The organism is Egibacter rhizosphaerae, from assembly GCF_004322855.1.
In the GTDB taxonomy this organism is placed as follows: Bacteria; Actinomycetota; Nitriliruptoria; order Euzebyales; family Egibacteraceae; genus Egibacter; species Egibacter rhizosphaerae.
This window is the reverse complement of sequence record NZ_CP036402.1, coordinates 4,482,111-4,539,781: the sequence shown is the minus strand read 5'-3', so window position 1 is coordinate 4,539,781 and position 57,671 is coordinate 4,482,111. Positions and strand designations below refer to the sequence as shown.

46 protein-coding genes, 1 tRNA gene and 2 pseudogenes (2 of these 49 cut by a window edge) are annotated in these 57,671 nt (G+C 71.3%); 21 read left to right on the top strand and 28 right to left on the bottom strand.

The genetic code is table 11. The features are described 5' to 3' along the window. From ER308_RS20810 to ER308_RS20800, 3 genes are all read left to right on the top strand, one after another. Nucleotides 1-1,425 carry the 3' portion of a M56 family metallopeptidase gene (locus ER308_RS20810; RefSeq protein WP_131156749.1) on the top strand. 135 nt of this gene lie to the left of the window's left edge, so only the last 1,425 of its 1,560 coding nucleotides appear in the window; its start codon lies beyond the left edge, outside the window; the stop codon is at nucleotides 1,423-1,425. Nucleotides 1,426-1,591: 166 nt separating this feature from the next. Continuing rightward, nucleotides 1,592-1,825: a preprotein translocase subunit SecG gene (gene secG, locus ER308_RS20805; protein ID WP_131156748.1), complete on the top strand. Its 234-nt coding sequence runs from the start codon at nucleotides 1,592-1,594 to the stop codon at nucleotides 1,823-1,825. A gap of 6 nt (nucleotides 1,826-1,831) precedes the next feature. Further along, nucleotides 1,832-3,526: an ABC transporter substrate-binding protein gene (locus tag ER308_RS20800; protein WP_131156747.1), complete on the top strand. Its 1,695-nt coding sequence runs from the start codon at nucleotides 1,832-1,834 to the stop codon at nucleotides 3,524-3,526. Between the two features lie 27 nt (nucleotides 3,527-3,553). Here ER308_RS20800 and ER308_RS20795 read toward each other — a convergent pair whose 3' ends face one another. The 13 genes from ER308_RS20795 to ER308_RS20730 all read right to left on the bottom strand — a co-directional run bounded on the left by ER308_RS20795 (nucleotide 3,554) and on the right by ER308_RS20730 (nucleotide 22,942). Then, nucleotides 3,554-4,549, bottom strand: coding sequence for an ABC transporter ATP-binding protein (locus ER308_RS20795; protein ID WP_131156746.1), 996 nt, complete (start codon nucleotides 4,547-4,549; stop codon nucleotides 3,554-3,556). Then, nucleotides 4,546-5,586: an ABC transporter ATP-binding protein gene (locus tag ER308_RS20790; protein WP_131156745.1), complete on the bottom strand. Its 1,041-nt coding sequence runs from the start codon at nucleotides 5,584-5,586 to the stop codon at nucleotides 4,546-4,548. The genes ER308_RS20795 and ER308_RS20790 overlap by 4 nt, the downstream gene beginning before the upstream one ends. A 32-nt stretch (nucleotides 5,587-5,618) precedes the next feature. Further along, nucleotides 5,619-6,758 carry an ABC transporter permease subunit gene (locus tag ER308_RS20785; RefSeq protein ID WP_131156744.1) on the bottom strand — a complete coding sequence of 380 codons (1,140 nt, stop codon included), beginning with the start codon at nucleotides 6,756-6,758 and terminating at the stop codon, nucleotides 5,619-5,621. A 10-nt stretch (nucleotides 6,759-6,768) separates the two neighbouring features. Beyond that, entirely contained in the window at nucleotides 6,769-7,917 is a 1,149-nt protein-coding gene (locus ER308_RS20780) for an ABC transporter permease (protein WP_131156743.1), read from the bottom strand. A gap of 141 nt (nucleotides 7,918-8,058) precedes the next feature. Further along, the gene (locus ER308_RS20775) at nucleotides 8,059-10,080 is read right to left on the bottom strand and encodes an ABC transporter substrate-binding protein (protein ID WP_131156742.1); all 2,022 of its coding nucleotides are present in this window, start codon (nucleotides 10,078-10,080) and stop codon (nucleotides 8,059-8,061) included. 244 nt (nucleotides 10,081-10,324) lie between these two features. Continuing rightward, complete coding sequence (locus ER308_RS20770; protein ID WP_131156741.1) at nucleotides 10,325-11,356, bottom strand: ABC transporter ATP-binding protein; 1,032 nt, start codon at nucleotides 11,354-11,356, stop codon at nucleotides 10,325-10,327. Beyond that, nucleotides 11,346-12,401 carry an ABC transporter ATP-binding protein gene (locus ER308_RS20765; RefSeq protein WP_131156740.1) on the bottom strand — a complete coding sequence of 352 codons (1,056 nt, stop codon included), beginning with the start codon at nucleotides 12,399-12,401 and terminating at the stop codon, nucleotides 11,346-11,348. Before ER308_RS20765 ends, ER308_RS20770 begins: the two co-directional genes overlap by 11 nt. Continuing rightward, nucleotides 12,398-13,315 (bottom strand): ABC transporter permease, encoded by a 918-nt coding sequence (locus ER308_RS20760; RefSeq protein WP_131156739.1) that lies wholly within the window; start codon nucleotides 13,313-13,315, stop codon nucleotides 12,398-12,400. The genes ER308_RS20765 and ER308_RS20760 overlap by 4 nt, the downstream gene beginning before the upstream one ends. Further along, nucleotides 13,308-14,240: an ABC transporter permease gene (locus ER308_RS20755; RefSeq protein ID WP_131156738.1), complete on the bottom strand. Its 933-nt coding sequence runs from the start codon at nucleotides 14,238-14,240 to the stop codon at nucleotides 13,308-13,310. The genes ER308_RS20760 and ER308_RS20755 overlap by 8 nt, the downstream gene beginning before the upstream one ends. A gap of 167 nt (nucleotides 14,241-14,407) precedes the next feature. Next, a complete protein-coding gene (locus ER308_RS20750; RefSeq protein ID WP_165492292.1) occupies nucleotides 14,408-16,120 on the bottom strand; it encodes a peptide ABC transporter substrate-binding protein in 1,713 nt (570 codons plus the stop codon). Between the two features lie 268 nt (nucleotides 16,121-16,388). Next, the gene (locus tag ER308_RS20740) at nucleotides 16,389-18,302 is read right to left on the bottom strand and encodes an ABC transporter ATP-binding protein (RefSeq protein ID WP_131156735.1); all 1,914 of its coding nucleotides are present in this window, start codon (nucleotides 18,300-18,302) and stop codon (nucleotides 16,389-16,391) included. Then, nucleotides 18,299-20,224, bottom strand: coding sequence for an ABC transporter ATP-binding protein (locus ER308_RS20735; protein ID WP_205745783.1), 1,926 nt, complete (start codon nucleotides 20,222-20,224; stop codon nucleotides 18,299-18,301). Before ER308_RS20735 ends, ER308_RS20740 begins: the two co-directional genes overlap by 4 nt. Before the next feature lie 351 nt (nucleotides 20,225-20,575). Next, a complete protein-coding gene (locus ER308_RS20730) occupies nucleotides 20,576-22,942 on the bottom strand; it encodes an RNA degradosome polyphosphate kinase (protein ID WP_205745782.1) in 2,367 nt (788 codons plus the stop codon). Nucleotides 22,943-23,156: 214 nt separating this feature from the next. Here ER308_RS20730 and ER308_RS20725 point away from each other — a divergent pair, with 214 nt between their 5' ends. From ER308_RS20725 to ER308_RS20715, 3 genes are all read left to right on the top strand, one after another. Next, entirely contained in the window at nucleotides 23,157-24,155 is a 999-nt protein-coding gene (locus ER308_RS20725; RefSeq protein ID WP_165492291.1) for an LLM class F420-dependent oxidoreductase, read from the top strand. A gap of 81 nt (nucleotides 24,156-24,236) precedes the next feature. Then, nucleotides 24,237-25,838, top strand: coding sequence for a molybdopterin-dependent oxidoreductase (locus ER308_RS20720; RefSeq protein WP_131156733.1), 1,602 nt, complete (start codon nucleotides 24,237-24,239; stop codon nucleotides 25,836-25,838). A gap of 502 nt (nucleotides 25,839-26,340) precedes the next feature. Then, on the top strand, nucleotides 26,341-27,594 hold the full coding sequence (locus ER308_RS20715) for an acyl-CoA dehydrogenase family protein (protein ID WP_131156732.1): 1,254 nt from the start codon (nucleotides 26,341-26,343) through the stop codon (nucleotides 27,592-27,594). Between the two features lie 16 nt (nucleotides 27,595-27,610). On the opposite strand, the gene ER308_RS20710 is transcribed toward ER308_RS20715, so the two are convergent. Together ER308_RS20710 and ER308_RS20705 are read right to left on the bottom strand one after the other, a co-directional pair. Further along, nucleotides 27,611-28,732 carry an ABC transporter ATP-binding protein gene (locus tag ER308_RS20710; RefSeq protein WP_131156731.1) on the bottom strand — a complete coding sequence of 374 codons (1,122 nt, stop codon included), beginning with the start codon at nucleotides 28,730-28,732 and terminating at the stop codon, nucleotides 27,611-27,613. A gap of 5 nt (nucleotides 28,733-28,737) precedes the next feature. Further along, nucleotides 28,738-29,682 (bottom strand): carbohydrate kinase family protein, encoded by a 945-nt coding sequence (locus ER308_RS20705; protein WP_205745781.1) that lies wholly within the window; start codon nucleotides 29,680-29,682, stop codon nucleotides 28,738-28,740. A gap of 242 nt (nucleotides 29,683-29,924) precedes the next feature. On the opposite strand from ER308_RS20705, the gene ER308_RS20700 reads away from it, so the two are divergent. Beyond that, nucleotides 29,925-31,292, top strand: a complete 1,368-nt coding sequence (locus ER308_RS20700) for a hypothetical protein (RefSeq protein ID WP_131156729.1) — start codon at nucleotides 29,925-29,927, stop codon at nucleotides 31,290-31,292. A gap of 44 nt (nucleotides 31,293-31,336) precedes the next feature. Here ER308_RS20700 and ER308_RS20695 read toward each other — a convergent pair whose 3' ends face one another. The 8 genes and pseudogenes from ER308_RS20695 to ER308_RS20655 form a co-directional block, all read right to left on the bottom strand. Further along, nucleotides 31,337-31,999, bottom strand: a complete 663-nt coding sequence (locus ER308_RS20695; RefSeq protein WP_131156728.1) for a hypothetical protein — start codon at nucleotides 31,997-31,999, stop codon at nucleotides 31,337-31,339. A 58-nt stretch (nucleotides 32,000-32,057) separates the two neighbouring features. Then, complete coding sequence (locus ER308_RS20690) at nucleotides 32,058-32,531, bottom strand: CBS domain-containing protein (protein WP_131156727.1); 474 nt, start codon at nucleotides 32,529-32,531, stop codon at nucleotides 32,058-32,060. Nucleotides 32,532-32,711: 180 nt separating this feature from the next. After that, nucleotides 32,712-33,626 carry a diguanylate cyclase gene (locus ER308_RS23335; RefSeq protein ID WP_420826183.1) on the bottom strand — a complete coding sequence of 305 codons (915 nt, stop codon included), beginning with the start codon at nucleotides 33,624-33,626 and terminating at the stop codon, nucleotides 32,712-32,714. After that, a pseudogene (locus ER308_RS23330) lies at nucleotides 33,562-33,759 on the bottom strand (PAS domain-containing protein); the annotation flags it as partial. The pseudogene ER308_RS23330 and the gene ER308_RS23335, both read right to left, overlap by 65 nt. After that, nucleotides 33,731-34,171 (bottom strand): annotated as a pseudogene (locus ER308_RS23325) (PAS domain-containing protein); the annotation flags it as partial. The pseudogenes ER308_RS23325 and ER308_RS23330, both read right to left, overlap by 29 nt. After that, nucleotides 34,129-34,212: transfer RNA gene (locus ER308_RS20665), tRNA-Leu, on the bottom strand. The pseudogene ER308_RS23325 and the gene ER308_RS20665, both read right to left, overlap by 43 nt. A 52-nt stretch (nucleotides 34,213-34,264) precedes the next feature. Next, nucleotides 34,265-34,591, bottom strand: coding sequence for a hypothetical protein (locus ER308_RS20660; RefSeq protein ID WP_131156726.1), 327 nt, complete (start codon nucleotides 34,589-34,591; stop codon nucleotides 34,265-34,267). 3 nt (nucleotides 34,592-34,594) lie between these two features. Further along, nucleotides 34,595-35,179, bottom strand: a complete 585-nt coding sequence (locus tag ER308_RS20655; protein ID WP_131156725.1) for a DUF1802 family protein — start codon at nucleotides 35,177-35,179, stop codon at nucleotides 34,595-34,597. Between the two features lie 46 nt (nucleotides 35,180-35,225). Between ER308_RS20655 and ER308_RS20650 the strand changes: the two genes are divergently transcribed. The 9 genes from ER308_RS20650 to arc all read left to right on the top strand — a co-directional run bounded on the left by ER308_RS20650 (nucleotide 35,226) and on the right by arc (nucleotide 46,199). Next, nucleotides 35,226-35,711, top strand: a complete 486-nt coding sequence (locus ER308_RS20650) for a DUF456 family protein (protein ID WP_131156724.1) — start codon at nucleotides 35,226-35,228, stop codon at nucleotides 35,709-35,711. 65 nt (nucleotides 35,712-35,776) lie between these two features. Continuing rightward, a complete protein-coding gene (locus tag ER308_RS20645) occupies nucleotides 35,777-36,940 on the top strand; it encodes a PP-loop family protein (RefSeq protein WP_165492289.1) in 1,164 nt (387 codons plus the stop codon). 122 nt (nucleotides 36,941-37,062) lie between these two features. Then, the gene (locus tag ER308_RS20640) at nucleotides 37,063-40,191 is read left to right on the top strand and encodes a sensor histidine kinase (protein ID WP_240732142.1); all 3,129 of its coding nucleotides are present in this window, start codon (nucleotides 37,063-37,065) and stop codon (nucleotides 40,189-40,191) included. Between the two features lie 5 nt (nucleotides 40,192-40,196). Then, nucleotides 40,197-40,685, top strand: coding sequence for a roadblock/LC7 domain-containing protein (locus ER308_RS20635; protein WP_131157146.1), 489 nt, complete (start codon nucleotides 40,197-40,199; stop codon nucleotides 40,683-40,685). Continuing rightward, on the top strand, nucleotides 40,685-41,065 hold the full coding sequence (locus ER308_RS20630; protein ID WP_131156721.1) for a DUF742 domain-containing protein: 381 nt from the start codon (nucleotides 40,685-40,687) through the stop codon (nucleotides 41,063-41,065). The genes ER308_RS20635 and ER308_RS20630 overlap by 1 nt, the downstream gene beginning before the upstream one ends. Further along, the gene (locus tag ER308_RS20625; RefSeq protein ID WP_131156720.1) at nucleotides 41,049-41,636 is read left to right on the top strand and encodes a GTP-binding protein; all 588 of its coding nucleotides are present in this window, start codon (nucleotides 41,049-41,051) and stop codon (nucleotides 41,634-41,636) included. Before ER308_RS20630 ends, ER308_RS20625 begins: the two co-directional genes overlap by 17 nt. Nucleotides 41,637-41,849: 213 nt before the next feature. Further along, complete coding sequence (locus tag ER308_RS20620) at nucleotides 41,850-43,115, top strand: IS110 family RNA-guided transposase (RefSeq protein ID WP_205745615.1); 1,266 nt, start codon at nucleotides 41,850-41,852, stop codon at nucleotides 43,113-43,115. Between the two features lie 291 nt (nucleotides 43,116-43,406). Then, complete coding sequence (locus ER308_RS20615; protein WP_205745778.1) at nucleotides 43,407-44,294, top strand: tRNA (adenine-N1)-methyltransferase; 888 nt, start codon at nucleotides 43,407-43,409, stop codon at nucleotides 44,292-44,294. Between the two features lie 171 nt (nucleotides 44,295-44,465). Further along, a complete protein-coding gene (gene arc, locus ER308_RS20610) occupies nucleotides 44,466-46,199 on the top strand; it encodes a proteasome ATPase (RefSeq protein WP_131156719.1) in 1,734 nt (577 codons plus the stop codon). A 375-nt stretch (nucleotides 46,200-46,574) separates the two neighbouring features. On the opposite strand, the gene ER308_RS20605 is transcribed toward arc, so the two are convergent. Beyond that, entirely contained in the window at nucleotides 46,575-47,444 is an 870-nt protein-coding gene (locus ER308_RS20605; protein ID WP_131156718.1) for a hypothetical protein, read from the bottom strand. A gap of 353 nt (nucleotides 47,445-47,797) precedes the next feature. Here ER308_RS20605 and dop point away from each other — a divergent pair, with 353 nt between their 5' ends. Both dop and ER308_RS20595 read left to right on the top strand, forming a co-directional pair. Further along, nucleotides 47,798-49,309, top strand: coding sequence for a depupylase/deamidase Dop (dop, locus tag ER308_RS20600; RefSeq protein WP_131156717.1), 1,512 nt, complete (start codon nucleotides 47,798-47,800; stop codon nucleotides 49,307-49,309). A gap of 99 nt (nucleotides 49,310-49,408) precedes the next feature. Then, entirely contained in the window at nucleotides 49,409-49,597 is a 189-nt protein-coding gene (locus ER308_RS20595; protein ID WP_131156716.1) for a ubiquitin-like protein Pup, read from the top strand. A 120-nt stretch (nucleotides 49,598-49,717) separates the two neighbouring features. Here the strand turns inward: ER308_RS20595 and ER308_RS20590 are convergent, their stop codons facing one another. The 3 genes from ER308_RS20590 to ER308_RS20580 all read right to left on the bottom strand — a co-directional run bounded on the left by ER308_RS20590 (nucleotide 49,718) and on the right by ER308_RS20580 (nucleotide 51,964). Beyond that, on the bottom strand, nucleotides 49,718-50,341 hold the full coding sequence (locus ER308_RS20590; protein WP_131156715.1) for a VIT1/CCC1 transporter family protein: 624 nt from the start codon (nucleotides 50,339-50,341) through the stop codon (nucleotides 49,718-49,720). 213 nt (nucleotides 50,342-50,554) lie between these two features. Further along, nucleotides 50,555-51,295: a GAF and ANTAR domain-containing protein gene (locus ER308_RS20585; RefSeq protein ID WP_131156714.1), complete on the bottom strand. Its 741-nt coding sequence runs from the start codon at nucleotides 51,293-51,295 to the stop codon at nucleotides 50,555-50,557. Nucleotides 51,296-51,358: 63 nt separating this feature from the next. Further along, a complete protein-coding gene (locus tag ER308_RS20580) occupies nucleotides 51,359-51,964 on the bottom strand; it encodes a rhodanese-like domain-containing protein (RefSeq protein WP_205745777.1) in 606 nt (201 codons plus the stop codon). A 344-nt stretch (nucleotides 51,965-52,308) separates the two neighbouring features. Between ER308_RS20580 and prcB the strand changes: the two genes are divergently transcribed. Together prcB and prcA are read left to right on the top strand one after the other, a co-directional pair. Further along, the gene (gene prcB, locus ER308_RS20575; protein WP_131157143.1) at nucleotides 52,309-53,046 is read left to right on the top strand and encodes a proteasome subunit beta; all 738 of its coding nucleotides are present in this window, start codon (nucleotides 52,309-52,311) and stop codon (nucleotides 53,044-53,046) included. Between the two features lie 81 nt (nucleotides 53,047-53,127). Continuing rightward, complete coding sequence (gene prcA, locus ER308_RS20570; protein WP_240732141.1) at nucleotides 53,128-53,844, top strand: proteasome subunit alpha; 717 nt, start codon at nucleotides 53,128-53,130, stop codon at nucleotides 53,842-53,844. A 26-nt stretch (nucleotides 53,845-53,870) separates the two neighbouring features. Here the strand turns inward: prcA and ER308_RS20565 are convergent, their stop codons facing one another. After that, on the bottom strand, nucleotides 53,871-56,303 hold the full coding sequence (locus ER308_RS20565) for a hypothetical protein (protein WP_131156713.1): 2,433 nt from the start codon (nucleotides 56,301-56,303) through the stop codon (nucleotides 53,871-53,873). A 112-nt stretch (nucleotides 56,304-56,415) separates the two neighbouring features. On the opposite strand from ER308_RS20565, the gene pafA reads away from it, so the two are divergent. Continuing rightward, a protein-coding gene (gene pafA, locus ER308_RS20560; RefSeq protein WP_131156712.1) for a Pup--protein ligase crosses the window boundary here: on the top strand, nucleotides 56,416-57,671 show its 5' portion. It continues 100 nt past the right edge of the window; 1,256 of the gene's 1,356 nt are visible here — the first part of the coding sequence; the start codon lies at nucleotides 56,416-56,418; the stop codon falls past the right edge of the window.

The following is a 57,671-nucleotide window of genomic DNA, read 5'->3' as shown; positions in this document are numbered from 1 at the left end:
CGCCGATTGCTGCTCCTCACCCCGGTCATCGCCGTCGCGGGGGCCGGGGTCGTCTCGATCGGGGAGGCGTTCCTGCCGCGTCTCTGGCTGGCCACCACGGCGTCCGGGCCGACCGATCAGCTGATGGCGTTCTTCGGGGAGCCGTGGTTCCTGACCCCGCAGCGCGAGATCGACCTCCTGCTGATCGCCTATCTGTTGATCGTGAGCGTCCTGGTCGGGCGCCGCCTCCTCGGCGTCCTGACGGTCGCCCGCCTGGTCCGGGCCGGCCGGCCCCCGGACGGCCATGCCGAGCTCACCCGCAGGTTCGCTCGGCTGGCGGCCGAGATGGAGGTGGCCCGCGTCGAACTCCGACTGCTGCGCGGTTGCCCGGGAGGCGCCGTGGCCACCGGCATCCGTCGACAGGTCGTCATTGCCGATCCCGACGTGCTCGCGGCGCTCGACGACCACGAGGTCGAGGGGTTGCTGGCGCACGAGCTGGCGCACATCCGTCGACGTGACGCGCTGACGGCGCTGATGTCGGGAGTCGTCCGCGACCTCACGTTCTTTCTCCCGCCGGTCCACACCACCGCCCGATGGCTGCGGCGCGAGCGGGAGGAGTCCGCCGACGAGCTCGCCGCCGCCCAGACCGGCAAGCCGGGTGCGCTCGCCTCGAGCATCCTGGCCGTGTGGGATCGGGCGCACTCGGCGGACCGCGCGGTGGCGTGCGCGGCGGTTCCCGCCCGCACCGGCAAGCGGGGCGGCCCCCGCGAGGCCGCCCGACTGGTCACCGGTCGGGTCGAGCGGCTCGTCGATCGTCCGCGCACGATCGGTGGAACACGACGTCGCTGCGAGCTGGGTGCCGCGGCGTTCGTCGGTGTGCTCGCCCTGGGGGTCGCCGTCGTGGTGCCGGCCTGGCTCGTCGGTCAGCTCAACGCTGCCGCGCTCGCCGTGGGGTACGTGCAGACCCCGCAGGCAGCCCAGGCCGACGATCCGCCCGCGTTCGCCACTTTCCGCGAGGTGACTCCCGAGCAGCGGGAGGGTCCACCCGCCATCACCGCGCCACCCATCGCCGACGCCGGTCCCCCCATCGGCGGGGCCTGGGGTGTCGCGAGCCAGGTCGAGGACGGGAGCTCGGCAGCATCGCCTGCCGGTGACGGACCGTTCGACGCGCCCGACGTGGCGGGCTCCGACGGTGGGGACCTCGCCGCGGAGCCTCGATCGCGTGCGAGCTCGGCGTGCCCCTGCATCGAGGGGCGGGTCGAACTCGCAGAGAGGGAGCGACGCGCGAGTTCCACGGCCACGCAGATGGTGTGGGCCACCGACGAGTCCTGGCAGCTCACGCTCGCACCCCAGCAATCCTCGGCCCGTCAGACGCGCCCCCTGCTGACCGTCACCGAAACGGAGCAACAGGTGGGCGTGTTCGTGCTCGGTGCCGCGACACGGTAGTCGGGGACGCACGAGCACCCGAACAGCGAGGACCCCGGGGCGCGAGCCGAGGCCACGGTCCGTCGCCCACCCGCGCCCTGCTCGGCTGCCCTGGCGCTGGTAACCTTACCCGTCGGCGCCGGCTGCGAGGCCGCGTCCCGTCACACCGTCGATCCGGAGGCCCGTTGTGCTCACCGGCGTGATCATCACCTTCCACGTGCTGATCTCGATGCTGCTGCTCCTGCTGATCCTGCTCAAGAGTGGCCGTGGCGGCGGGCTCGCGGACATGTTCGGCGGCGGCAGCGGGGGCGGCTCGATCACGGGCTCCACGGTGGTCGAGCGCAACCTCGATCGCATGACCGTGATCACGGCGATCCTCTTCGCCACGACGACGGTGCTGCTCGCCCTCCGACTCGCCTGACCCACGGTGCAACCCGCGCGGTGCCGCCCGACCCGCCCCGGTCGCGCGCTGCGCCCGGCGGTCGCCGTCCTCGCGGTCGGGCTGATGGCCCTCGTGACCGCCGCGGCATGCTCGGGCGCGGACGCCGACCCACCGGCCACCGAGGGCGATCCCACCGAGCCGCTGCTCGAGCCGGACACCGAGCGAGAGGCCGACGAAGGACCGAGCACGCTCAGATGGGCGATCGGCGAACCCGACGCGATCGTGCCCCCATTGGCGCGCGACCCCGACGGGCACCGAGTCGTCGATGCGCTCTTCGACGGCCTCATCGCCTTGGACGACGAGGGTCGGCCCGAGCCGCTCGTCGCCGATTCCTGGCGCAGCGACGAGCAGGCCCTAGCGTGGACCTTCTTCCTCGATCGCAACGCGCGATTCCATGACGGCACCCCGGTGACGTCCGAGGACGTGCGGACCTCCTGGCAGGCCGGCATCCGGGACGGTGAGCAACCCCCCCATCTCGGCGACGTGATCGGTTACGACGAGTTCGCCCGCGGCGAGACCGACTCGCTCGAGGGCCTGAGCACCCCCAACCGCTGGACGGTTCAGGTCCTGCTCGACCGGCCGCGCGCGGACTTCCCGGCGCTGCTGGCGCATCCCGCCCTGGCGCCCGTCCCGGCCGACCGCTGGGAGCACGAGCCCGAGGCGTTCGCGCGTGACCCCCTCGGCAACGGCGCGTTCGAGCTCGCCGAACCGTGGTCGCCGGGCGAGTTCCTGCGTCTTCGCGCGGCCGACGCGGCGCTCCTCGGCGACGGCCCCACCGAGCTCGTCTTCCGCGTCACGGATCCGGTGACCGGCTACGTCGCCTTCCAGCAGGGCCGGGTCGACGTCGCGACGGTGCCGCGCAGCGCGCTCGGGGACGCCCTCGACGTCTTCGGGGAGCTGTCCCCGAACGGGTCGGGATCCGGCGTGACGCGGACGGCGGGACTCGAGGTCTACGCCCTGGGCATGAACGTGATGACCGAGCCGTTCGACGATGTCCGCGCCCGCCGGGCGCTCTCGTTCGCGGTCGATCGGGAGCGGATCGCCGAGATCGGGTTCGAGGGCCACGCCGATCTCGCTCGGGGGGTGGCGAGCCGCGAGATCCCGACCGCCCAGTCGTCCGCGTGCCCATCGTGCGTGCACGCTCCCGAGAGCGCGGAGCGCCTGTTCGACCAAGCCGACCTCGAGGACCTCACGCTGTGGATCGATCGCGACGGCGGGCACGAGCCCATCGCCGAGCAGCTCGCCGACGATCTCGCGGCGGTGGGGGTGAACCTGGAGGTCCGCACCCTGGAGTTCCCTGACTTCCTCACCGCCATCGAGGACGGGACCGCGACCCTGTTCCGCAGCGGGTGGCAGGCCGAGCATCCCCTCCTCTCGGACGCGCTGATCCCGATGTTGCACAGCCGTAACGCCGACGGGGCCGTGGCGACCGGCAACCCGGGACGGTATCGCGACGAGGAGATCGACGAGCTCCTGGACGACGCGATGGCCGCGCTCGACCCCGAGGAACGCGCGGAGCTGTTCGGTCGTGCGGAGCGACTGGCGCTCGGGCGGGACATGGCATTCGTGCCACTCGTGGCCCCGCTGCAGCGACTCGTGGTGGGGGAGCGCGTCGCGGGAGGCTTCGACCCCGGGCCCGACGGACGTGTCGACCTCCGCGAGCTGTCCCTGCAGCCGTGATGGCCCCGACCGGACGCGACGTTCGGGTCACCGCTCCGCGTGGTAGCAGGCCACCCGGTGGCGCGGGGCCAGTTCCTCCAGTGGCGGATGCTCGTGCGTCTCGCAGTACGTGTCGGCCCATGGGCAGCGTGCCAGGAACCGGCAGGTGGGCTCTGGATCGATCGGCTTGCTGACCCCGCCCTTGATGTCCGGCTCGGGTCGCTCGTAGTTCGGGTCCGGCACGGGCACCGCGGAGACGAGCGCCTGGGTGTAGGGGTGCTTGGGGTTGTTCAGCAGCTCTTCGGTCTCCGCGATCTCGACGATCTTCCCGAGGTACATGACGGCGACCCGGTCGCACATGTAGCGAGCCACCGCGAGATCGTGGGTGATGTAGAGGTACGACACGCCCAGGCGGTCCGCGAGATCCCGCATGAGCTTCATGATCGAGATCCGGATCGAGACGTCGAGCATCGACGTGGGCTCGTCACAGACCACGAAGCTCGGTTCGATGACCAGGGCGCGCGCGATCGCGACACGCTGCCGCTGACCCCCGGAGAGCTCGTGCGGGAAGCGGTAGCCGAACATCTCCGGTGGGCTGAGGCCGACCAGGCGCAGCATCTCCAGGGCCTTCGCGGACCGCTCGTCGCCGTCGCCGAGCCCCTGGAGCCGCAACGGCTCCGTCACGGTGTCGAGGATCGTTCGACGGGGGTTCATCGACTCGTACGGATCCTGGAAGATCATCTGCGTGTCCCGGCGCAGGGCCTTCAGATCCTTGTCGTCGAGGTCCGCGAGATCGACGGCGTCGAAGCGATCGGAGCGCAGCACGATGCGTCCGTCGGTGGGGTCGGCGAGGCGGACGAGCATGCGCCCGACCGTGGTCTTCCCGCACCCGGACTCGCCGACCAGCCCGAGGCTCTCACCCTGGCCGATCTCGAGGTCGATCCCGTCCACCGCGTGCAGGAAGTGCCGGGCGGGACGAAATCGCCGGTTGTCGACGGGGAAGTGCTTCTTCGCGCCTTCGATGTGGAGCAGCGGGGCGCTCACGCGAGCGTCTCCTTCTCGGCCGGGTCCGGGACCTGGTCGCTGTGCCAGCAGGCGGCGGACTGGTGCGCGGTGACCTGCTCGAGTGGCGGCATGTGCGTCGCACACTGCTCGGTCGACAGCGCGCAGCGGGGCTCGAACGGGCAGCCCACCAGCGGTTCGCGCAGGTCGGGGGGCTCACCCTCCAGCGGCGAGAGGGTCCTCAGCGGCCCGCGGATGCTGGGCGTGGAGGTCAGCAGCGACCAGCTGTAGGGGTGACGGGGGTGACGGAACACCGCGTCGGTGTCGCCGAGCTCGGCCATCTTGCCGGCGTACATGACGCCCAGCCGGTCCGCGACCTCGGCGATGACGGCGATGTCGTGGGAGATGTACATGATGCTGAGATCGAGCTCCGACTGAATCCGCTTGAGCTGGCCAAGGATCCGGTCCTGCACGATCACGTCCAGGGCCGTCGTGGGCTCGTCGGCGATGATCAGCTTGGGGTCGCAGGAGAGAGCCATCGCGATGATGGCTCGCTGGCGCATCCCGCCCGAGTACTCATGCGGGTAGCGGTCCATCATGTCCGGTGGCAGCCCCACCATCTCGAACAGCTCAGCCACGCGCCCGCGCGCCTCGCTGCGCGTCGTCGCCGGCCAGTGCACCCGCAACGCCTCCTCGATCTGCGAGAAGACCGTGTAGACGGGGTTCCACGAGTTCATCGCTCCCTGGAAGACCATCGAGATGTCGTTCCAGCGGTGCCCCCGCATCTCGCGATCCGACACCGAGAGCAGGTCCTTGCCCTCGAGACGGATGCTGCCGGCGTCGATGCGAGCGTTCTTCGGGAGGAGGCGCAACAGCGCCAGCGCCACCGAGCTCTTGCCGCACCCGGACTCACCGACGAGGCCGAGCGACTCCCCGGGGGAGATCGAGAAGCTCAGCTCGTTGATCGCCTGCACGTCACCGTGCAGGGTCTCGTAGCGGACGGTGAGGCCGTCGACCTCGAGCAAGGGCTCGGTCGGACGCGAGCGCGTGCGTTCGGGCGTCGGAGTGGTCGTCGTCATGGGTTCCTCATGGACCGATCACGGCTCGGGCGTCAGTTCTGGCGCAGGCGCGGGTTCACGACCTCGTCCAGGCCACGTCCGAACAGATAGAAGGCGAAGGCGAGCAGGGTCACGGCCAGTCCGGCGGGGAAGAGCAACCACCAGAAGTCGAAGCCCCGCAGGATGTAGCCGGCCGTGTCGGCGGTCTGGATCATGATCCCCCAGCTCATGGGCACGTCGATGAGACCGAAGGCTGAGAGGATGGCCTCCGCGCTGATCGCGCCCGAGACGGTGAACATCATCGAGAGGAACGACAGCGGCAACACATTCGGGATCACGTGGCGGAACACCACCTGCCGGCTGCTCGCACCCGCGATCTTGGCGGCGTCGATGAACGGTTTGACGCTCACGGCCAGGGCCTGTGACTTCAGCAGGATCGCGGTCGGTCCCAGCCCGGACACGATCCCGAAGATGAGCCCGAGCGTCACGACGTTGATCCCGTAGATCGCGCTGATGAACACGAGGAACGGGACCGCGGGCAGCAGGAGGAACAGATCGGCGATCCGCATCGACACGGTCTCGGTCCAGCCGCGGTAGTAGGCGGCGATCGCGCCGACCAGGGTGGCGAGCCCGACCGTGGTGATCGCCGCCACAGCCGCCATCGCGAACGCGATCTGCGCGCCGAACATGAGTTGGCTCATCACGTCGCGGCCCAGGGGATCCGTGCCGAGCGGGTGCGCGAACGACGGCGGCGCGGGTTGCTCGTCGATCATGACCGTGTCGCCGACCTGGGCGGTGGGATCGTGACGCAGCTGCACGCGCTCGAGGTCGAGCTGGGTTGCCGCGTCCTCGATGTCCCCGGCCTCCTCGACGACGGTGACCTCGTACTCCTGGGCGCTGTGTCCCGTGACCGGGTCGTAGACGTCGTCCTCCCACACCGTCGTCATGAGGATCGGGTGCAGGACCGCCATCAGGGCGAAGACGACGATCAGCACGAGGCCAACGACCCCGATGCGGTTCTTCTTGAACCGCAGCCAGTTCTCGCCGAAGGTCTGTCGGAACACGCGCCACCGGTTGCGCAGCCGAGTGCGGCGCCCGAGCGGTCCGGCCGGTGGACCGGCCCCGAACGGTTCGGCGGTGCGGGCGGCCGGTGCCTCGACCCGGTTGCGCTGATCCTCCGCGGACGTCGCCATGCGCCCCCCCTCAGTACCGGATCCGCGGATCCAGGTACGTGTATACGACGTCAAGAAGGAAATGCGTGATCATGAAGATGACCCCGTAGCTCACGAGGACTCCGATGGTCAACGGGACGTCGCCGCTCGTGGAGGCCTCGATGAACGTGAGGCCGATGCCGGGCCACGAGAACACGCGCTCGAACACGATGCTCCCGGTGAGCACCGCGACGAGGCTCAGCATGAGCGATGCCACGACGGGCAGGAGCGCCGTCCGGGCGACGTGCTTGTTCCGCACTGTCGACTCCGGCAACCCCTTGGCCCTGGCGGTGAGGACGTAGTCCTCCTGCATCGTCTCCAGCATCGAGGTGCGGGTCAGCAGCATCGTGCCCCCGAAGCTGAGCAGGACGAGCGTCCCGGTTGGCAGGATCGTGTGATGCGCGATGTTCGCCGCGTACGGGCCCATGGGTGAGGCACCGATCGCGGCGAGCACCACGGCGGCGAGCCCCGCGATGCCCCCGAGGCTGACGAACGTCCGCATGCGGGGGTTGTCGAGCCGTTGCGCGGCTTGTCGCAGCATGATCCCGCCCACGAGGAGCACGGTCAAACCGCCGACCAGGACCATGAACACCTGGTTCGACGGAAACGGGGCGCCCCGCCAGAGGGCCGGCGTGAGGAACCCGCGGGACGGGAACAGGCCGAGCTCGAACGAGAAGATCCAGATCATCACGAGCGCGGCCCAGATGGGGAACACCGTGAGCAGGAAGACCCCGATGACCGTGACACCGTGCTCGCGCAACGTGCCCCGCCACCAGGCGAGGCGTCGGCCGATCACGAACCCGAACCCGAACCCGAGCAGGGTGGCACCGAGGAACAGCCCCACGGTGCGGGGGAGTCGTTCGATCAGGATGTCCCCGACCTCGCGGGGGTAGAGGCTGAAGCTGAAGCCGAGATCCGCTTGGAGCAGGTTGCCCAGGAAGATCACGTACTGCTCCCAGAGCGGTCGGTCGAGGCCGAGCCGCTCGATCTGCATCTGTCGCGCCTCGGGGGGCACGTTCGGATCGAGCGCGAGGTTCTCGGTGGGGTCGCCGGCGACGTTCACGACGAAGAAGACGACGGTCACGAGGAGCCAGAGCACGAACAGCATCTGCCCCAGCCGGCTCGCGAGGACCTTGATCATGGGCAGCCTCTGCGGACGTCAGGTCGGTGGCAGGATAGCGTCAGCGGCGTGTCGCCGTGGCGCCGACACGGCGCGGGGCCGGGAGTGTCCCGACCCCGCGCGTGCCGGGCTCGGCCTCACACCGCGCCCGGTCGGGTCTCGCTACTCTGCCGCCGGCTGCACCAGGCTCGGCTGCCCGAGCACGTTCTCGACGCCGCTGAGCACCTCGGTGTACGGGAACTGCACCTCGTCGGGGCGGTAGCCCTCGACGGTCGGTGTGTCGAAGAGCGGCACGTACGGGAGCTGCTCCTGGAGGATCGGCTCCATGTCCTCCCAGAGGACGTCGTAGGCCTCCTCGATGGAGCTCGACGCCACGAAGGCGTTCGAGGCCTCATCGAACTCGTCGTGCGCGAACGCGGTGTTGTTCACCGGGCTCTCGGAGTTCCAGAACGCGTGGTAGTAGTCCGGGTAGGCGACGTTCCCGAGGCTCCAGCCGAGAATCACCATGTCGTAGTCGAGGTTGTCAGGCGCGTCGACCTGCTCGAGGAGCTGGCCGAACTCGGTCGCCTCGGCGTTGACCTCGACCCCGAGCTGCTCGATGAAGTCGGCGATGTGCAGGCCGGCGGTGTTGCGCAGCGGGTCGTAGCCCGCGGTCGGGTGGATGAGCTCGACCTCGTCGATGACCTCGCCATCGGGGTTGGTGAGCCCCTCACCGAAGACGACGTCGCCGGCCTCCTCGTCGAAGCCGGGCTCCTCGCCCTCCCAGCTGTAGCCGGCCTCCTCCAGGATGGCGACGGCGTCGTCGAGCCGCTCGGCCATGTCCTCGTACTGCCAGTCCTCCTCGAAGGAACCACCGGTCTCGTCGTCGAACCAGGCCTCGTTGCCCGACGGGATGAAGGTGTAGAGCGGCAGCGCCGACCCGCCCATCACCGTGTCGGTGATGAACTCCCGGTCGATCACGGTGGCGACGGCCTGCCGGAAGGCGAGGTCGTTCATCGGCTCGCGCTCGAAGTTGAACCCGAGGTACTGCATGCCGTAGTCGGGGTTGACGACGGCCTCGGTGTCCTCGTCGTCGATGATCTCGTCCTGCGCGGCCTCCTCGATGCCGGGGCCGGTGAGCAGGAACGGCACCTCGCCCTCGACCAGGGACGACACGGCCACGCTGGCGTCACCGTAAAGCGTGTAGAGGACCTCCTCGGCGTACGGACCCACGGTGTACTCGGCGAGCACGTCGCCCTCGCCCTCGCCCTCTCCGAAGTTGCCGTCGATCCCCAGGTCCTCGTTGACCATGTCGACGGTGCCGTCCTCGTAGTGGGTGTACTGGGTGCCCTCGAGGAAGTAGTTCTCGTTCACGTCGGAGGCCGCGAACGCGCCCTCCTCCCACTCGGCGAACTCCCAGGCGCCGCAGACCGGCGAGCCCTGCCCGGACTCGGCGAGGAAGTCCTCGGGGTCGTCGGCCTCGTCGACGAGGTCGCCCCAGTGGTGCTCGGGCATGATCGGCGCCAGGGCCACGTTCATCGGCCACGTGCCGAGCCCCGGCTCCTCGGCGAACTCGATCCGCACGGTCGTGTCGTCGACCGCCTCGATGTCGGTCGTGATACCCGCCTCCATCGGCTCGGGCTCGTAGAAGGAGACCCACTGCCCTCCGAGGGGGATGTCGAGCACGGCGTTCCACGTGAACTCCATGTCGTGCGCCGTGATCGGCTCACCGTCGCTCCACTCGATCCCCTCGTGGATGTCGAGCTCGACGACCCAGGCGTCGCCGTCCTCCTCGGGCTCCGGCCAGTCCTCGGTCGCCAGCTCCGGCGTCACCGTGTAGTTCGGCGGCTCGAGCGCGTAGAGCTGGCAGGGGGTGTGACTGACGACGTAGGCGGTCCACACATCGGTGTCATCGAGATACGTCCAGTAGCTGTCGACGTCCATGTCCTCGAACATGCCCATCTCGTAGGTGAAGTCGGCGACCTCGACATCGTCGGGCTCGTCCTCTTCGGCGGGCTCCTCCTCGTCTTCCTCCTCCTCCTCCTCGTCCGGTTCGTCGGCCGGGTCGACGTCGTCCTCCTCGGCCTCGTCCTCCTCGTCGATCGCCTCGTCGACGTCGTCATCGACCTCACACGCGGCGATGACGAGAGCGAGCAGGGTCAGGGGTACGAGCCAGCGCAATGCGCGGCGCACGGACAGCACCATGTGTCGCTCCTCCTGTTGGCCTGACGGCAAACGCTGCCGGCCCCCGGACCGAGCCACCCCCGGGCGCGCAGCTCTCGAATCGTCTGAGCACACCCGCAATCGTCACGGTGAAGCGCGACACGGTCGGGGGGATCGTCAGCGCGGTTCCTAGATGAGTAGGAGGGTATCAGACGGACGTCAGGAGCGTGTCAAGCATCAGTCACGGAACGGTTAGGGAGCGACCATCGACGGCCCCGTGTTCGCCTCAGCGACGGTCGGTGGTGCCGAGAACGTCGGCGAGCTCCGCGTAGTGGCAGGCGCTGGGGTGACCGTGCCCGAAGCGGTCGATCAGCTCCGGATCCTCCTCGGCGCAGCGCGAATCGGCCTTCCAGCACCGGGTCCGGAACGAGCAGCCGCTCGGCGGATTGGCGGGGCTCGGCACGTCGCCCTCGAGGCGGATCCGCTCGCGGCGGGTCACCGTCGGATCCGGCGACGGGACCGCCGACAACAGCGCCTGAGTGTACGGATGGGTCGGGCGCTCGTAGATCTCGTCGCTGTCGCCCGTCTCGACGATCCGCCCGAGGTACATGACCGCGACGCGGTCGGAGATGTGGCGGACCACCGAGAGATCGTGCGCGATGAACAGCGCGGCGAACCCGTAGTCGGCCTGCAGTTCCTCGAGCAGGTTGATGACCTGTGCCTGCACGGACACGTCGAGGGCCGAGACCGGCTCGTCAAGCAGGAGCACCTCGGGGCGCAGGGCGAGGGCACGGGCGATCCCGATGCGCTGACGCTGGCCACCGGAGAACTGGTGGGGAAAGCGATCCGCGTGGCTGCGCTCGAGTCCCACCCGCTCCAGGAGATCGCCGATCTCCTGCTTCCGGCGGTTGCGCGGCACGACGTCGGGGTGGATCTCCCATCCCTCACCGATGATCTTGCCGACCGTCATGCGGGGATCGAGCGACGCGTAGGGGTCCTGGAAGATGATCTGAACGTCGCGGCGCATACGCCGCAGCTCGCGCGTCGACATTCGGAAGATGTCGGTGCCCCGGTAGTGGGCCTCACCCGAGGTCGGCTCGATGAGGCGCAGCAGCACCCGAGCCGTGGTGGACTTGCCGCAGCCGGACTCGCCGACCAGCCCGAGCGTTTCACCCGGCGCGAGGTCGAAGCTCACCCCGTCGACCGCGCGGACCGTGCCCACCTGTCGCCGGAACACGATCCCACGGGTCAGCGGGAAGTGCTTCGTGAGCCCCCGTACGGAGAGGAGCGGCTGGCTGCCGCCGAGGTCAAGAGTCACGCAGGACCTCCTCAGCGAGGACTTCCTCGGTGAAGTGACACGCGCTCGCACGGTGGTCGGCCACGGGCTCGAGCGGAGGCTCTTCGGAGCGGCACAGGTCCCTCGCGAAGGCGCACCGGGGATGGAAGGGGCACCCCGGCGGGATGGCGGCCGGGCTCGGCGGGGTGCCCGGGATGGGGTCGAGCTCGCTCTCGCGACGCTCCAGCGGCGGGATGGAACGCATGAGCCCGAGCGTGTACGGGTGCGCCGGGTTCTTGAACACGGCGTCGACCGGCCCCTGTTCCACGATGCGCCCGGCGTACATGACCGCCACGTGGTCAGCCGTGTCGGCGACGACCGCCAGATCGTGCGTGATCAGCACCATGCCCATGCCGAGGTCGGCCTGCAGGTCCTCGAGCAGGTCCATGATCTGCGCCTGCACCGTCACGTCGAGTGCGGTGGTCGGCTCGTCGGCGATCAACACGTCCGGCTCGAGGGCGAGGGACATCGCGATCATCGCGCGCTGCCGCATCCCGCCGGAGAACTCGTGGGGGAAGCTGCGCAGGCGCTCGTGGGGGGACGGGATACCCACCCGCTCGAGTAGCTCGGCGGCGCGCGCGAACGCGTCGCGCTTCGACGTCCCGCGGTGCACCCGGAAGGTCTCGGCGATCTGCCAGCCCACGGTGAACACCGGGTTCAGTGCGGTGAGGGCGTCCTGGAAGATCATCGCGACGCCATCGCCGCGCCGACGCCGACGCTCCTCCTCGGACATCGCGAACAGGTCCTGGCCGCGGAAGCGCACGGAGCCCTGCGTCACGAAGCCGGGCGGCGAGTCGATGATGCCCATGATCGCCTGGGCGCTGACGCTCTTGCCGGAGCCGGACTCGCCGAGGATCGCCAGGGTCTCGCCGGCCCCGACCGACCAGCTCACCCCGTTCACGGCGTGGAGAACAGCACGCGGCGTGCGGAACTCGACGTGCAGGTCCTCGACCTCCAGGACCGGTTCGCCCGGGCGGGCGGGGCCGCGGTCGTGACTGGCGCGGGGGGTAGGGGGGGTCAGGCTCATCGCAGCTTCGGGTCCAGGGCGTCTCGGAGCGTGTCACCGGCGAGGACGAAGCTGAGGACCGTGAGCGACACGAAGAGGCTCGGGAACAGCAGCAGGTGGGGGGTGTTGAGGAGCTCGCGCGCCGGTGGGCTGCTGAGCAGCACGCCCCACGACAGCGCCGGCAGCTGCAGCCCCGCGCCCAGGAACGTGAGCGTGGCCTCCGCACCGATGATGACCCCCATGAAGACGGTGGCGTACGCGATGACCGGCGCGATCGCGTTCGGCACGACGTGGCGCAGGATGGTCCGAACGTGCCCCGCGCCGAGGGCCTTGGCAGCCTGCACGTAGTCGGTCTCGCGCACGCTCAGCACCGTCGACCGCATGAGGCGGAACATGGGCGGCCAGGCCAGCAGGATCAGGACCCCCGAGACCTGGAGTACGCCCCGATCGACGACCGCTGTGAGCAGCACGATCGCGCCGATCACGAGCGGGATGCCGAAGAAAATGTCGGCGATGCGCCCGAGGAGGCCGTCCAGCCACCCGCCGAAGTAGCCCGACAGGGAACCGAGCACCATCGCGATCGCGAGCGCGCCGAGGGTCACCATGAGGCCGATCAGCAGCGACGCTCGGGTGGAGAAGATGACCCGCGTGTAGAGGTCGCAACCCTGACGGTCGAACCCGAACCAGTGGCCCGCCTCCGGGGGATCGGCCGAGCGGGCGAGGTCGCACGTGCGCGGTCCCATGTCGGTGAACCACTGCGGCCAGATGGCGATCACCGTGAAGAGGACGATGAGCACAACCGGCAGGACGAAGACGGGGCTCTTGCGGAGGTCGCGCCAGGCCTCGCCCCACAGGCTGGCGCCCTCGGCGACCGATTCGCCGGTCGGCTCGGTCGCCTGCGTCCCCGAGTGGCCCGTGGCGCTGGGGTCAGTCATAGCGGATCCGAGGGTCGAGCGCAGCGTAGAGGATGTCGACGGCGAGGTTGGCGAACACGTAGATCAGCACGAACATCGTCACGATCCCCACGACGACCGTGCCGTCCTGCTGGCGGATCGCGTCGAACGCCACGCCCCCGATGCCGTTGAGGTTGAAGATCCCCTCGGTGACGATGGTTCCGCTCAGCAACGTGCCGAGGTCGAAGGCGAGGAACGTCACCACCGGGATCAGCGAGTTGCGCAGGGCGTGCCGCCCCACCACACGGCGACGGGTCATGCCCTTCGCCGTGGCGGTGCGCACGTAGTCCGCGCGCAGGTTCTCCATCAGGCTGTTGCGCGTGATGCGTGACAGGTAGGCCAAGGAGATCGCGGCGAGCACGAACCCGGGCATGATGTAGCTGATCCAGCCGTCGCCGGTGCCCGCAACGGGGAACCAGCCCAGCCTGACCCCGAACACGATCTGCGCGACGAGACCGATCACGAAGATCGGGATCGACACGATCAGGATCGTCGACCCGCGCACGAGGTTGTCGAGGAACGAGCCTCGGCGCAGGGCGGCAACGACGCCCGCTCCGATGCCGATCACGATCTCGAAGGCGAACGCCACGATCGCCAGGCGCGCGGTGACCGGCCAAGTGTCGGCGATGATGTCGCTGACGTCGGAGCCGCGCCGCACCGCGAGGCTCTCGCCGAGATCACCCTGGACGACGTTGCCCATGTACTTCGCGTACTGGATTGGCAACGGGTCGTCCAGGTTGTAGCGATCCCGGATCTGCTGCTGCTGCTCCTCGGGCAGCGGTCGTTCACCGCCGAGGGCCGCCACGGGATCACCGGGCAGCGCGAAGTTCATCGCGTAGATCAGGAACGTCGCGCCGATGACCACCGGGATCATCTGAAGCAGGCGGCGCAGGATGTAGCGCCCCACGTCACCCCCGTCGTCGGGTATCCGCCGGCGTCGCGTTCGGCGGCCCGCACGCAGCGGACCGCCCGGACGTCACCAACGGTGCAGGCTGGCAACAGATCGGCTCCATCATGGCACGAGCAGGGGGCGGTCCGAAACGGAGCCGCCCCCTGGGAGTCGAGGTGCGCCGACTACTCGACGACCTCGACGTCCGCGACCTCGATGAAGGTGCGGGTATTCGCGATCACGTTGTCGACCCGCTCCGAGTGCACGACGGTGTCGAGGCCGTACCAGAGCGGCGCGATCGGCAGGTCCTCCAGCAGGATGTCCTCGGCCTCCTGGTAGATCTCGTCGGCCTCCTCGGGTTCGGTGGCGTTCGCCTCGGCCATGAGATCGTTGAACTCGGGGTCGTCGTAGCCCGCGTAGTTCGAGGGCGAGTCCTCGAGGTACAGCTCCATCGAGTACTGCGGGCTCGGGTACACGGTGACCCAGCCGAGGCGGTAGGGCCCCTCGACCTCCTGCGCGTCGTGCAGCTCCAGGTACTCGGCGAACTCGAGGCTGTTGAACTCGATGTCGTCGATGCCGAGGGTGTCCTCGAGCTGCAGCGAGACCGACTCCATCCACTCCTCGTGGCCGGCGCCGGAGTTGAAGTAGAGCTCCAGGGTCCCGTCGATGCCATCGGTCCCCTCGTACAGCTCCTGGGCACGCTCCGGGTCGTGTTCGCAGTAGTCGCAGGCGCCGTCACGGTGTGCCGGCAGGATCGGCGGGAGCGCGCTCGTCGCGGGCGTCCGGGCACCCTCGAAGATCACGTCGATGATCGACTCGCGGTCGATCGCGAGCGAGATCGCCTTGCGCAGGTCGGGATCGTCGAACGGCTCCACGAAGGTCGGGAAGCCGAGGTAGTCGTACGACGAGACCTCGTTGTCGAACGCACGATCGCCGTACTCCTCGAGGGCCTGGGTGCGGCTCTCCGGCGGCACGCCGTCGTGGATGTCGAGCTCGCCTGCCTCGAAGTCGAGGTACGCGGTCCCGACGTCGTCGTAGATCCGCATCTCGACGGCCTGGGCGTTGGCGGGCTCGCCGCCGTAGTCGTCGAAGCGCTCCAGCATGATCCGCTGGCCGCGCTCCCACTCACCGTCCATCATGTAGGGCCCGTTGCCGATGGGCGCCTCCTCGAACTCCGTGGCCTCCATGTCGTAGAACTCGTCCGGCAGGGGATGGAAGCCGGTGTAGCCGATGAGCAGCTCGAACGGTCCGAACGGCTCGACGAGGCTCACCTCGATGGTGTAGTCGTCGACGACCTCGACGCCGGCCATCTCGTCGGCCTCACCGTCGGCGACCTCCTGGTAGCCCTCGAAGCCCGCGGTGGCGAGGAACGAGGCGTTGCCCATCTCGTTCTCGGGATCGGCCATCCAGTTCCACGCGTCGACGTAGTTGTCGGCGGTGACCTCCTCACCGTTGTGGAACTCCCACCCCTCCTCGATCTCGATGGTCCAGTCGACGTTGTCGTCGCTCTCGATCGACGAGGCCATACCGCCCTCGACGACCTCGGAGGTCTCGGGGTCGTACGCGACGAGGCCGGTGAACAGCACGTCGAGGACCTGCGAGCCGCAGACCTCGCTCGACTCCTGCGAGAGCAGGCGCTCCGGCTCGCAGAGGTACATGGAGAACTCGCCGCCGTCGGGCGCCTCGGCCTCGTCGTCGGGGTCCTCCTCCTCGTCAGGGTCCTCCTCCTCGTCGGGCTCGTCCTCGTCGGGTTCGTCCTCGTCGGGATCGTCGTCGACCTCGACGTCGTCGTCGGGGTCCTCCTCGGGATCGTCCTCGGGCGCGCACGCGGCGACGACGAGGGCGAGGGCGGCAACCAGCAGGAGCCACCGCAGGTGGCCACTGAGACGTGACTGCATGGGGCATTCGTCCTTCCTCAGACGGGGTGACCGTCCGTTGTGAGCTACTGGGGGGCCGGCCGAAGTCCGTGAGGGACCGGGCAACGCCCGTCCGGCAGGAGCAGCTGGTGCTCGTGAGGGCTCGGCAACGCCGGCCACGGCACCCTCGACGCGCGGGATCACCGTCGGTCGACAACCCCCTACATGGCTCGGAGGCTAGCAGACGTGTCAGCACACAACCGGGTGGGCAGCGGTCCGATCACGATCGGACCCACCGGACGCGAGCGCCTCAACGGGGGTCGACGGCGGCCCGGGTGCCCGCGACCCAGCTGGCGTGCAGCCCGGCGTACACGCCGTCAGGGTCCTCCAGCAGCGCGTCGTGGGAACCGCGCTGTACGATCCGGCCGGCATCGAACACGACGATCTCGTCGGCGGCTTCGGCGGTCGACAGGCGATGGGCGATCGACAGCGCCGTCCGACCCCTGGTGACGCTCTCGAGCGCGCGCTGGATCCGCACCTCGGTCCCCGGGTCGACCGCGCTCGTTGCCTCGTCGAGCACGAGCAGGTCGGGGTCGGCGACGTACGCCCGCGCGAGCGCGACCAGTTGGCGCTCACCGGTCGACAGCGCCTCGCCCCGCTCGCCCACGGGGGTCGCGGGCCCGTCGGACTGGCGCTCGAGCCAGTCGGCGAGGCCGAGCTCGGTGAAGGCCACCTCGACGTCCTCGTCGGTGGCGCTCGGGCGGCCGTACCGGACGTTGTCCGCGATGGAGGCATCGAACAGGAACCCGTCCTGAGGCACCATGACCAGCCTTCGCCGCAGGCTGGAGAACCCGACGTCGGGCAGGGCGACCCCGTTGACGCGCACCTCGCCGTCGGTGGGGTCCATCAGCCGCGTCAACAGCTTCACGAAGGTGGTCTTGCCCGATCCGGTCTCCCCGACGATCGCGACCCGGGACTGCGCCGCGATCGACAGGTCGACGTCGCGGAGCACCGGTGGGCCGGTGGGGTAGCGGAACCACACGTGATCGAACCGCACCGCGATCGGCCCGGGCGGGACCGAGACCGCCGTCCCGGACGGCGCGTCGCCTCCGCCGGAGGCATCGCCGGTCACCGGGTGGCGCTCGGGATCGGCCACGTCGGGCGGGGTGTCGAGGACGGCGATGACCCGCCGCCAGCCACTGATCGCCTTCTGGGCCTGGTCGAGGACCTCCGTTGCCACCTGCATCGGCTGCACGAAGAGGTTCACGAGGAACGTGAACGCGGCGAGCCGGCCCACCCACGGCTCCCCCTCGGGCGCCAGACCGCCGGCGAGCCCCAGGGGGACCCCGACGACGATGACGAGGCCGGTCGCGACACCGGCGATCGCCTCGCCGCTGGCGAACATTCCCGCCGCGAAGCGCCCCGCGCGGTACGTCGCGTCGAACTCCTCCTCGACGGCACGGTCGATGCGCTGCGTGGTGCGGTCGCCGATGCCGTACGCCCGGACGACGGAGGCGCCCACCACGCTCTCCGCGATCGCGGACAGCAGGGCCCCGACCTTGCGGCGAACGCGATCGTAGGCAGCGGACAGGCGCCGCTGGAACCACCGCAACACGAGCGCCAGCGGCGCGAAGCACGCGAGCACGACGAGCGCGAGCAGCGGGGAGTAGACGAGCATCGCCACGGTCGCGAGCACCAGCTGACCGAGGCTCACCAGCATGATGACCCCGCCCCACTGCATGAAGCGGCTGATCTGGTCGATGTCGCTGGTCACCCGACTGACCAGCGAGCCCCGCTGTTCGGCAGCCTGGCTCAGCACCGAGAGGTCGTGGATGTGCCGGAAGGCCTTCACGCGCAGCGCAGCCAGCGCCGTCTCGGTCGCCCGCACGAGGCGCGAGATCATGGCGTACTGGGCGCTGCTGGTCACCGCGAGCGTGAGCGCGGCCGCGCTCGTCGCCGCGACGACGAAGCCGAGCCGCGGCCCGTCGGGGTCGAGGAGCCCGACGTCGATGGTCTGCTGCACCGCGATCGGCACCACGAGCTTGCCGGCGGTGGCGACCGCGGCGAGCAACAGGGTGAGGGTGAGCCCGCGTCGCAGCTGCGGCGCGAGGGCCAAGCCGCGCCGCAGCGTCTGCCAGGCGCCCGCGGTGCGGCGCGCCTCGATGCCCGCTCCTGTGCGGCGGGGATCCTCGGCCGCCCGGTCGGTGCCGGGTGCCGCGCTCATCCGCGGCCCCCGTGCGAGGTGTCGCTCCCGCCCGCGCGCTCGGCGCGATCGTAGGCGGACACGAGGTGCCGGTAGCCGGGCACTCGCGCGAAAAGGTCGTCGTGGCTCCCGCGATCGACGACCCGGCCACGCTCGACGTACACGATCTCGTCCGCGAGGGCGATGGTCGCGCGCCGATAGGCCACCACGAGGATCGTCGCGGGCAGCTCGGCCTCCCGGAGGCCGGCGAGGATCGCCGCCTCCACCGAGGGATCGACGCTCGATGTCGCGTCGTCGAGCACGAGCAATCGCGGGCGCCGCACGAGCGCGCGAGCGAGCGCGACGCGCTGCCGCTGCCCGCCCGACAGCGTCGTCCCGCGCTCGCCCACGACCGTGTCGAGGCCGTGGTCGAGCTCGCTGACGAACCCTTCGGCCTGTGCGACGCGGAGGGCCTGCCACACCTCGTCGTCGTCGACGTCCGCTCCGAGGGTCACGTTCTCGCGGATCGTGTCGTCGAACAGGAACGCGTGCTGCAGGACCACCGCGACGTCGCGCGTGAGCGCGGCACGTCTGAGCTCGCGCACGTCGGCCCCGTCGACGGCGACGGACCCGCCCGCCGGGTCGGCCAGGCGCACCAGCAGCGAGGCGATCGTCGACTTGCCCGCACCGGTCGGGCCGACGAGCGCGACGGTGCGCCCGGCGGGGACATCGAACGTCACGTCCCGCAACGCCGCCTCGGCGCGGGGATCCTCCTCCGCGGAACGGGGCCGGGAACCGGGCGCTCCGCCGAGCGTCTCCCGAGCCCCGGGATCCTCGTAGACGTAGCGGACCTCGTCGAGCGCGAGGTCCGCCGGGCGGCCGTCGGCGCGCGGCAGGTCCGCCTCGCCGTCGGGTTCGTCGCTCTCGGCCTTCAGCACTCTCTCGACACGGTTCCAGCCGACGACCGACCGCGGCAGGTCGGAGAGGATCATCCCGATCGCTCGCAGTGGGAACGCGAGGAGGGTGAACAGGTAGCCCACGAGCACGAGGTCGCCGGTGGAGATGGCGCCCTGCTCCAAGCGCAGACCGCCCACCACGAGGAGACCGAGGATGGTCAGCGCCGGCAGCGCTTCCATGAGGGGGTCGAACACCGCCTTGATGCGCCCGAAGCGGATGAGCTCGTCACGCAGCTCATCGGCCTCCTCGCGGAAGCGCTGGGTCTCCTCGCTCTCGCGGCCGAGGGTCTTGACGACCAACGCGCCGTCGAACGACTCGTGCGCCACCTCGGCGACGTCGGCGCGCTTCTGCTGCGCACGGGTCGCCGGTCCACGCATGGCCGTGTTGAACCGCCAGTTGACGAAGCTGATGATCGGGGCGACCGCGATGCCGACCGCCGCCATCCACGGGTCGGTGGCCACCAGCGCCACGCCCGAGCCCACGAGCATCACCACCACGCCGCAGGTCAGGGGGAGCGGGGCGATCGGCCAGAACGTCGCCTCGACGTCGGCGTTCGCGTTCGACAGCAGCTCACCGGTGGTGTGCCGGCGGTGCCACGAGAGCGGCAGTCGGGTGTACTGGCGGGTGATCCGCTTGCGGTAGCGGGCGTGCAGGGCCGCCTGCATCCAGGTCGCGGCGACCTTGCGCACGACGATCCCGGCCGCCTTGGCGAACGCGACGCCCGCGAGCGCGGCCGCCGCGGCGGCGAGCGCCAGGGTGCTCGTCTCGTCCTGGATGAACGCGGGCTCGACCACCCGATCGATGACCGCGCCGAGGACGATCGCGGAGCCGACCGTCGCGAGCCCGTAGACCGCCGACCCGGTGACGGCGATGGCGAACGACCGCGGCTCCTCGCGGATTCCCATCCCGAGCACCCGCAGTCCGCGGCGTACGATCCGCGGGTCGGTGGCGGCAGCGAGCTGCGCCCGGCTGGCGTCCTCACCGGAGGCCGCGGGATGATCGGCCACCGCCCCCCGTCGCCGGCGCCTCTCCGCAGCACGCCCGCCGGAGGGCCGCCCCGGCTCGCCCGTGCCGTTCGAGCCAGTCGCGGGTTCGGTTCCGTGGGCCGTCTCAGCCCCCTCCGGCTCGGCCCCCGCACCGGCCGACGCATCGGCAGGCTGGCCGGAGGCGTGGAGCGAGCGGGAGGACGGGGTCATCGCGTCCGACGACGTGGACTGGCTGGGCTCGGGCGGCGGCACGGTTCGCGGACTCCGGATCGGGGCGGCGGGGTCGGCCCCGGCCGTGGACCCCCGGCGGTCCGGGTCGAGGACCGGTCGGGCACGCGGATGGGGCCGGGGGGTTCGGGCCGACCGGCAAGCCTAACGCGCGGCCTCCGTGCCTGCCCCCTGCTCGCTCGGGTCGAGCCACACCCGCAGGTCAAGCTCGTCCGGCGGCGCGGTCACGACGCGCTCCGCGAGCCCCGGAACCGGCTCGGACTCGGCGTCGGGCCCGGAGGCCTCCCCGGCGACCCGGTGTGGCTCGTACGGTGGCTCCACCGCGTCGGGCGCCCGCTCGGCGGCGGCGAGCATCAGCTCGCGCTGGCTGTCGCGCCGCGGCTCGCCCTCCTCGGGGATCCGGCGACGCCACGAGCCGTCCGGCTCGAGGTGCCAGGCGTTGCAGTTGTCGGCGAGGTAGACGTCCAGCGTCGCTCGCAACTCCGCCGCCATTTCCGGGTCGTCGATCGGCGCGAGCGTCTCGACCCGGCGGTCGAGATTGCGCGGCATCCAGTCGGGCGAGCCCATCCACACGTCGTCGGGGCCGAACTGCACGATCCGCGAGTGCTCGAGGAACCGGCCGACGATCGACAGCACACGGATCCGGTCGCTCACCCCGGGGACTCCGGGGCGCACCGAGCAGATGCCGCGGACCACGAGGTCGATCTGCACACCGGCCTGTGAGGCCTCGTAGAGGCTCCGGGTGATGCGCGTGTCGAGCAAGCTGTTCAGCTTCGCGCGGATGAATCCTTGGCGCTCCCCGGAGCGATGGACCTCCACCTCCCGTTCGATCAGGCGGGTGAGCCGCTCGCGCAGGGAGACCGGGGCGACCAGCAGTTTGCGGTAGCTGTCGTGCCGCGCGTACCCGGTGAGAAAGTTGAAGAGGTCGGTCAGGTCCGCGCCGATCGCGGGGTCGGCGGTCAGCATTCCGAGGTCCGTGTAGTAGTTCGCCGTGCGCGGGTTGTAGTTGCCGGTGCCGACATGGCAGTAGCGGCGGATGCCGTCCTCGTCGCGCCGCACCACCAGCGCGGTCTTCGCGTGGGTCTTCAGGCCCACGAGGCCGTAGACGACGTGGACCCCTGCACGCTCGAGCTCCCGCGCCCACGTGATGTTGGCCTCCTCGTCGAACCGCGCCTTCAGCTCGACGATCGCCACCACCTGTTTGCCTTGCTCGGCGGCGCGGACGAGCGACCGCACGATCGGGGAGTCGCCGCTGGTCCGGTAGAGGGTCTGCTTGATCGCCAGCACCTGCGGGTCGTGGGCCGCGCTGGTGATCAGGTGCTCGACCGTGTGCTCGAAACTGTCGAACGGGTGGTGCACCAGCAGGTCGCCCCGGCGGATCGCCGCGAACACATCGGCGGGCTCACCGCCGCTGCCCGAGCGCAGCCGCGGGTGCGGGACCGGTGTCCATCGCTGCCAGTGCAGGTCGGGGCGGTCGATCTCGGCCAGCTCGGTCGCGTCGCCCAGCCCCAGCAGGCCGGGCAGGCGGTAGACGTCCTCGTCGGCCACCTCGAGTTCCTCGGCCAGCAGCTGCAGCAGCCACGCCGGCATGGTGTCCTCGACCTCGAGGCGAACGACGGCCCCGAACCGCCGCCGGCGCAACTCCTTCTCGATGGCGAGCAGGAGGTCCTCGGCCTCGTCCTCCTCGATGTCGAGGTCCGCATTGCGCGTGACCCGGAAGGCGTGGGCCTCGAGCACGTCCATGCCGGGGAACAGGCGCCCGAGCCGGCTCTCGATGAGCTCCTCCAGCGGCAACAGCGCCTGACCGTCGGCGACCGGGACGAACCGCGGGAGGACGCCGGGCACCTTGACTCGGGCGAAGCGCCGATCGCCCGTCTTGCGGTCGCTGACGGTCACGGCCAGTGACAGCGAGAGGTTCGAGATGTAGGGGAAGGGGTGGCCGGGATCGACCGCGAGGGGGGTCAGGACCGGGAAGACCTCGTCCTCGAAGTAGCGATCGAGCGCACCGCGGTCGGCGCTCGACAGCTCCTCGGCGGAGACGATCCGCACGCCCTGGCGCTCCAGCAGCGGCAGCAGCTGCTCGTGGAAGGTCTCTTGCGCGGTCTCGATCATCGGGTGGAGGCGCTCGGCGATCGCGCCCAGCTGCTCGCTGGGAGTCCGGCCGTCGGCGGTCCGGCGCGTCACGCCGCTCGCGACCTGCTGCTTCAGACCCGCGACGCGGACCATGAAGAACTCGTCGAGGTTGGAGTGGAAGATGCCCAGGAAGCGGGCCCGCTCCAGCAGTGGGATCGACGCGTCGGTGGCGAGCGTGAGCACCCGGCGGTTGAACTCGAGCCACGAGAGCTCGCGGTTCAGGTAGTACGCCGGATCGTCCAGTTCGGAGTCCCCGTGATCCGGGGACCGGAACCGCCCGTCCTCGTCCCGCGCGGGCAGGGGACGCACGCGAGCGATGTCCGGCGGCACCGGCGAGGGCGGCGAACCGGGGTCCGACCGGCGGTCGAGGTCGCTCACTCGCGGCCTCCTTTCCCTCTACGCAGCCGTCGCCCTGCGGCAGCCATGGATCCACCGGCCCGCCACGCGCAACCGTCGCAGTTCGCCTGTGTCCGTCGCTGCGCAGCATCGGGCCACCGGACCGGACCATGCTAACGGTTGTTGGCCCGCGGGGAATCGAAACCTCTACGCTGCGCACTCCATCCGTTGTTCTCGCAGACTCCAGGGGGATGCCATGACCCTCGCGGTCAGCCTGCCCGTCGCCGGCCTGCCGCCCCGGGAGACCCCGGAGCTCGTCCAGGCAGCGGCGCGATGGGGCTACCGGTCGGCCTGGGCCAGCGAGGTCGCCGGACCCGATTTCGCGAGCCTGCTCGGCGCGGTCGCCATCGCGTCCGACGTGGATCTCGGCGTCGCCGTCGCGCCGGCCCAGACCCGGGCCCCGTGGCTCCTCGCCGCGACCGCCGCCAGCCTCTCGCACTTGTCGGAGGGACGCTTCAGCCTCGGCGTGGGGACCTCGAGCGAGATCATCGTCGCTCGGTGGTCGGGGCTCGATTTCGACCACCCGCTGGACCGGCTCCGGGAGACGGTCGAGGCGCTACGGCCGTTGCTCGACGGCGAGAAGGTCGATTACGAGGGGCGGTTCGTGCACGTGCGTGGCGCGCGGATCTTCGCCCCGCCACCGACGCGCGTGCCGTTGCTCCTGGGCGCCCTCAACCCTCGGAGCCTGCGGCAGGCGGGTGGGTTGGCGGACGGCGTGTGCCTCAACCAGTTGGGCCCCGAGCACCTCCCCGCCGTCCTCGACGAGGTGGCCGCCGGTGCCAGGGCCGTCGGCCGGGTGCCCGCCGACCTCGCGGTGGTCGCTCGACTGTTCTGCTGGGTGACCGACGACCCCGAGGGGGCCCGCGAGCAGTTGCGCCGGACCTTCGCGCCGTACGCGGCGGTCGACGCGTACAACCGGTTCTTCGAGTGGCTCGGGTTCGAGGAGGAGGCCGCGGGCGTCCGCGAGGCGATGGCCGCACGCGACCGTGAGGCGGCGGCTCGCGCCGTGTCCGATCGCATGCTGGACTCGATCGCGGCCGTCGGGGACGCCGACCGGGTCGCCGCGCGTGTCCGGGCCTACCTCGACGGGGGCGTGACCACCGCCGCGATCGCGTGCCCGTCGCCCGATCCAGGGGATGCGCGCGCCACGCTCGAAGCGGTGGGCACCCGGCTCGGACCCTCACCGACCAAATGAACTACCCTGGGGACATCCGGCACACCACCGCTCCGCCGCTCGAGACCGGGGCTGGGTGAAGGACCGGACCAGGAGCCCCGCATGACCGTTCCCGATGATGCGGCAGAGGCTGTTGACCCGGCGCGGGCTGCGGCCAGACCGCCACGGCCGCGGGATGGCGCGATCGCCGGCGCGGTGGCCGTGACGGTTGCTTTCGCCGTCGGCGAGGTACTGGCCGCCACCACCTCGGCGCTGGTGTCGCCGATCGAGGGAGTCGGGGACGCGGTCGTGGCCGTCTCCCCGCCGCCGCTGACCGATGCCGCCATCGCGGTGCTCGGCCCGTTCAACGTGCTGGCCCTGCAGATCGGGATCGTGCTCGTCGCGCTGGGACTGGGAGCACTCGTGGGACGGCTCGGCACACGACGCGCACTCGCCGCGCGGCTGCTGTTCGTCGGCATCGCCCTCGCCGGGGGCGCGGTCGCGGCCGCCGCTCCGGCTGCCGAGGTGCTCGCGACGCTCCTTCCCGCCGCGACCGGCGCCTTGGTGGGAATGGCAGCCCTTTGGGCGCTGCTGGCGCGGGCACGCTCCCCGGCGTCACCCCCCGTGGACCCTGCAGCCAGCCCCCACGGGATCGACCGTCGTGGGTTCGTCCGGATGGCCGCGACCTTCTTCGGCGTCTCGGTGGTGGGAGCCGGGGCGGTGCGGAGCCTCTCCGCCGGCGCTCGGGCGGAGCCCGGGGAGATCGCCGAGCTGCCCGAGCCGAACCACTCACTGCCGGCGGCATCCACGTTCGAGCAGCCGCGGATCGACGAAGGCCTGTCCGACCTATGGACGCCGAACGACGAGTTCTACATCGTCGACACCGCCGTGCGAACGCCCCACGTCGAACCGCGGGGTTGGTCGCTCACCATCGACGGGCGGGTCGACAACCCGATCGAGTTGAGCTACGACGAGCTGCTCGACCTCGCCGGTACCGAGGCCGACATCCTCCTCACCTGCGTCTCCAACCCCGTGGGTGGCGGGGAGGCAGGCACCGCCCGGTGGCAGGGCGTCCGCCTCGGTGAGCTGCTGGACCGCGCCGGCCTCGCCAGCGACGCGGAGCAGATCGTCGGCGAGAGCGTGGAGGGGTTCACCGCCGGCTTCCCGGTGGAGGCCGCGCTCGACGGGCGTGACGCGCTCGTGGCGGTCGGCATGAACGGTGAGCCCCTGCCCCGTGCGCACGGCTTCCCCGCGCGACTGGTGGTGGCCGGCCTCTACGGCTACGTGAGCGCGACGAAGTGGCTGGAGCGGATCCACGTCACCGGCTGGAACGAGTTCGACGGGTTCTGGGTGCCGCGGGGATGGGCGAAGGAGGGCCCGGTGCGGATCCAGTCGCGGATCGACACCCCGCACGATCGAGCCAACGTCGTGACCGGCACCGTGCCCGTGGGCGGCGTGGCCTGGGCGCCGCTCGACGGCATCGAGCGTGTCGAGGTCTCCGTCGACGGTGGGGACTGGCAGCCCGCCGACCTCGGACCGGAGATCGGCGGGGCCGCCTGGCGCCAGTGGACGTGGCAGTGGGAGAACGCCACTGCGGGAACCCACGAACTCACCGTGCGCGCGACCGATGCCACCGGGGAGGTCCAGACGGCGGAGGAGGGCCCCGCGCGCCCCGACGGCGCGACCGGACGTCACACCGTCACGGTCCGCGTGGAGGAGGCCTAGTCCGCGCGAGCGACCGGCTGCTGCGGGCTCGGGCGCCTGCTGAAGCCAGCGGTGTGGTCACAACCCAGCGGTGTGATCACGACCACGCGGTGGTCACACCCAGCGGTGTGGTCACAACCACGCGTTGCACCCACGGTTTCGTCCACAGCCGGGACGCATCGCCGGTCGCAGTGCCACGGTGTGGGCGGGAGTGGCGGTCGACACCAACGGAAAGGCCCACACGTGACCGGGCGGAGGCCGAGCGGCGCACGGTGTGGACACCAGCGACCGCGATCACCCCCGAACGTGTCCACACCGCGGCGGGACGACAGGGGAGGGCGTGCCGGCCGCGGATCGCTGACCCGGCCGCCGGTTACTGACCCGGGACGGATGAGTGACCCGGGCGCGGATCACTGACCCTGGCGCCCGACCCGGCAGCCGCCCTGAGGGTGACCATGGTCAGGTAGCCTGCCGCTGGCACGACGTTCGACGCGTCGCAGGGAGGCGGCAGAGGAGTGCTGAGATGGACTTCGCCCACAGCGCACGTGCCCGCGAGCTGATCGCGCAGGTGCGCGAGTTCGTCGAACAGGAGATCTATCCCGCCGAGACGCTCCACCGCGAGCAGGTCGAGGCGTCCGGCGACCCGCACCATCACCCGCCGGTGATGGAGGAGCTCAAGGCCAAGGCGCGCGCAGCGGGGTTGTGGAACCTGTTCCTGCCGGACGAGGAGTGGGGCGCGGGGCTGTCGAACCTCGAGTACGCACCGCTGGCGGAGTGGATGGGTCGGAGCGTGATCGGCTCCGAGCCCTTCAACTGCAACGCCCCCGACACCGGCAACATGGAGGTCCTGGCGCAGTACGGCACGCGCGAGCAGCAGGAGCAGTGGCTGCGACCGCTGCTCGACGGCGAGATCCGCTCCTGTTTCGCGATGACCGAGCCGGACGTCGCCTCGAGCGACGCCACGAACATTCGGGCCTCGATCGAGCGGGACGGCGACGACTACGTCCTCAACGGGCGCAAGTGGTGGACCACCGGCGCGGCACGCAAGCGTTGCCGGCTCGCGATCTTCATGGGCAAGAGCAACCCCGAGGCCGACACGTACCGCCAGCAATCGATGATCCTGGTGCCGCTCGACACGGCGGGCATCGAACACGTGCGCAACCTGCAAGTGTTCGGCTTCAACGAAGGGGAGGGGCACGCCGAGATCCAGTTCACCGGCGTTCGGGTGCCTGCCGATCACCTCCTGCAGCGGGAGGGCGACGGGTTCGCGATCGCCCAGGGCCGCTTGGGGCCGGGACGCATCCACCACTGCATGCGGGCGATCGGCATGGCGGAGCGCGCCCTCGAGTTGTTGTGCCGCCGCGCCGCCGGGCGCAACGCCTTCGGCACCGAGCTCGCCCGCCAGGGCGTCGTGCGTGAGTGGATCGCCGACGCGCGCTGTGAGCTGGAGCAGGCGCGCCTGCTCGTCCTGAAGGCCGCATGGATGATGGACGAGGTCGGCAACAAGGAGGCGCGCAAGGAGATCGGCATGATCAAGGTGGTCGCGCCGAACACGGCCCTGCGGGTCCTCGACCGGGCCATCCAGCTCTGGGGCGGCGCCGGTGTCTCGCAGGACACCCCGATGGCGCAGCACTGGGCGCACCTGCGGACGCTGCGCCTGGCCGACGGCCCGGACGAAGTGCACCGGCTGCAGATCGCCAGGATGGAACTGCGCGAGCAACTCGCGAACGAGCCGACCGACCCCGTCGCCACCGCGCTGGCTCCCGCGCACGGCTGACCGCGCGCCGGTTCGTTCACCGGCCCGCGTGCAACAGCCGCCCTTCGACGTCGAAGTAGAGCAGCTTGTCGGGATCCACCGACAGGAGCACGCCCTGGCCCCCCGTCAGCTGCTCCGCCCCGGGGCTGAAGGCGACCTCGGGGCCTCCCGGCTCCAGCCGCGCGATGCCCTCGCGTCCGGCGCCCATGCCGCGCACGGACACGACGCTCGCGACCAGGCGAGGCCGTTCTTCGGTAGGCCGTTCCTCGGTCCGGTGCGAGGAAACCGCGACGGACAGCGCTTCACGTCGGATGCCGAGTGTGACCATCCTCGATGCCCCCACGGCACCCCGAGCGTGCGGACGCAACGGCAGGAGCTGCGCTCGAGGAGCATCACCGAGGCGGAGGCCGTCTCCCTCCACGAACCCGTCGATGAACGCGAGCCCGCGGGGGGCCATCAGTTCCGCCACCAGCGTCGTCGCGGGCCGCGCGTAGCACGAGGACGGGTCGCCCACCTGCAGGACGCGTCCCCCGTCGAGGACGACCAGCTGGTCCCCGAGCGCGAGCGCGTGCTCCGGTTCGTGCGTGGCGATCACGGTCGTGGTCCGGAGGGCATCGTGCAGTTCGCGCAACTGGCTCCGCAGGCGCGCGGCCTCCCCCGGGTCGAGCTCGCCGAAGGGCTCGTCGAACAGGAACGCGCGCGGGCGACGCACCGTGGCGCGAGCGATGGCCAGACGCCGCCTCCCGCCCGCGGACAGACGGCCGGGAGGCGCGTCGGCGCGGGACTCGAGGCCGACCGCACGCAACTCGCTCGCCGCCCGCAGGGCGATCTCGTCGGCCGGCAACCCGCTGGCCTCGAGGGCGGCCTCGACGTTGCCGGCCACCGTCCGGTGAGGGAAGACGGTCGCTGTCTGGTCGACCACCGCGACGTCCCGCTGGTCGGGTCGCTGGACCGTCACGTCCATGTCCTCGAACCAGACGCGACCGCGATCCGGGTACTGGGTCCCCGCGAGCACCCGCAACACGGTGGTCGCGCCGGCGCCGGTCGGTCCCATCAGGGCGGTCAGCGAGCCGGAGGGGAAGGTCAGATCGAGCCCGTCGAGCCGGCGGCCTCCCTCGTCGCCCTCGACCCCCACGCCCTCGAGGATGAGCGTGACCATGGGTGTCAGCGCAACTCGTCGCGGTGCGGCGGGTCCGCTCCGGCACGCGTGCAGGTCATCGCCGCGACGCTCGCGGCGAACGAGACCGCGGCGCGGACGTCGGCCTGCTCGAGACCCTCGGGAGTGAGGCACCCCTGCGCGTCGAGAGCCGCGAGAAGGCCGGAGGTGAACGCGTCACCCGCTCCGACCGTGTCGATGACGCTCGTCGCCCGGGCCGCGATCTCGTGCCGCTCGTCCCCGCGCACCGCGAGCGCGCCGCGTGCGCCATCGGTGAGAACGACCAGGCGTCCCCCCGCCGCCCATCGGCGGGCGAGGGCGGCGGGGTCCTCGTCGGGCCACACCCATGCGAGGTCCTCGGTGCTGGCCTTGACCACGGAGGACTGCGCGACCCACTGCTCGAGCGAGCTCGCGTAGGCCGCGCGATCGCCGATGAACCGCCCCCGGACGTTCGGGTCGAGGGAGGTCACGCGCCCCTGACGGTGCGCCTTCGCGAGGAGGTCGGCGACGACGGCGGCACCGGGCTCCAGCACGAGGGCGATGGAGCCCACGTGCACGGCCGTGACGCCGTCCGGTAGGGGCTGCGGCACGTCGCTGGACCGAAGGCTGGCGCCGGCGCTGCCTGCGAAGTGGAAGGCGTACTCGGCCTGCCCGGCGGCGTCGAGGTGCACGAACGCGAGCGGGCTCGGTTCGTCCGCGATCGAGAGCCACTCGGTACCGACCCCGTCGGCTTCGAGTGTGCGGCGCAGCAGGCGCCCGAACGGGTCGGTCGAGACCCGCCCGCAGAAGCCGGCGGCCGTTCCCAGGCGCGCCAGTCCGATGGCCACGTTGAACGGTGACCCTCCCGGACGCGGCACGAAGCCCCGCTCACCTTCGCAGCGCGCAGCCGTGAGATCCACGAGCGCCTCGCCGCACACCAGGATCTCGGCCATCCGCACCTCGCTCACGTCCACGGCGCCCTCCGGCGCACACCGTGCCTCCGCGAGAAGCGCAGCCTACCGCCGGTCCCAGGCCGACGAGGGGTGCGAGAGGGGTGCTATCGTCTCGACGACCACCACGTTCCCACGTGCATCGACGGAGCCGGCCACTCGGGACATGCAGGAGCCGCCACGCGCCATCCTGGCGGCCACGGGGACCGGTTGCCGGCCCGTGTCTCCCCACATCGCAGCTGCCGGGGAGACGAGAGGAGGAGGGGATGGTCACCGCGAGGATCGTGGCGGCGTTCGTCGCGCTCCTGCTCGTCGCCGCGGCGTGCTCGCCCGAGACCGAGCCGGATCCGGAGATCGAGGACGAGGACGGTGCGATCGACGGCGAGGCCGAGGGCCCACCGGGCGACGACCCTGGGCCCGAGGAGGACGACGAAGATCCCGACGACGACGATCCCTCGGACGATCCCGAGGACGAGGAAGCGCAACTCGACGAGCTGATCGAACGCCTGACCAGCGAGGTCGGTGAACTGCGCGAGCTCGAGTGGGAGGACGAGGTCGAGACCGAGGTCGTGTCGGGCGACGAGCTGGCCGAGATCGCGACCGATCGCGACCTCGACGCCGGCGACCGCGACGAGCTGGCGGACTGGAGCCGCGTGCTGGCGAGCCTGCGCCACATCCCCGAGGGAGGCGACCTCGAGGAGATCTACGACGAGCTGCAGGCGTCCGGGGTCGCCGGCCTCTACGACCCCGAGGACGAGGTGGCCTACGTGGGCAGCGAGGAGCTCCCGCCCGGGCCGTCGGCAACGGTGACCACGGCCCACGAGCTCGTGCACGCGCTCCAGGATCAGCACTTCGACCTCGAGCGCCTCGATGACCTCGAGGACGACGACGCGGTGCTCGCCTTCCTTTCCGTCGTCGAGGGCGACGCCGTACTGATCGAGGAGGAGTGGCAAGCACGCCATCTCTCCGAGGAGGAGCAGGGGGAGGCCCAGCGCGAGGAGCTCGAGGCCGTCGGCGAGGTCCAGGAGGTCCTGGCCGAGCTACCCGAGTACGTGGTCGAGTCGTTCCTCTTCCCGTACACGGCGGGGGAGCGGTTCGTGGCCGCCCTCCGGGAGCAGGGTGGCTTCGCGGCGGTCAACGAGGCGCTCGAGGATCCGCCGACCACGACGCTCGAGATCCTCGACCCCGATCGCTACCTCGAGGGCTTCGAGCCCGAGGAGGTCGATCCGGGACAGGCGCCAGGGGACGACTGGGAGCCGCTGGTCGATGGCAGCTTCGGCGCCTTCGAGTTGCTCGTGCTGTTCGGGGAGGTCGAGGACACGCAGGCGCCGGCTGCTTGGCCCTGGTGGCGGGGTGGGGCGATCGAGGCCTGGGAGCAGGACGGCGAGCTCGTCGTCGCCGCTGGATGGTGGCTCGACGATGCCGAGGAGGCTCCGCTCGTCGTGTGCGACGCCGTCCCCAGTTGGTATGCGCAGGTCGCGAACGCGGACGAGCCCAGCGAGCGCGAGGTGGCGTCGGGCGAGCTCACGCTCGAGGGGGACCGGGACGCGTTCGCCCTCGCCTGCGAGGATCAGCTGGTCCGGTTCGCCCTCGCTCCTGACGCCGAGACCGCCGAGCGGGCACTCGGTCGTTGAGCTCACCGACGTACTCCCGGACGAATCGCGATCCCGACGGGTCGCTATTCGCGTGAGGGCTCGCCACCGTCGGCGCCACCTTCGCCCTCGTCCCCGGCCTCGTTCTCCCCGGCCTCGCTCTCCCCGGCCTCGCTCTCCCCGGCGTCGGGATCCAGCTCACGGGGGTCCGGATCCGGTTCCCGGGAGGGGGGCTCGCCCAAGAGCTCGTCCGGTGTGTCCGGGACGTCGCCTCCGGGGACGAGCCCGTCGGCACCCTCCCCCGCGGCATCGGGGAACCGCGGCTCGTCCGAGGGTTCGACATCGTCGGGAACGTGCCCGACCTCGGGGGCGAGAGGGTCGTCGGGCCCACCATCGAGGAGACGTGTGGCGGCCTCCGGTGAGAGGCGATCACCCGACTGTCGCAGAATGCTCTCGACGGCTTCGTCACGCGAGACCAACTCGGCATCGACCGCCCGCCGGAGCTTGCGCACGTGCGTGGCGAGTGCCTCCGCGTCGACCGGCGACCTCGCGGACTCGCGCCCGGGCGCCGGTGACGGGTCCTCGGCCGGTGGTGCCGGCGGAGGAGTGGGGGAGCCACGGGGCGGCGCGTCGGGCTCCTCCTCGGCCGGCTCCTGCTCCCCGCCGCGCGACCTTTTCGCGTCATAGACGAAGAGCGCCACGAGCAGGACGATCACGAGCACGATCGTGAGCATCAAGATGGCCTGCATCGTCGGCTCCTGCGGAACGCGGGTGGAAGCGGCCGGTTCGGGTGGACTACCCGCGAGGCTACGCCACCGCGTCGTCGGATGCGGCGCCGTCCTCGTGCTCGTCCCGTTCCTCGGAGGGCACCGGCTGGACGGGCGTGCCCAGGGCACGACGACACTCGTCCACCGAGAGCATGCCCTGAAGATGCCCCTGATCGATCACCGGGATGGCTACTCGACCCTTCAACACCATGAGGCGGGCGGCGGTCTGCACACTGTCGGACCGGGTCACGCTCGGCTGTGCGGACCGCATCGCCGCTCGCGCCGGCTGATGGTCGCGATCAGTGAGGGCGTCCTGCAATCCAGCGGCGGTGCGGAGGACGTCCTCGGCGGACAGCCAGAGCCGATCCTCTTCGAGGACTCCCATGACCGTCGAGCGTTCGATCACGAGTGCGTGACGAGCACCGACCGCCTCCGCGGCCTCGCGCGCCTCCGCCACGGAGCTTCGGGGCGAAACCGTCACGGGCTCGGTATTCATGACTTCGTGCACACGCATGTATCCGCTCCCGATCCGCGCCTCGGTCGTGGATCTCCCTTGTCCGACGCGTCCGACGGCACATCGACGATCCGTGCCTGGATCCCGTGATCGAACGCAACGATCCACGCAATCGTCGCAAATTTCGTGAACCCTGTCACCAGGCCGGGGCGCATGTCCGCTCGGAGGGGTGGGATGAGCTCACCGAGGGACGCCTACAGGGTCCCAGTGAACCTGCCCAGTCACCGAACGCTGTATGCCGTGACTCGGGCGGCGACGCCGCAGCGTCCGACTGGGGAGTGCGCCTGTCCAACGACCTCGGTGTCGGGCTTCGTGGGCTGGCGTGCCCGAGGGACCCCGGGGGTCGTCGCTACCGAGACGGCGCAGGGATCGGAGCGCGGGCGTCGGTGATCTCGTGGGCTTCGACCGGCCGGCTCCACAGGAACCCCTGGGCATGGTCGCAGCCGAGGCTGACGAGCTCGGCGAGCTGTTCGGGGGTTTCGACTCCTTCGGCGGTAGCCGATCGGCGGCGAGGCGGAGCACCTCGTCGCCGGCCTCGTGACCCGCCCCGTCGTTCACGGACTTGAGGCCGTCGAGGTCGAGGAACAGCACGGCATACCGTGCACCGGAGCGCTGGCAGGCCGCGCGAGCCTGCCCGAGCCGATCGAGGAACAGCGTGCGGTTCGGAACCCCCGGCAGCGGGTCGTGGGACGCCAGGTGCTCCAACTGCGCAGCGGCAGCGTGGCGTTGCCAGGCGGTGTCGACGATGTGAGCCAACGAGCGCAGGAAGTCGCGGTCGTGATCCTGGAGCTCGTCGGTCGCCGCGCCCGTGACCACGAGGGCCCTGCCGCTGCTGAGCTCCACCCGGACGGCCCCGTCGCATCGCCGGAGTCCGCGACCCGCTCGATGACGGTGTCGGGTCCCAGCAGCTCCGTGACCCTGGACCGGGTGAGCTCTCCACCTTCCGCGGGTCGTCGGCCCCCATCGCGATCTGGCCCAGCTCGGCGACCGCGGTCTGTTGGCGGGCACGGCGGGACAGGAGTCGCTGGGTCCGCTCAAGGTCGCTGATATCGGTCGAAACGCCGATGAGGCCGGCCAACTGCCCGGCGTCGTCATAGTAGGGGGAGGTCGTCACCAGGGCAGGGAAGATCGTGCCGTCGTATCGGTGCACCTCGAACCTGCCGGACCAGCTCTGCCGGGCTCGGACCCTGCGCCATGATCGAATGGGCCTGCACGGACGAGTGTTCAAGGACGTTCAACTCGACGATCGCGGTACCTCGTACCTGCCTCACCGCCCAGCCGCAGAGCCGCTCGGCGGCGGGGTTGACATGGCGCACGACGCCGTCGAGGTCGGTGGCGATCACCGCCTCACCGACCGCGTCGAGAAGGTGGCCTGGAAGCGCTGCCCTGCCTCGGCCGCTCGCTGCTAGGGCAGGCCTCGGGCGCACGCCCCTGGCGTCATGAGTCCCGCGAACGTCACCTCCGCAAACGGCGCGGTCCCGGCCGCAGCCACCGCGAGCTCCGCATGAAGGCCGCCACTCCGGCCGCCGACAGATCGAAGGGCCGCTACAGCGCGTAGCCGAACTGGTCGGCCGCGCCGATTGCTCCCGCAGTGTCGTGTCGGCGGAGGGACTTGAACCCTCATGGACCGAAGTCCACATGGCCCTCAACCATGCGCGTCTACCAATTCCGCCACGCCGACGTGGAGGCCAGAGTATGCCACGGTCGGCACGGCTCGCAGCCTCACGAGCCACTCACTTCAGGGCGCGCCGGTGGAAGTAGATGAAGGACACCGGGACCATGATCAGGGCGATCGGCGGGAAGATCGCGAACAGGGCGACCAGCACCCACCGTGGTGTCGGGAGCCACCGAGGCATGAGCAGCCCGACGACGATGCCTGCGGCCATCGCCGCCAGCGCAGCGAGGTTCGTACCGGTCTGCACGAGCACCGCGGCCGCGACGAAGAGCGCGAGCCAGGCGATGAACAGCCACGGGTGGTCACGGACGAGCGCGACGAACGAGACGCCGTCGCCCGTGCCCCCGCTGGCCGCCGCGTCGTCGGAGAAGGCCTCACCACCCATGTGCTAGCCCAGCGTGTCCCGGACGCGGGCCGCATTCTGTACGAGCCGGCCGGGCTCGTGGACCGGGGTACCCGAGCGCCCGTCCCAGTGCAGCGGCAGCTGCAGCCAGGACCGACACCCGCGGTGCTCGGCGGTCTTCTCCAGCCGCACGGGCTCGGGTAGCGCGAACGCGCGGACCACGAGGGCATGCAGGGGATGCTTCGGGCGGAACTCCAACCGGTCGGTGCGCACGCTCTCGTCCGTCCACACGTGCAGGTCGGCGACCTCCGGCAGGCGTTCGGGCCGTTGCACGGGCACGGCGTCGACCAGCCGAACTCCGCACCGCACCAGCACCGACGCGTCGCCGTCGACGTCCTCCGCGCCCCGATCGAGGACGTCGCGGTGCTCGGTTCGGACACGCTCCGCGTGGCTGTGGGCGACCGTGGGGAAGATCAGGAAGCCCCCCTCGTCGTCAGCGGCCGCGGCCTCAAAGCGCTTCTCGTGGATCCCGCCCTTGCGGAGGAGCAGCGTCTGCCGTCCGTCGAGCAGCGCACGGGCGACCGCCGCCCACTCCTTGAGCGCGAGGGTGGTGGTGGCAATCGAGGTCATGGCGCCATCTTAGGCGCAGCAGGTCCACCCATCGGACGGAGTGCCCGTGGAGCAGCTCGCCACCATCGCCGTCGCGATCGCGATGGCGCTCGGTCTCGCGATGACCGTGGTGCCCGTCATCCCGGGCCTGCTGATCGTCTGGCTCGGTGCCGCCGCGTACGGGCTCACCGTCGGGTTCGGCACGACGGGCGGATGGCTGTTCGCCGCGATCACGCTCTGCGCCCTCGCCGGATTCGCGGCCTCGTTCCTTCTGCCCGCCCGAGGGGGCATCGCGGCCGGGGCGCCATCCGGGCTGTTGCTGGCCTCCGGCCTCGGCGCGGTGGTGGGCGCGATCGTGTTGCCCGTGCTCGGTCTCCCCCTCGGCGGGCTGGCCGGCGCGTGGCTGCGGGCCCGGCTCGCTACCGGCCAGGCGCAGGAGGCCACGCGGGTCGTGATCGGGATGCTGCGCGGCATGGGTCTCGCTGCACTCGCCGAGCTCGCCGCGGGCAGTGTGATGGTCGCCCTGTGGATCGGATGGGTGCTCGTCGGTTGAACGCGTCGGCCGCACAGGGCCGCGAGGCGGTGTTGGCTGCACCGGGGGTTGTTAGCCTGCGTGTGATGATCGTTCGGCGCCGGAACCCCGACGCGACGCACGAGGTCGCGGGCCCCGCGACGGTCGCGGACGTGCTCGCACAGCTCGGGATCAACCCCGAGACCGTGCTCGTGATCCGGGACGGCGAGCTGATGACGCGGGACCGCGAGCTGCCCGACGACGCCGAGATCGAGGTCCGCTCCGTGATCTCCGGGGGCGCCGGTCCCCGCGCGCCACAGTGCCAGGTCTGCGGCAGGGCGGTCGTGATCGAGATCCCGCGTCACCGCGCGGCCTTCTGCGCCGAGCACCTCGTGGACCACATCCGGGGTCAGGTCCGCCACGCGATCGACCGACACGGGATGCTCTCCTACGACGATCGCGTCCTCGTCGCGGTGTCCGGCGGCAAGGACTCGCTCGCGCTCTGGGACGTCCTGCTCGACATGGGCTACCACGACGGCCTCTACCTCGGCCTCGGCATCGGGGACTACTCCCAGCGCAGCGAGCAGGTCGTGAGCGACTTCGCCGAACGGCGCGGCGTCACCCTCCACGCGATCGACCTCGCGACGGAGTTCGGCTACAGCATCCCCGACGCCACCGGGGTCAAGGACCGGTCGGCGTGCGGCGTCTGTGGCCTGTCCAAGCGCTACGTGTTCAACAAGGTCGCGCTGGACCACGGCTATGACGTGATGGCCACCGGTCACAACCTCGACGACGAGGCCGCGCAGCTCCTGGGCAACGTCCTGCGCTGGCAGACGCCCTTCATGGCCCGCCAGTCGCCCGCCCTGGCGGCCTCCGGGGGGCTCGCGAAGAAGGTCAAGCCGCTCTACCGCGTCGGTGAGCGCGAGATGGCCGCGTACTGCATCGTCCGGGGCCTCGACTACATCGTCGAGGAGTGCCCCCTCGTGGGCGGCAACACGGTGCATCACTACAAAGACGCGCTGAACGAGCTCGAGCGACACTTCCCGGGTACGAAGGCGCAGTTCCTCTACGGCTTCCTCGACAAGGTCCGCGACCAGCACTTCGCGTCCGAGGCGGACGAGGGCAACGACGACGGTGTGGTCGCCTGCGGCGAGTGCGGGATGCCGACCGCGCCCCCCAAGGGCAAGGCGGCACACAACGGCGACTCCGTGCGCTGCGCCTTCTGCCGAACCCAGCAGCGCGTCCTCAGCGTGGTCAGCACCGTGCGCTAACGCCGACTCGCGTCCCGTCGCTCGACGCGCCCGCCGAAGGGGCTCAAGCGCACTCGTATCTCGCCGATACCTCCGGTGAGCGGTGGGAGATCACCGTACGTCCCGACCCTGCGGGTGTGTCGATGATCCAGAACCTGCGGATGCGCTGGAAGCTCGTGGCGCTCCTCGTCGCGCCCCTCGTGGGCCTGCTCGTCTTCGCGGGCCTGCACGTGTTCGAGCGCTGGCAAGCGGTCGAGCAATCCGAGACCGCCGCGGAGCTCGCCGCAACCGCGCAAGGCGTCGACGACGTGCTGGCCGCCCTGCAGCTGGAGCGTCGCGCCAGCGGCGCGGCTGCGGCTGTCGATGTGACCGCGGGCGCGTACGTCGCCCTGGAGGACGCCCGCACCGAGACCGACGAGGCCTTCGAGCGCGTCCGGGACGCGGACACGACCGATGCGGCGGTGCTGGACCGCCTCGAGGGCAATGCTGGCGAGCTCGAGGAGACCCGCGAGGCGGTGACGCGTTCTCCCATGAGCCGGGCCGAGGGCGAGCAGGCCTACCAGGAGATGGTCGACGGCGTGCTCGCGACCCAGCGCTTCGTCGGTTCCGAGCTCGCCGGGGAGGGCCTGGATCGCGTGGACGCCAGCCTCGCGCGGGACCTGCAGGGGCTGGTGGCCCTGTCGGTCGCCAGCGAGTCCGTCTCCCGCGAGCTGCTGTCCCTGGAGGCCGTCGCCCGCGACGGCGACGACGCCAGCCTCGTGGGCTACGCGGCGCACGCGGGCACGGCGCGCACCGCCGAAGAGGATGCCCTCGCCTCGCTCGGGCCGTCCGTGCGCAACGAGCTGGAAGAGCTGTTCGACACGCGCGCGGGCGCGCGCAGCGACTCGTTGCGCGACCGCGTGCTCCTCGGCGGGCGCCTCGACCCCGACGTGGTCGACCCCGGCGCCGCCGAGGACTTCGAGACCCGGGCCGACGCGCTGCGAACCGCGACGTCGAGGACCGCCGAGTCGGCGCTCGACGCCGCCACGGAGCACGCGGAGAACGCGACCCAGGAGGGCGTGACCGCAGCGGGCGCCGCCCTCGGGGTCGTGGGCATCGCGTTGCTGCTCTCCATCAGCATCACGCGACAGATGGAGCGCCCCATCTCCCAGCTCGTCGAGGCCGCGGAGGACGTCGCGGACCGGCGGCTGCCCGAACTCGTCGCCGCGCTGCACACCGGCCGCCCGGTCGCCCCCGAGGCAACGACGCCGATCGAAGGCGGCGAGGCGAAGGACGAGATCGGCCGACTCGCTCAGGCATTCGAACGGGTCCGCACCGTGGCCGCCGACACGGCCACCGACCTCGCCGAGACCGCCCGTCGAGGCGTGAGCGAACTGTTCGTCAACCTCGCCCGCCGTAACCAGTCGCTGGTCGACCGGCAGATCAGCGTCCTCGACCGCCTCGAACGCCACGAGGAGGACCCCGAAGCGCTGGAGCGGCTGTTCACCATCGACCATCTCGCGACCCGCATGCGGCGCAACGCGGAGAGCCTGCTCGTCATGGCGGGCTCGGAGACCCCCCGGCGATGGACGAAGGCGCTGCCCCTGGAGGAGGTGCTGCAAGCGGCCGCGGGCGAGGTCGAGGACTACCGCCGCGTACAGGTGCGCACCACCGCCGAGGTCGAGATCCACGGGCGTGCCGCCGCCGACCTCGCTCACCTCCTCGCGGAGCTGGTCGAGAACGCGACGACCTACTCGGACCCCTCCAGCGAGGTCGAGGTCGTCGCGCACCTCGCAGCGGTCGACGACGCGGAGCACGCGGGAGTCCGCGTCGAGATCCGCGACCGAGGCGTGGGAATGAGCCCGGAGGAGCTGCGGCGAGCTAACGCGCGACTGCACGATCCGCCCACGGCGGGTTTCGGGGTCGGCCGCTCCCTCGGCTTCGTCGTCGCGGGGTTGCTCGCTCAGCGCCACGACATCCGTGTGCAGGTAGACGGGGGAGAGGATGGCACGACCGCGGCCGTCGTCGTCCCGCCCCCGCTCCTCGCGGTCGACGAGCCGGTGCCGGAGCTGCCGGCGGCTCTCCCCGGGCCCGCGCCACCGGAGCCGGACCGCGGCCCTCTCGGCTCCATGCAGGTACGCGGCGGCGCGTTGCTGCCAGGTATGGCGCTGGACCCCACACCGTATCCGGCCGCTCCCGAGCCCCAGGTGAACGAGCCGCGAGAGCCGGAGACGCCGATCCAGCCGTTCGCCGCTGGACAGCACCCCACGGCGAGGCAGCCCGACGCGGTCAGCCGAGCGGAGGACGCTGAGCACCGCCACGCGACCGCGAGCCGACCGGAGGACGCTGAGCACCCCCACGCGACCGCGAGCCGACCGGAGGACACGAACCACGCGGAGGCGGCCGAGACGCACAGCGGTCTGCCCCGCCGTCACCCGAACAGCGACTCCTCGGCCGGTGCGACGGACCTCGCGTCCCCGCCGGCCGCAGATACGCCCCCACCCGATCCCGACCCGTGGGCGGAACCAGCCGACGAGGAGGCGGCCATGCCCAACGCTCCCGGCCGCCGTGCCGCGACCGCCGAGGAATCCGTGGACACCGGGCCGCGGCGCCCGTTCTGGAGGCGGGTGTTGGGCCGGCGCCCCAAGCCGGCGCCCGCCCCTCAGATGGGGACCGGCTGGTCGATCCCGGCTTCGGGGGCAGCCCGACCCACGCTGTCGGCGGCCGTCCCCGATGCCCCGCCTCACCCGGAGAGCAGCGTGTCCGAGCCGATCGCCCACCCGGACATCGGAGGGCCGGCGCCCTTCGCTCAGGCCCCCGGCGCACCGCTGCCGTCCGTCACCCGGGAGGCACCGGAGCACACGTCTGCTCCGGACCGCGGCCCCCGGGCACCGAGTGCCGATGGTGGCGACCAGCCCGTCGGGGACGACCATGACGCCGCTGCGGGTGCGGACGACGGCCCACCCACCGAACCCCCCGCGCAGCCGGCCGCCGCACCGATGCCCCCCGCGCAACCGGCCGCCGCACCGATGCCCCCCACCCAGCCGACCGACCCCCGCGCCGGGGTGGCGAGCTCGCCACCGGGGGGTGAGCTGCCGCGGCGTCAACCAGGACGGGCAGCACCCGCACCCGAGGGCGGGCGGCGGGGAGGCCTTCTCTCGGACGCCGACATCGAGGAAGACGATCCGCGCGACGTGCTCTCCCGCTACATCAGCAGCATCCGCCGCGCCCGCGAGGAAGGCGAGGCCGGCGCACAGGGAGAGCTGGAGGATGGGGGAGGTGACCGGCCGTGACCGAAATGACCGGCGGGACCCACGCGACGCAGGGTGGGAACGGGCTCGACCTGGACTGGATCGTCGCCAACTTCGCGGAACGCGTCCCTGAAGTCATCGAGGCGATCGTGGTGAGCGCCGACGGCCTGCTCATCGCGCGCTCCCCGGGGTTGGATCGCGACACCGCGGACCAGTTCTCCGCGATCGCCTCGGGCATGCTGAGTCTCGGGCGCGGCGCGGCCCGCACCTTCGACGGCGGGACCCTGAACGACATCATCGTTCAGCTCGACAAGGGCTACCTGTTCGTCACGCGGGTCAGTGACGCGTCGGGCCTCGCGGTCGTCGCGAGCCGGCAAGCGGACGCCGGCCTCGTCGCCCACGAGATGGGCCTCGTCGCCGAACGGCTGGGCGGCGTGCTGACGCCGGCGCTCATCGCGCAGCTGCGCAGCGGCATCGGCGTCGGTTCCCGGGGGCACGAGCCCAGCGAACCCGCCCCCGGGGGAGCAGCGGGCTGATGAACGGCGAGCCGGAACGTCCGGACGGCGCGGAGCAGGAGCCTCGCCTCGCGCGCCCGTACATGTTCGTTGGCGGCCGCACCCGGGCGCGGGGTCCCGAATTGCGCTTGGAGACGCCGCTGCGGCCCACGCTGAAGTCGCCGGCCGGCGCCGAGAGCCCCTCGGCCCGCCGGGTTCTCGACGCGTGCCTCGGCGGCGCCGGATCGGTCGCGGAGCTCGCGGGCGCACTCGGCATGCCCATAGGGGTCGTGCGAGTGCTCGCGAGCGACCTCGTCGCGGACGGCGTCCTCGAGGCCGCCGCCACCCCGTCCACGGGCGAGGGCCCGATGGACGACGTGCACCTGCTGCGGAGGGTTCTCGCCGATGTCGAACGTCTCTAACGGCCCGACAGCCCCGACCGCGGTCAAGATCGTCGTCGCGGGCGGCTTCGGGGTGGGCAAGACCACGTTCGTGGGCTCGATCTCCGAGATCGAGCCGGTCCGCACCGAGGAGTCGATGACGAGCGTCGGAGCCGGCGTCGACGATGCCTCGGCACTCCCGGACAAGACCGCCACGACGGTGACCATGGACTTCGGGCGGGTCCACCTTGCCAGCGATCTCGTGCTCTACCTGTTCGGCACGCCCGGTCAGCCACGGTTCGCGTTCCTGTGGGACGACCTCACGGCGGGCGCCATCGGCGCGGTGGTTCTCGTCGACACCCGTCGTCTCGAGGACTGCTTCGCCGCCGTCGACTACTTCGAGCAGCGCGACATCCCCTTCACCGTGGCGGTCAACCGGTTCCACGGCCAGGCGTTCCACGGGCTCGAGGAGGTCCGCGAGGCGCTCGCGATCTCGGAGCATCGACCGATGACCTACTGCGACGCGCGTGACCGCGAATCGACCAAGCGGGTGGTGTCCTCGCTCCTGGAGTCGGCCATCGTCCGTGCCGAGTCCCGCCAGACCGTCGGGTAGCCCCCACCGCTCCCCGGCGCTCGGGGAATCGGACCGAACACGGTTGCCCGCCCCGGTCGGCCGACGAGGGCCGACACGCAGCGGGCTGATATGACCTGCCGGTAGCGGTTCCATGGGTTTCGCCTCCGGAGGTGTCAGAAGGGACCCGCACAGGTTCCGAGGGTCGGGCGTTGTCGCGCCTGGTTCTCCTGACACCACCGGGAGGTGGGCTTGATGATGCACATGCATGGTATTCGAGCGCAGCAACTTTCGGCGCGGACGGTCGGCGTGGGGTTGGATCGGCTGGTGGCGGTGCCGGTGGATGTGGGCAAGTCGGCGGCGATGGCGATGGTGGTCGACTTCTCGGGTCGGCGGCTGGCCGCGCCGTTCGAGTTCGCTCTCGACCGGTCGGGGGTGGCGGGGTTCGTCGCTCGGGTCGAGCGGGTTCTGCCGGCGGAGACGGCGTTGGTGCGGGTGGGGGTGGAGGCGTGCGGGCACTACCACCGGCCGCTGGTCGCCTCGAGGGTGCTGCCCGGGCACTGGCAGCTGGTGGAGCACAACCCGGCGTGGGTGTCAGCCCAGCGGCGGGTCAACGGCACGGGTCGGACCAAGACCGACCCGATCGACTTGACCGCGATCGCGGATCTGCTGCTGGCCGGCCGCGGCTACGAGGTGGCCGTCGGTGATGAGCTGCTGGTCGAGCTGAGCGCGTGGGCGGCGCATCGCCGCCGGCGGGTGCAGGCCCGCTCGGCGGTCAAGAACCAGCTGACCGGTCAGCTGGACCGCTGCTTTCCCGGGCTGGGCGCGAGTCTGTCGAGCGTGCTGGGCACCAAGGTCGGCCGCCTTGTCGCGGCCGAGTTCTCAGACCCCGATCGGCTCGCCCGGCTCGGCGTGGCCCGCTTCCGGGCGTTCGCGGCGCGCCGCGACGTGCGCGTGAGCGTGGCGCTGGCCGAGCGCCTCGTGGCCGCGGCCCGCGACGCGCTGCCCACGCCCGACGCGGCGGTGGCCCGTCAGGTCCTGGCCGCCGATCTGGCGCTGCTCGACGGCCTGGACGGCCAACTCGCCGAGGTCGACGCGCGCATCGACGCGCTCGTGCCCGCCACCCGCTACCGCGTGCTGACGTCGGGGCCGGGCTGGGGGGCGGTCCGCGCGGCCGGCTACGCCGCCGGCGTCGGCGACCCGGCACGCTGGCCCTCGCACCGGCAGGTGTACCGCGCCGCCGGGCTGAACCCCGCCCAGTACGAGTCCGCCGGTCGCCGGCGTGACAGCGGCATCAGCCGGGAGGGATCGGTGCCGCTGCGCCGGGCGATCCTCGACCTCGGCGTAGGCCTGTGGCACCAAGATCCCGCCGCCCGCCGCTACGCCGCCGGGCTGCGCGAGCGCGGCAAGCCCGGCGCGATCATCGCCACCGCCCTGGCCCGCCGGGCGAACAAGATCGCCTTCGCGATGGTCCGCGACCAGACGCTGTACGACCCCGCCTGCTGGGCCAGCAAGGAGTAGGACACCGGACCCTTCCCATCCGCGGTCGATCGTGCGAGGCTCGCGGACAGGAAGGCCGGATCAGACGTCGTACGGGCTATGGCGGACTCGTTCGCGGGTCACGCCGCTCCTAGCTTGACGCCCGGCCTTCCACCCGTCTCAGAGCCCGAACGAAGCCAGCTGACCCCACCCTCAGTGGAGGTCGCATAGATCAGCGTGGGCCTACGGCCCCGCCGACCTCGCACCCCACCGCCACACAAGCATCCCGCCAGCCCCCGCGCACACCGGGGGCTGCCAAGGATGTCGTACACGATGCTTGACAAGACCTACGGCCAGCTAGGCTTGCGCGTCATGCGTGACGCCGAGGATCCCCCCACGACGCCGGCCGAGGGTCGCGAGCCACGGCACGCCGGGCATCCCGAGCCGTTCGGGCCCGGCGAGGTCGCCCTGCTCGTCGACCGCAAGGAACGGCGCTACCTCGTCACCCTCGCCACCGGCGGCACGTTCCACTACCACGGGGGCGCCGTCGCGCACGACGACTTGCTCGGCGCGGCCGAGGGCTCACGTGTGCGCAGCGCGAAGGGCACGACGCTCCTGGCGCTCCGACCCACCGCCGGCGACTGGACCCTCAAGGCGAAGCGCGGCGCCCAGGTCGTCTACCCCAAGGACCAGGCGATGATCGTCGGACTCGCGGACATCGCCCCGGGTTGCACGGTCATCGAGGCGGGCGCCGGGTCCGGCGCGCTCACCGCGGCGCTCCTGCGCGCCGTCGGGCCGAACGGTCGGGTGGTGTCGTTCGAGCTCCGTGAGGATCACGCGACCGTGGCCGCCCGCTCGATCGCGGACCGGTTCGGGACCCACCCGCCGAACTGGACGCTCGAGGTCGCCGACGTCGTCGAGCGGCTGCCCGGCCTGAGCTGCGACCGGCTCGTGCTCGACCTGCTCGAACCCGACAGGATCGTGCCGATCGCGGTCGAGGCACTGCACTCGGGGGGCATCCTGTGTGCCTACACCCCGTCGGTGCCGCAGGTGATGCGGCTGCGCGAGGCACTCGATGCCGACCGCCGCTGGGGATTGGCCCAGACCGTCGAGACGCTGCTGCGCACGTGGCACGTCGAGGGCCTCGCCGTCCGGCCCGACCACCGAATGGTCGCCCACACCGCCTTCCTCACGACGGTGCGTCGGCTCGCGGACGAGTAGCTCTGGACGGTCCGGATGCGCAGAGCCTGAGGGTCGCTCGACCTATACTCGCGGACAGCGGAGGCCGCAGGCCCACCGGAGCCGCTGCGGCGCTCGGGCTTGCCCGAGCATGGCAGCCGGTTCCGGCCGCCCACCACGCCGGTCCGTAGCTGGCCCGGAGGAAGATCCGCCATGGCAGACCAGGACGCCGAGGTCGCGGAGCTTCGCGAGCAGGTCAACTATCTCCAGGAGGAGGCCGCGCTCCTGCGCCGGCGGCTGGAGGAATCCCCCCAGCGTGTCCGCGCGCTCGAGGAACGAGTGCTCGAGACCAAGGCGCAGCTGTCCAACGCGGTCGCCCAGAACCAGAAGCTCGCGGACACGCTACGAGAGGCACGCGAGCAGATCGTCACGCTGAAGGAGCAGGTCGAGAAGCTCTCGGCCCCGCCGTCGAGCTACGGCGTGTTCCTCGGCATCGCCGACGAGACCGACGAGGGCTACATCCTCGAGGTGTTCGCCCAGGGCCGGAAGCTTCGGGTCAACTGCTCCGTCGACGTGCCCGCCAAGGAGCTCCAGCCCGGGCAGGAGGTGGTGCTCAACGAGGCCCTCAACGTCGTCCTCGCCGCCCAGTACGAGTCGGTGGGCGAGGTCATGAGCCTCAAGGAGCGTCTCGACGACGATCGGCTGCTCGTCATCAACCACACCGACGACGAGCAGGTCGTGCGTCTCGCCGAGCCACTGCAAGACCTGCCGTTGCGCGCCGGTGACTCGCTGCTCGTGGAGCCCCGTTCCAGCTACGCGCTCGAGCGCCTGCCGCGGCCCGAGGTGGAGGAACTCGTCCTCGAGGAGATCCCCGACATCGACTACACGGACATCGGTGGACTCGGGGACCAGATCGAGGCGATCCAGGACGCGGTCGAGCTCCCGTTCGTGCACGCGGACCTGTTCCGCGAGCACCACCTCACCCCGCCCAAGGGGATCCTGCTCTACGGCCCCCCCGGCTGCGGGAAGACGATGATCGCGAAGGCCGTCGCCTCGAGCCTCGCCGGCCGCGTCGCCGAGAAGGAGAAGCGCGCGGACGCGCGGAGCTACTTCCTGAACATCAAGGGCCCGGAGCTGCTCAACAAGTACGTCGGCGAGACCGAGCGCCAGATCCGGCTCATCTTCCAGCGGGCGAGGGAGAAGGTCGAGGAGGGCCATCCGGTCATCGTGTTCTTCGACGAGATGGACTCGATCTTCCGCACCCGCGGGTCGGGCGTGTCGAGCGACGTCGAGAACACCATCGTGCCGCAGCTGCTCAGCGAGATCGACGGGGTCGAGACGCTCGAGGACGTCATCGTCATCGGCGCGTCGAACCGCGAGGACATGATCGACCCCGCCATCCTGCGGCCCGGACGCCTGGACGTGAAGATCAAGATCGAGCGCCCGGACGAGCTCGCCGCCCGCGAGATCTTCAAGATCTATCTGCACTCGGGGGTCCCGCTGCATCCGGACCTCGTGAAGGAGCACGGCGGCGAGCAGGAGGCGATCCACGCCGTCGTCACGGAGACGTGTCGCCGGATGTACGCCGAGGCGGACGAGAACCGGTTCCTCGAGGTCACCTACGCCAACGGGGACAAGGAGATCCTCTACTTCAAGGACTTCAACTCGGGGGCGATGATCGAGAACGTCGTCGCCCGGGCGAAGAAGGCCGCGATCAAGCGCTACCTCGACGAGGGGCAGCGCGGGATCAAGGCCGAGGACCTCTACGAGGCCGTCCGGGACGAGTTCAAGGAGAACGAGGACCTCCCGAACACCACCAACCCGGACGACTGGGCACGGATCAGCGGCAAGAAGGGCGAGCGCATCGTCTACGTGCGCACGCTGATCGGCGACGGCGAGGAACCCGGCAAGTCGATCGAGAACATCAACACCGGCCAGTACCTCTAGCGCTGGCGGCCGCGCCCCATCTAGCACTGGCGGCCGCGCCCCATCTGGCACTGGCGGCCGCCCCGCGGACCCGTCGCGGTGTGGACGGTTCCGCAAGGGCAGGCCCCGGAACCGTCCACACCCGGGCGCTTCCACTCGCCCGCCCCCCCGCGTGTGGACACCTGCGGCAGTTGAAACGGGCGATGATGCCCACACGTCACCGGTCCGTGTCGCTTAGCCGCTCGCTGTGGACAAGTGCGCACGGCGCTGCGTGCGCTCCTGCCCACAGCGGCCGAGACGGAGGCCGAAACGAGGCGGTCGCCTCGCGCGAGTCGGCCGTGGCCGGCAGCATCGTCAGCGAAGGGGGCGGGTAGGCGATCCCGGCCGGAGGAGCGGTCAGCGAAACGGATGGGCCGGCAGTTCGATGACGCGGGGGAGTCGCGCCGGATCCAAGTCCGCGCCGGCGGCACGCAGGGCCCGCATGACCGACGCTGCGACCTCTACCGGGCGGTGGACCACGTCCTCCCACCCGAAGCGGCGCACCACGTAACCCGCTTCGTGGAGGCGATTGAATCGCTGCGCGTCCTGCTGGAGCTGCTCCCGAGAGCTGTGGAAACGCAGCCCTTCCTTCTCGCCGATCACCGCCCAGGGTCGCCAGAAGGCATCCACGATCCCGATGAGCCCGCGTTCGTCATCGATGGGGACGTTCCACTCGGGGTCGGGGAGGCCCGCGGCCCGGTAGACCACGGACGCGACACGCTCGAGCCACGAGCGGAACACCTCGCCGCTCTCGGGGGCCGTCGCCGTGGCGACGAGCGCCACCCCGTCCCGCCCGGAGCGCAGCGCCGAGGCTCTCTCGTGCAGCCAGCGCCGTGAGGCCCCCAGGGCGATCGCATCGTCGACCCGGGCGAAGGTCTCCCAGGGAGCAGCGCCATCGGCGAGGTCGCAGACCGTCCGGGCGAGGCTCGTCACCGGGATCCGGCCGCTCCGAGCGACGTCGCGCGCGGGCAGCGCGCGGCTGCGGTGGACCCGAACGCCGCTGGGTCGACAGCGTGCCTGCACCGGGACCGTCACCGACGGCTGTGCTGGCCGAGGGACGCGTTCGAGCCCGTGGTGCCGTGCGGCACTCGCGTGTGAGAGCACGGCGAGCGGCCACGAGGCCAGGCAGGCCGTCATCGCCTCGTCGGGCTCGCCCGGGGCACTGAGGAACCGCCACACCCCCTTGCGGAGCGCCACGATCTCGTGTGCGTCGGCGAGTGCTCGCACCCCGCCGCGGGTGAGACCGAGCACACCGGCCTGAGCGGTGGCGAACTGGCCGTCCTGCCCGGCGGCGAGCTCACGGAGCGCCGCGCGTCGCTCCCGGCTGCTCGCCGGGGGCGGGTCGGTGTGAGTTCCGTCCGTAGACCCAACGGGTCGATGGCCGTCTGCTGGACGGTCGCGGTCCCGGCGTGTGTCATGGCCATGGGACGAGCGAACCATCGCAGCGCGCGCACTCCGACGGATCGGCCGCTCGCGCTTGTGGACGATCGACCGGGACCCGCGAGGGCTGCTGTCCGACCCCCCTCCCTGGTGCGACACTGGGAGCCGACGGACCCCGACCAGGGAGGGAGCGCACCCCCGTGGCGAGCCCCAAGTACCTCGGCACCGAGACCGAGTTCGGGATCAGCGTGGTCGGCCGCCCCGACTTCAACCCCGTGCTGGCGTCGTCCCTGGTGGTCAACGCGTACTCGGCCGACGGTCGCCACCGGGCGCGCTGGGACTACGAGGAGGAGAACCCGCTGCGAGACGCGCGCGGGTTCACGCAGCCGGGGGGGCACGAGCCCGCTCCCGAGGATGACGTCGGCCTCGCGAACACGATCCTCACGAACGGGGCCAGGTTCTACGTGGACCACGCCCACCCCGAGTACTCCACCCCGGAGTGCGCGACCCCCTACGACGCGACGGTGTGGGACAAGGCGGGGGAGCGCATCCTCGAGCACGCCGCCGAGCGCGCTGCCGAGACCCTGCCCCATGTAGAGGGCAGCGACGGCGCCCGCCCCGGGCGCATCGTGATCAGCAAGAACAACACCGACGGCAAGGGCGCCGCCTACGGGATGCACGAGAACTACATCATGGATCGTCGCATCCCGTTCGGGGAACTCACCCGCCACCTCATCCCGTTCTTCGTGTCGCGTCAGGTCCTCGTGGGCGCCGGGCGGATCGGCAACGAGTTCGGACGCAAGGACGTGCCCTACCAGATCAGCCAGCGGGCCGACTTCTTCGAGGTCGAGGTCGGGCTCGAGACGACGCTGAAGCGACCGATCGTGAACACCAGGGACGAGCCGCACGCCGACCCGGAACGGTTCCGACGCCTGCACGTGATCATCGGAGACGCGAACCTCTCCGAGGTGTGCACCTACCTCAAGCTCGGGGCGACCAGCCTGGTGCTGTCCATGGTGGAGGACGGGTTCCTGCCTCCACCCCCGGTCCTGGCGCAGCCGGTCAAGGCACTGCACGCCATCAGCCACGACATCTCCTGCAGCCAGACCGTGGCCCTCGACGCCAACACGCGCACCACCGCCGTCGAGTTGCAATGGCAGTACCTGGAACGGGCGCGCAAGTACCACGAGGAGGGGCTCGCTCCCGAATGGGCAGAGGAGGTGCTGGCCCTCTGGGAACGGCTCTTGTCCACCGTGGAGGACGATCCCATGAAGCTCGACGGGGTGGTGGACTGGGTGACCAAGCACCAGCTGCTCGACCGGTACGCGGCGCGCGACGGCCTCGACTGGAGTGCCGACAAGCTGAAACTGATCGACGTGCAGTACCACGACGTGCGTCAGGACAAGGGCCTCTACAACCGCCTCGTGGACGCCGGGCGCATCGAGCGCGTCGTCGACGAGGGAGAGGTCCAGCAGGCCGTCGCCCACCCGCCCCGCGACACCCGCGCCTACTTCCGGGGGCGCTGCCTCGAGAAGTACCGCGACGCGGTCGCCGCCGCCGGTTGGGACGCGCTGATCTTCGACGTGGGGCGCGAGTCCCTGCAACGGGTGCCGATGATGGATCCCGGTCGGGGGGGCGCGGCCACCACTGAGGCGCTGATCGATCGTTGCGACACCGCCGAACAGCTGCTCGACGCGCTGCAGGGCAACTAGGCGCTGCTTCGTCGGCGACGCACGTACACTCGGGGGTGACGGCGTCCCGTCGGCGCGTCCGGCACGCGAGCGGTCCGTGGACGTCGAGGAGGGGTTGCGATGAGCGACGGAGGCCAGGTCCGCAAGGGCCGCCCGAAGCAGGACGAGGAGAACACCGAGACGACCGAGGAGGCGACCGAGGAGGTCGACACCTCCGACGTCGATGACCTGCTCGACGAGATCGACGAGGTGCTCGAGGAGAACGCCGAGGAGTTCGTCAAGAACTACGTCCAGAAGGGCGGCGAGTAGGCGGGTTCCGAGGCGGGGCCGTTGGGGCAGCGCCACGGCGATCCCGGGTCCCGCGCTCGAATCGACAGCGTGCGGGAGGGACAGCGGCGACGCCGGTCGCGCCGCTCGGACGAGGCACGGTCACCCAGCGCCGAGCGCCGTACCGAGCAGCGTTCCGAGCAGGTAGCCGAGCATGCCGGCGCCGCCACCGATGACGAGCAGGCGCAAGCCCGACACGAGCGGATGCCGCCGCGTGACACGCGTGAGGATCGCACCCGCGACGAAGAGCGCCGCGACACTCATCACGACACTGATGACCACCGCGACCCACCCCGTGGCGAAGAAGAAGGGGAACAGCGGGACGCTGCCCCCGATCGCGAAGAGCCCGCCGTTGGCGGCTGCCGCGCGGTAGGGGTTGACGTTCTCCTCCTCGTCGACCGCCCTCCCGGCGGCGAGCATCTCGCCCTGGGTGCGGACGCTCACGTACTCACCGGCACCCATCGAGATCGACCCCGAGACGATGCCGGCCACCCCGCTCACGATGACCGCGGCCGGGTCGATCTGCGCACCCGCAACGCCCATGATCAGGCCGAAGTTGCTGACGATCCCGTCCTGGATGCCGAACACGCCCGCACGGATCGTGTTCGAACGGTCCAGACGACGGTCGCCCTGACCGGGGTCGGCACCGCGGTGCTCCCCCTGACCGGATCGAATCGACCCCCCGGCCGGCGCATCCTCCCCGGGTGGTCCGGCGTCTGTGCCCACGTCCTCCTCCTGCTCGTGACCGACGGCCGACGTTAGCCCACCGACGGACGGACGTCACCTCTGGTGAGCCTTTCCTGACCTGCTCCCGTTCCTCGGCGAGGTCGAGCAACGACGGCGTCGCACGGGCGTGTCGCAGACCGCTGCGCGCCGGCTCCCGCCCGAGAGGTGGAGGCACCCCGCGACCGCGGGAGTCGGTGCACCCCGCCGTGCGGCTCAATCGGTCCGTTGGTCGGCGATCACCTCGTCGGCGACGGAGGGATCGGCGGTTATGGCCCCGGCCGTCTGCCGCAATCGCAGGTTTCGCGTGCGGCAGTACCAGCGCAGCGCTTCGTAGGCCGCGCCCATGTCAAAGCCCCCGCGCTCGGCGAGGATGCCCTTGGCTTGCTCGATGACGATACGGCTGTGCAACGCGGTCTGCAGCTGAGCGGTGAGCTCGCGGGCCTCGCGGACCGCGCGCTCCTGCAGGATGCCGATCGCCGCCATCTGGGCCAGCGCCTGCGCGGCCTGCAGTTGCCTCGGTTCCAGCGCACCCGGCTCGTCCCGGAAGAGGTTGAGCGCGCCGATCGAGTGGTCGCGCCAGCGCAGCGGGAACGCGCACACCGCCGCGATGCCGCGTTCGGAGGCCATCGGGGTGAACCCCGGCCATTGCCTCGAGCCCCGGAGGTCCCCGACGACCACCCGCTCGCCGGATCGGTACGCATCGACACAGGGCCCCTCGTCGCCTTGTACCTCGAGCACCTCGAGCAGGCGCATGCGCTCGTCGGTCGAGGCCATGACCGCGAGCGACCCCCGTCCGTTGTCGAGCATCACCCCCCCGGCCGGCGCCTGCATGACGCCGCACGAGTAGTGCAACAAGCGGTCGAGGTAGTCCACGACGTCGTAGTCCGAGGTGAGCGTGTCGGCGAGCTCGAGGAGCGCCGCGGACAGGTCCTGTTCGTGGGTGCGCGCTGCCATGCCTTCGCCCCCGGTCGTGTCACCGTCAGAGGGTACCCGGCCAGGCGGGACAGGGACGCCCACTCACCCGGGCAGCTGCGCGACGGCCTCGTCGAGGTCGAGCGACCCACGACGGTTCCACGGCATCTTCGCGAGCACGCGGGCCATCCCGCACGTGTTCGTCAGCCCGGAGAACACCAAGCCGCCGCCCACGAACGCGGACACCAGCCGCGCCGGCCGCCAGGCCGCGCCCAGGGCGAGTCCGGTCACGACCAGTGAGCCGGCCGCGAAGCGCACCTGGCGCTCCATGTCCCAGACACGCCGGCCCTGCAGAACGTCGACGTCCAGTTCGTGTCGTTCACGTGTCAGCGCGTTCATGCCGCCGTCGAGGACACGGCAATCCGGTGCGCCCGCCTCGACGAGCAACTCCGCGGCCTGCGCGGCGCGAGCACCCGATTGGCACACCACCACCGCCGGGCCGTCGAGCGCCCCCGCGACGCGCTGCGGGTCCCGCCGGAGCACGTCCAGGGGGAGGTTGACCGCGTCCGCGAGGCGCTCGGCCTCGAACTCCCCGGGGGTGCGCACGTCGACGACCGCGTGCGACTCGCCGCGCTGTCGCTGCGCGGCCAGCGTCGAGGGGTCGATGGTCGCGGGCCCGTCGTTCTCGGTCATCAGGGCGTCGGATGTCATGATCGGATCCTCGTCGCAGGGAGGCGCGGCCCAGGGTACGGATCGGCGACCGGGGCGACGACGGCCGCCTGAACCGCTCGACCCTCGGTGCGGGCAACGATAGCGTGCCAAGCTCGTGGCAACGTGACACGCGCAGGGAGAACAGGACGAGCCCGACCGCCAACACCTCCTGCGGGCAGGAAAGGCCGCCCCTAGGATGCCCACCGTGCCCCCATCGACCGGAGGACGCGCCTGTGACCACCCGTGACCAGGGATTCGACGTCTCTCGAGAGGATCCCTCGGGCCCTGGCTTCAGCGTCGGGAGCAGGGGCCCCTTCGACCCCGGGGGATCGAGCTTCTCGGCGCTGCTGGAGCGGTCCGCACCGGACGCGCACCCGCGGCTCGACAGCTTGCCCGAGCACGTGGACGGGACGACGGTCCTCGCCCTCACCTTCGGACGGGACGACGAGCGGGGAGTGATCGTGGCCGGCGATCGACGGGCCACGGCCGGGAACGTCATCTCCAAGCGCGACGTGCGGAAGGTCTTCCAGGCCGACGAGTGGTCGGCGGTCGCGATCAGCGGTGCGGCCGGACCGGCCATGGAGCTCGCGAAGATCTTCGCCACCGAGTTGGAGCACTACGAGAAGGTCGAGGGTTCACCGCTCTCGCTCGAGGGCAAGGCGAACAAGCTCGCGCAGATGGTGCGCAACAACCTCCCGATGGCGATGCAGGGCCTGGTCGTCGTCCCGATGTTCGCCGGTTTCGACCACGGGAGGACCACTGGGCGCATCTACGAGTTCGACCCCACGGGGGGCCGCTACGAGGAGCGCCACTTCGCGAGCACCGGCTCTGGCGGCAGGGACGCGCGCGGGAGCCTGAAGGCCCGGTATCGCGAGGACCTCTCGCGGGAGACCGCCATCGACATCGCGATCGAGGCGCTGTGGGACGCCGCGGACGAGGACATCGCCACCGGTGGGCCTGACGTCGTCCGCCAGATCTACCCGCTGGTGACCGTCGTCGACTCCGACGGCTATCGCGAGCTCGAGGACGACACGGTCGCCGAACGGGTCGATGCCGTCATCAACCAGCGCCGCAGGTCCTAGTCGCCGCCCGATACCGCAGAGTTCCCGCCCCACGAGCCACCCACCGGTCGCACGCGACAGAGGAGCAGTGCCGTGTCGTCGATGATGCCCTACGTCTCGCCCGAACAGATGATGAAAGACCGGGCGGACTTCGCCCGGAAGGGGATCAGCCGCGGGAAATCGGTCGTCGCGATCGAGTTCGACCGGGGCGTGCTGTTCGTGGCCGAGAATCCCTCGACGACGCTGCACAAGATCAGCGAGATCTACGATCGTGTCGCGTTCGCCGCCGTGGGCAAGTACAACGAGTTCGAGCTGCTGCGCCGACAGGGGATCCGACTGGCCGACATCACGGGCTATCAGTACGCCCGTGAGGACGTGACGGGCCGTTCGCTCGCGAACGCCTACGCGAATTCGCTGGGCAGCGCCTTCACGGAGCCATCGAAGCCGTTCGAGGTGGAGTTGCTGGTCGCCGAGGTCACCCCGGACGCCGTGGACCTCTATCACATCCTGTACGACGGCTCGATCTCCGACGAGTCCGGCCATGTCGTGATCGGCGGGACGACCGAACCCGTGAATCGCCAGCTCGCCGACCGCTACGCCCCCGGCATGGACCTGGGGGCCGCGTTGCGCGCAGCCCACGCGGCGCTGTCCTCCGGGGAGGATCGTGCCGTCGATCCTCGCCGGCTCGAGGTGGCGGGCCTGGATCGCGATCGAGGTCGCCGCAAGTTCTTCCGGCTCGAGACCGAGCGGGTGGTCGAGTTGCTCGACACCGGCGACGGGACGGGCTCTGCCGACGAGTCCGGGCAGGGCGCGTCCTGACTCGAGCCTCGCGGGCTCGTCACGAGTCACGAGTCGGGGGCCGTGGCCTCGGGCGTCGTGGCCTCGGGGGTCGCGGCCTCGGAGTTCGTGTCCGCGGGCAGGAACGCGGCCGGGTCGCCCGCGTCGGACCACAGCACGAACGCGCCGCCGACGGCAACCGCTCTGTCGCCGTCGGCGTAGGGCGGGGGATCGGGCAGGACCGACCACTCGCCCTCGGTGTCCATCGCAGCCGCGCCGGCCCGCCCGTGGTGTGCGTCACCGATCCGTGCTCCGCCCCACAGCACCACACGTCCGTCGACGAGCGCTGCCGGGCCGCCGCCCGGGGCATCCCAAGGGGGAGCGTGCACGGGCCAACCGGATTCGGCCAGCACGACCTCGGCGGACTCGGCCGACCACGCGCCGGCGCGTCGTGGGTCATCGTCGGTCGGTTCGGGCGACACAGCACGGGGTGAGGCCGGCAGATCCGCGACCGCCTCGACCTCCCACTGCCCCTCCCGCAGGGACGCGGCGACGATCTCGTCCTCCCAGTCGGAGGCGAGTAGGCGCAGCTCGTCATCGACGGCGGTGACCACGGCGGGCTCCACGTGCCCGGGCGGGTCGGGCAGGCGCTGCCAGGCGTCCTGACCCGGGTCGTACGCGGCCGCTCCCGAGGCGCTGACCACCACGAAGCGGTCACCGTCCCACATCCCGCTCGGGCGGGCGACCGGGGGCAGCGGCGCGTCGGGCAGCCGGCGCCACTCGTCCCGCTCCGCGTCGTAGACCGCGCCGTCGGCGTACGCGTCGTCGTCCCGTTCGTTCTGCGGCGTCCTGACGGCGCGGGCGCCGCCCCACACGAAGACACGCCGGCCCGTCGACGCCGTCGCGGGTTCGTACCGGCCCGCGATCGGGGCAGACGCCACCTCGCTCCATCGCCCGTCGAACGAGCGGAGGACGAACCCGTCACGCTCGAACTGATCGTCCGCGTCACGACCGCTCCACGCGAGCAGGCCGTCCTCGAGGCCCGCGAGCGTCGGGTCCCGACGATCATCGGGAAGTGCCGGGAGCGTCTCCCAGTCGCCGTCCCATCGCGGCGCATCGGAGGGGGGCAACGCCACCGCCCCCGGCGGGCGCTCGCGCCACACCGCGCCGCCGTCCTCGCCCCAGACGAACAGGCCGTCGCCCGACCAGGCCGACGCGGCGCCGGGGGAGAGCGCATCGGGCGGGCGGGCGAGTTCCCGCCATACCGCGTTCTGCTCGCTGCTCGATCCCGGCGAGACCCCGGCGGCCACGAGCACACGTGCGGCGTCCGGCGCGTCCGCGGGCCAGACGAGGGCCCGGCCGCCGGGCAGCGGTTCCACCCGGGGTTCGGCGCGAGCGGTGCGCCCCGGAAGACGCGGCAACGCCGTCCAACCCTGCGACGGGTGCCATCGCCAGGCCGCGTGGACCGCGCCGCGGCTCTGCGCGGCGCCGGCCGCGGTGATGGCGCCCTCATCGTCCATGGACGCGTCGGGGGTCCATTGACCGCTGAACGGGGCCGGGTCGGGGTCGTCCCAGCCGTCTCCTTCCCACGCGACCGCGGCGACCGCGGCCCCCGCCATTCCACGCGGGCCGATGTCGGCGCCTGCTCCGCCCTCCCCAGGATCGTCGGCGAGAGTCTCCCCATCGCTCGGCCGGCCGAACGCGACGAGTCCCTCCGGACCGGCCGCCAGGGCGGTCACGCCCTCGAGCGGTGGATCGGGCAAGGGGTCCCAGTGCGCACCGGCCAGCTCGACGACCGCGCCGCCCGTGTCGGCCACCCAGGTCCGGCCGTCCGCCGCAGCGGCTCGCGTCGCGGTCCACCGGTCGACGGGCGGGGCGGGGAGGCGCGCCCATTCCTCGTCATCGACGTCGAGCCGCAAGGTTCGCCCCCCGTCGGCTCCGAGCACGACGAGGTCGTGGTCGTCCCACAGCACCGTGCCCCCGGGGGCAGCCGCGTCGGGCGCGTCGGGCAGCGACCGCCATTCCTCGCTCGCGGGATCGTACGCGGCGCCATCGCGGTGCCAGGTGCCGGCCTCGGGGTCGCGGCCGCCCCACACCACGAACTCCGCACCGGTCCACGCCCCGCCCGGCTCGGCGCGGCCCGGTAGAGGCGCCTCCGGCAGCGGGCTCCAGCCCCCCACGGGGCGACCGATCGTCGTGACGCGCTCGGTGGCCGCGTCGTCGTCCTCGGCCGGGTCCGGCTCGACGCGATCGGGCGGACCCTCTCCCGTCCCCGGCTCGACGCGATCGGGCGGATCCTCTCCCGTCCCCGGTTCCACCGTCAGGTTGTCGACCTCGTCGGGATCGCCGGCCTCGACCTCCACGGACCCGTCATCCGGTTCGTCACCGGGCGCGAGGGATACCGCGATCCCCGCGACCGCGACGGCCGCCGCCGCCAGGAGAACGCGATGGCGTCGACGGATGCGCCGCGGCGTCTCCCCGGCCTCCCAGTCGTCACTCACGGCATCACGCCCACCGGCTGTCCGGAGCCGATCACGTCCCCAGTGTGACCCTCGCGGCCGCTGGCCGAACCCAAGCCGTAGACTGGGCATCCCAGAGCCGGGAGGAACCCGCATGGAACGCCGCATCTTCGGTCTCGAGGTCGAGTACGGCGTCACGTGCGCCTTCCGCGGGCAACGGCGCCTGTCACCGGACGAGGTGGCCCGCTACCTCTTCCGCCGGGTCGTCTCGTGGGGGCGCTCCTCGAACGTCTTCCTCGAGAACGGCGCCCGCCTCTACCTCGACGTCGGCAGCCACCCCGAGTACGCCACGCCCGAGTGCGACTCGGTGCGGGCCGTCGTCACACACGACAAGGCGGGGGAGCGGATCCTGGAGTCGCTGACCGAGCAGGCGGAGCAGCGACTGCACGAGGAGGGGATCGCCGGCGAGATCTACCTGTTCAAGAACAACACCGATTCGGCCGGCAACTCCTACGGCAGCCACGAGAACTACCTCGTGGCCCGCTTCGGCGAGTTCCAGCGGCTCGCGGACACGCTGATCCCGTTCCTCGTCTCGAGACAGATCTTCGCCGGCGCGGGCAAGGTGCTGCAGACCCCCCGCGGCGCCGTCTACTCGATCTCCCAGCGAGCGGAGCACATCTGGGAGGGGCTCTCGAGCGCGACGACGCGCAGCCGCCCGATCATCAACAGCCGCGACGAGCCGCACGCCGATGCCGAGCGGTACCGTCGGCTGCACGTCATCGTCGGCGACTCGAACATGAGCGAGTACGCCACGTGGCTCAAGCTCGCCACCACCGACCTCGTGCTGCGCATGGTCGAGGCCGGCACGGTGATGCGCGATCTCTCGCTCGACAACCCGATCCGCGCGATCCGCGAGATCAGCCACGACATGACCTGTCAGCGCCGCGTCCGCCTCGCGGGAGGTCGCGAGATGAGCGCGCTCGAGATCCAACGCGAGTACTTCGAGCGAGTCGCCCAGTTCATCGAGCACGAGGGCTCCGACCCCGAGACCGACCTCGTCCTCGCCGAGTGGGGGCGGGTGCTGGACACGTTGGCAGACGACCCGCTGAAGCTGTCCCGCGAGTGCGACTGGGTCGCCAAGTATCACCTGGTCGAGGACTTCCGCCGCCGGCACGACCTGCCGCTGTCGAGCCCCCGCGTCGGGATGCTGGACCTGCAGTACCACGACGTGAGCCGTGCTCGGGGACTGCAGCAGTTGCTGGAGCGCCGGGGAAGGATGGACCGAGTCGTCGATGACGAGGCGATCGCGCACGCGATGGAGAACCCGCCGGAGACCACTCGGGCGGCGCTGCGCGGGGCCTTCATCCGCGAGGCCAAGCGCCGCCGGCGCGACTTCACCGTCGACTGGGT

Bases quoted from the DNA above. Each gene is read 5' to 3' on its own strand.
- ER308_RS20710 (WP_131156731.1), bottom strand. From the start codon at position 28,732: ATGGTCACGCTCATCCTCGAGGGCGTGGGGGTCGAGGGCGACGAGGGA.
- ER308_RS20635 (WP_131157146.1), top strand. From the start codon at position 40,197: ATGACCGGCGGGACCCACGCGACGCAGGGTGGGAACGGGCTCGACCTG.
- ER308_RS20720 (WP_131156733.1), top strand. From the start codon at position 24,237: ATGACCGTTCCCGATGATGCGGCAGAGGCTGTTGACCCGGCGCGGGCT.
- ER308_RS23335 (WP_420826183.1), bottom strand. From the start codon at position 33,626: ATGACGACGCCGGGCAGTTGGCCGGCCTCATCGGCGTTTCGACCGATA.
- ER308_RS20765 (WP_131156740.1), bottom strand. From the start codon at position 12,401: ATGAGCCTGACCCCCCCTACCCCCCGCGCCAGTCACGACCGCGGCCCC.
- ER308_RS20660 (WP_131156726.1), bottom strand. From the start codon at position 34,591: ATGGGTGGTGAGGCCTTCTCCGACGACGCGGCGGCCAGCGGGGGCACG.
- ER308_RS20595 (WP_131156716.1), top strand. From the start codon at position 49,409: ATGAGCGACGGAGGCCAGGTCCGCAAGGGCCGCCCGAAGCAGGACGAG.
- arc (WP_131156719.1), top strand. From the start codon at position 44,466: ATGGCAGACCAGGACGCCGAGGTCGCGGAGCTTCGCGAGCAGGTCAAC.
- ER308_RS20740 (WP_131156735.1), bottom strand. From the start codon at position 18,302: ATGAGCGCGGCACCCGGCACCGACCGGGCGGCCGAGGATCCCCGCCGC.
- ER308_RS20625 (WP_131156720.1), top strand. From the start codon at position 41,049: ATGTCGAACGTCTCTAACGGCCCGACAGCCCCGACCGCGGTCAAGATC.
- ER308_RS20615 (WP_205745778.1), top strand. From the start codon at position 43,407: ATGCTTGACAAGACCTACGGCCAGCTAGGCTTGCGCGTCATGCGTGAC.
- ER308_RS20695 (WP_131156728.1), bottom strand. From the start codon at position 31,999: ATGCAGGCCATCTTGATGCTCACGATCGTGCTCGTGATCGTCCTGCTC.
- ER308_RS20785 (WP_131156744.1), bottom strand. From the start codon at position 6,758: ATGGCGACGTCCGCGGAGGATCAGCGCAACCGGGTCGAGGCACCGGCC.
- ER308_RS20640 (WP_240732142.1), top strand. From the start codon at position 37,063: ATGATCCAGAACCTGCGGATGCGCTGGAAGCTCGTGGCGCTCCTCGTC.
- ER308_RS20630 (WP_131156721.1), top strand. From the start codon at position 40,685: ATGAACGGCGAGCCGGAACGTCCGGACGGCGCGGAGCAGGAGCCTCGC.
- ER308_RS20780 (WP_131156743.1), bottom strand. From the start codon at position 7,917: ATGATCAAGGTCCTCGCGAGCCGGCTGGGGCAGATGCTGTTCGTGCTC.
- ER308_RS20655 (WP_131156725.1), bottom strand. From the start codon at position 35,179: ATGACCTCGATTGCCACCACCACCCTCGCGCTCAAGGAGTGGGCGGCG.
- ER308_RS20645 (WP_165492289.1), top strand. From the start codon at position 35,777: ATGATCGTTCGGCGCCGGAACCCCGACGCGACGCACGAGGTCGCGGGC.
- ER308_RS20715 (WP_131156732.1), top strand. From the start codon at position 26,341: ATGGACTTCGCCCACAGCGCACGTGCCCGCGAGCTGATCGCGCAGGTG.
- prcA (WP_240732141.1), top strand. From the start codon at position 53,128: ATGATGCCCTACGTCTCGCCCGAACAGATGATGAAAGACCGGGCGGAC.
- ER308_RS20620 (WP_205745615.1), top strand. From the start codon at position 41,850: ATGATGCACATGCATGGTATTCGAGCGCAGCAACTTTCGGCGCGGACG.
- ER308_RS20775 (WP_131156742.1), bottom strand. From the start codon at position 10,080: ATGGTGCTGTCCGTGCGCCGCGCATTGCGCTGGCTCGTACCCCTGACC.
- ER308_RS20760 (WP_131156739.1), bottom strand. From the start codon at position 13,315: ATGACTGACCCCAGCGCCACGGGCCACTCGGGGACGCAGGCGACCGAG.
- ER308_RS20690 (WP_131156727.1), bottom strand. From the start codon at position 32,531: ATGCGTGTGCACGAAGTCATGAATACCGAGCCCGTGACGGTTTCGCCC.
- ER308_RS20725 (WP_165492291.1), top strand. From the start codon at position 23,157: ATGACCCTCGCGGTCAGCCTGCCCGTCGCCGGCCTGCCGCCCCGGGAG.
- ER308_RS20790 (WP_131156745.1), bottom strand. From the start codon at position 5,586: ATGACGACGACCACTCCGACGCCCGAACGCACGCGCTCGCGTCCGACC.
- ER308_RS20585 (WP_131156714.1), bottom strand. From the start codon at position 51,295: ATGGCAGCGCGCACCCACGAACAGGACCTGTCCGCGGCGCTCCTCGAG.
- ER308_RS20700 (WP_131156729.1), top strand. From the start codon at position 29,925: ATGGTCACCGCGAGGATCGTGGCGGCGTTCGTCGCGCTCCTGCTCGTC.
- ER308_RS20580 (WP_205745777.1), bottom strand. From the start codon at position 51,964: ATGACATCCGACGCCCTGATGACCGAGAACGACGGGCCCGCGACCATC.
- ER308_RS20750 (WP_165492292.1), bottom strand. From the start codon at position 16,120: ATGCAGTCACGTCTCAGTGGCCACCTGCGGTGGCTCCTGCTGGTTGCC.